The organism is Nocardia uniformis NBRC 13702 (assembly GCF_001613345.1).
Lineage (GTDB): Bacteria > Actinomycetota > Actinomycetes > Mycobacteriales > Mycobacteriaceae > Nocardia > Nocardia uniformis.
Window position 1 is genome coordinate 55,793 of the sequence record NZ_BDCE01000093.1, and the last position, 40,434, is coordinate 96,226.

Annotated in this window: 50 protein-coding genes (1 of these 50 running past the window's edge); 22 read left to right on the top strand and 28 right to left on the bottom strand. The window is 66.4% G+C overall.

Annotated features, from left to right (window positions below; all coding sequences use genetic code 11):
* Positions 1-162, bottom strand: the 5' portion of a protein-coding gene (locus NU1_RS34295) for a hypothetical protein (RefSeq protein ID WP_067527970.1). Its footprint begins 123 nt before the window's first position; 162 of the gene's 285 nt are visible here — the first part of the coding sequence; it begins with the start codon at positions 160-162; its stop codon lies beyond the left edge, outside the window.
* 102 nt (positions 163-264) lie between these two features.
* The gene (locus NU1_RS34300; protein ID WP_307645560.1) at positions 265-525 is read right to left on the bottom strand and encodes a DUF397 domain-containing protein; all 261 of its coding nucleotides are present in this window, start codon (positions 523-525) and stop codon (positions 265-267) included.
* 81 nt (positions 526-606) lie between these two features.
* Between NU1_RS34300 and NU1_RS34305 the strand changes: the two genes are divergently transcribed.
* Positions 607-912, top strand: coding sequence for a hypothetical protein (locus tag NU1_RS34305; RefSeq protein WP_067527974.1), 306 nt, complete (start codon positions 607-609; stop codon positions 910-912).
* Between the two features lie 126 nt (positions 913-1,038).
* Positions 1,039-1,950, top strand: a complete 912-nt coding sequence (locus tag NU1_RS34310; RefSeq protein WP_084522074.1) for a helix-turn-helix domain-containing protein — start codon at positions 1,039-1,041, stop codon at positions 1,948-1,950.
* A gap of 83 nt (positions 1,951-2,033) precedes the next feature.
* On the opposite strand, the gene NU1_RS34315 is transcribed toward NU1_RS34310, so the two are convergent.
* From NU1_RS34315 to NU1_RS34335, 5 genes are all read right to left on the bottom strand, one after another.
* A complete protein-coding gene (locus NU1_RS34315) occupies positions 2,034-2,255 on the bottom strand; it encodes a DUF397 domain-containing protein (protein WP_084522075.1) in 222 nt (73 codons plus the stop codon).
* A 195-nt stretch (positions 2,256-2,450) separates the two neighbouring features.
* Positions 2,451-3,878, bottom strand: coding sequence for a short-chain fatty acid transporter (locus tag NU1_RS34320; protein ID WP_067528081.1), 1,428 nt, complete (start codon positions 3,876-3,878; stop codon positions 2,451-2,453).
* 162 nt (positions 3,879-4,040) lie between these two features.
* Positions 4,041-4,259, bottom strand: a complete 219-nt coding sequence (locus NU1_RS34325; protein WP_067527976.1) for an EF-hand domain-containing protein — start codon at positions 4,257-4,259, stop codon at positions 4,041-4,043.
* A gap of 67 nt (positions 4,260-4,326) precedes the next feature.
* Entirely contained in the window at positions 4,327-6,132 is a 1,806-nt protein-coding gene (locus tag NU1_RS34330) for an AMP-dependent synthetase/ligase (protein ID WP_067527978.1), read from the bottom strand.
* Positions 6,125-6,580 carry a MarR family winged helix-turn-helix transcriptional regulator gene (locus NU1_RS34335; RefSeq protein WP_067527980.1) on the bottom strand — a complete coding sequence of 152 codons (456 nt, stop codon included), beginning with the start codon at positions 6,578-6,580 and terminating at the stop codon, positions 6,125-6,127. The genes NU1_RS34330 and NU1_RS34335 overlap by 8 nt, the downstream gene beginning before the upstream one ends.
* Before the next feature lie 171 nt (positions 6,581-6,751).
* Between NU1_RS34335 and NU1_RS34340 the strand changes: the two genes are divergently transcribed.
* Entirely contained in the window at positions 6,752-7,465 is a 714-nt protein-coding gene (locus NU1_RS34340) for a TetR/AcrR family transcriptional regulator C-terminal domain-containing protein (protein WP_084522076.1), read from the top strand.
* Between the two features lie 81 nt (positions 7,466-7,546).
* Positions 7,547-7,837 (top strand): hypothetical protein, encoded by a 291-nt coding sequence (locus tag NU1_RS34345; protein ID WP_371859864.1) that lies wholly within the window; start codon positions 7,547-7,549, stop codon positions 7,835-7,837.
* On the opposite strand, the gene NU1_RS41985 is transcribed toward NU1_RS34345, so the two are convergent.
* Both NU1_RS41985 and NU1_RS34350 read right to left on the bottom strand, forming a co-directional pair.
* A complete protein-coding gene (locus NU1_RS41985; RefSeq protein ID WP_157553403.1) occupies positions 7,834-8,019 on the bottom strand; it encodes an RGCVC family protein in 186 nt (61 codons plus the stop codon). The genes NU1_RS34345 and NU1_RS41985 overlap by 4 nt on opposite strands.
* 117 nt (positions 8,020-8,136) lie before the next feature.
* Positions 8,137-9,543: a carbohydrate kinase family protein gene (locus NU1_RS34350; protein WP_169815185.1), complete on the bottom strand. Its 1,407-nt coding sequence runs from the start codon at positions 9,541-9,543 to the stop codon at positions 8,137-8,139.
* Positions 9,544-9,632: 89 nt separating this feature from the next.
* Here NU1_RS34350 and NU1_RS34355 point away from each other — a divergent pair, with 89 nt between their 5' ends.
* From NU1_RS34355 to NU1_RS34380, 6 genes are all read left to right on the top strand, one after another.
* A complete protein-coding gene (locus NU1_RS34355) occupies positions 9,633-10,193 on the top strand; it encodes a hypothetical protein (protein ID WP_157553405.1) in 561 nt (186 codons plus the stop codon).
* Positions 10,194-10,397: 204 nt separating this feature from the next.
* Positions 10,398-10,934, top strand: a complete 537-nt coding sequence (locus NU1_RS34360; protein WP_067527986.1) for a DUF8020 domain-containing protein — start codon at positions 10,398-10,400, stop codon at positions 10,932-10,934.
* 271 nt (positions 10,935-11,205) lie between these two features.
* On the top strand, positions 11,206-11,613 hold the full coding sequence (locus NU1_RS34365; protein ID WP_067527988.1) for a hypothetical protein: 408 nt from the start codon (positions 11,206-11,208) through the stop codon (positions 11,611-11,613).
* Positions 11,567-12,388, top strand: a complete 822-nt coding sequence (locus NU1_RS34370; RefSeq protein WP_245720442.1) for a hypothetical protein — start codon at positions 11,567-11,569, stop codon at positions 12,386-12,388. The genes NU1_RS34365 and NU1_RS34370 overlap by 47 nt, the downstream gene beginning before the upstream one ends.
* Positions 12,385-12,855 (top strand): roadblock/LC7 domain-containing protein, encoded by a 471-nt coding sequence (locus NU1_RS34375; RefSeq protein WP_245720443.1) that lies wholly within the window; start codon positions 12,385-12,387, stop codon positions 12,853-12,855. The genes NU1_RS34370 and NU1_RS34375 overlap by 4 nt, the downstream gene beginning before the upstream one ends.
* Positions 12,856-12,866: 11 nt before the next feature.
* The gene (locus NU1_RS34380) at positions 12,867-13,238 is read left to right on the top strand and encodes a hypothetical protein (RefSeq protein WP_067527990.1); all 372 of its coding nucleotides are present in this window, start codon (positions 12,867-12,869) and stop codon (positions 13,236-13,238) included.
* Positions 13,239-13,314: 76 nt separating this feature from the next.
* Here NU1_RS34380 and NU1_RS34385 read toward each other — a convergent pair whose 3' ends face one another.
* A complete protein-coding gene (locus NU1_RS34385; protein ID WP_067527992.1) occupies positions 13,315-15,906 on the bottom strand; it encodes an FtsK/SpoIIIE family DNA translocase in 2,592 nt (863 codons plus the stop codon).
* Positions 15,907-15,976: 70 nt separating this feature from the next.
* Positions 15,977-16,600, bottom strand: a complete 624-nt coding sequence (locus NU1_RS34390; RefSeq protein WP_067527994.1) for a TIGR03085 family metal-binding protein — start codon at positions 16,598-16,600, stop codon at positions 15,977-15,979.
* 301 nt (positions 16,601-16,901) lie between these two features.
* On the opposite strand from NU1_RS34390, the gene NU1_RS34395 reads away from it, so the two are divergent.
* Positions 16,902-17,276, top strand: coding sequence for a DUF4189 domain-containing protein (locus tag NU1_RS34395; protein WP_084522077.1), 375 nt, complete (start codon positions 16,902-16,904; stop codon positions 17,274-17,276).
* A 30-nt stretch (positions 17,277-17,306) separates the two neighbouring features.
* A complete protein-coding gene (locus NU1_RS34400; protein ID WP_067527995.1) occupies positions 17,307-17,867 on the top strand; it encodes a WKL family lipoprotein in 561 nt (186 codons plus the stop codon).
* A gap of 67 nt (positions 17,868-17,934) precedes the next feature.
* On the opposite strand, the gene NU1_RS34405 is transcribed toward NU1_RS34400, so the two are convergent.
* Complete coding sequence (locus NU1_RS34405; protein ID WP_245720444.1) at positions 17,935-19,968, bottom strand: ribonuclease J; 2,034 nt, start codon at positions 19,966-19,968, stop codon at positions 17,935-17,937.
* Entirely contained in the window at positions 19,965-20,873 is a 909-nt protein-coding gene (gene dapA, locus NU1_RS34410; RefSeq protein ID WP_067527999.1) for a 4-hydroxy-tetrahydrodipicolinate synthase, read from the bottom strand. Before dapA ends, NU1_RS34405 begins: the two co-directional genes overlap by 4 nt.
* A gap of 148 nt (positions 20,874-21,021) precedes the next feature.
* On the opposite strand from dapA, the gene NU1_RS34415 reads away from it, so the two are divergent.
* Complete coding sequence (locus NU1_RS34415; protein ID WP_067528001.1) at positions 21,022-21,483, top strand: hypothetical protein; 462 nt, start codon at positions 21,022-21,024, stop codon at positions 21,481-21,483.
* On the opposite strand, the gene NU1_RS34420 is transcribed toward NU1_RS34415, so the two are convergent.
* From NU1_RS34420 to bla, 7 genes are all read right to left on the bottom strand, one after another.
* Positions 21,480-22,508: a DUF8320 family protein gene (locus tag NU1_RS34420; protein WP_067528003.1), complete on the bottom strand. Its 1,029-nt coding sequence runs from the start codon at positions 22,506-22,508 to the stop codon at positions 21,480-21,482. The genes NU1_RS34415 and NU1_RS34420 overlap by 4 nt on opposite strands.
* The gene (locus tag NU1_RS34425; RefSeq protein ID WP_067528093.1) at positions 22,495-23,784 is read right to left on the bottom strand and encodes a sensor histidine kinase; all 1,290 of its coding nucleotides are present in this window, start codon (positions 23,782-23,784) and stop codon (positions 22,495-22,497) included. The genes NU1_RS34420 and NU1_RS34425 overlap by 14 nt, the downstream gene beginning before the upstream one ends.
* Positions 23,781-24,449, bottom strand: coding sequence for a response regulator transcription factor (locus NU1_RS34430; RefSeq protein WP_067528005.1), 669 nt, complete (start codon positions 24,447-24,449; stop codon positions 23,781-23,783). The genes NU1_RS34425 and NU1_RS34430 overlap by 4 nt, the downstream gene beginning before the upstream one ends.
* Positions 24,450-24,546: 97 nt before the next feature.
* Positions 24,547-24,999 (bottom strand): flavodoxin family protein, encoded by a 453-nt coding sequence (locus NU1_RS34435; RefSeq protein ID WP_067528007.1) that lies wholly within the window; start codon positions 24,997-24,999, stop codon positions 24,547-24,549.
* A gap of 24 nt (positions 25,000-25,023) precedes the next feature.
* On the bottom strand, positions 25,024-25,608 hold the full coding sequence (locus NU1_RS34440) for a DUF6817 domain-containing protein (RefSeq protein WP_067528009.1): 585 nt from the start codon (positions 25,606-25,608) through the stop codon (positions 25,024-25,026).
* Positions 25,605-26,012 (bottom strand): DUF1707 SHOCT-like domain-containing protein, encoded by a 408-nt coding sequence (locus NU1_RS34445; protein ID WP_067528011.1) that lies wholly within the window; start codon positions 26,010-26,012, stop codon positions 25,605-25,607. Before NU1_RS34445 ends, NU1_RS34440 begins: the two co-directional genes overlap by 4 nt.
* Positions 26,013-26,227: 215 nt before the next feature.
* Entirely contained in the window at positions 26,228-27,127 is a 900-nt protein-coding gene (bla, locus tag NU1_RS34450) for a class A beta-lactamase (RefSeq protein WP_371859866.1), read from the bottom strand.
* A 242-nt stretch (positions 27,128-27,369) separates the two neighbouring features.
* Here bla and NU1_RS34455 point away from each other — a divergent pair, with 242 nt between their 5' ends.
* The 6 genes from NU1_RS34455 to puuE all read left to right on the top strand — a co-directional run bounded on the left by NU1_RS34455 (position 27,370) and on the right by puuE (position 32,801).
* Positions 27,370-27,894: a hypothetical protein gene (locus tag NU1_RS34455; RefSeq protein ID WP_067528013.1), complete on the top strand. Its 525-nt coding sequence runs from the start codon at positions 27,370-27,372 to the stop codon at positions 27,892-27,894.
* A 60-nt stretch (positions 27,895-27,954) separates the two neighbouring features.
* A complete protein-coding gene (locus NU1_RS34460) occupies positions 27,955-28,692 on the top strand; it encodes a GntR family transcriptional regulator (RefSeq protein ID WP_084522079.1) in 738 nt (245 codons plus the stop codon).
* Positions 28,693-28,907: 215 nt separating this feature from the next.
* Entirely contained in the window at positions 28,908-29,654 is a 747-nt protein-coding gene (locus tag NU1_RS34465; protein ID WP_067528097.1) for an aspartate/glutamate racemase family protein, read from the top strand.
* Positions 29,651-30,865, top strand: coding sequence for a DUF6986 family protein (locus NU1_RS34470; RefSeq protein ID WP_067528017.1), 1,215 nt, complete (start codon positions 29,651-29,653; stop codon positions 30,863-30,865). Before NU1_RS34465 ends, NU1_RS34470 begins: the two co-directional genes overlap by 4 nt.
* A complete protein-coding gene (alc, locus tag NU1_RS34475) occupies positions 30,862-31,893 on the top strand; it encodes an allantoicase (protein ID WP_067528019.1) in 1,032 nt (343 codons plus the stop codon). Before NU1_RS34470 ends, alc begins: the two co-directional genes overlap by 4 nt.
* A complete protein-coding gene (gene puuE / locus NU1_RS34480) occupies positions 31,890-32,801 on the top strand; it encodes an allantoinase PuuE (protein WP_067528021.1) in 912 nt (303 codons plus the stop codon). The genes alc and puuE overlap by 4 nt, the downstream gene beginning before the upstream one ends.
* Before the next feature lie 235 nt (positions 32,802-33,036).
* Here the strand turns inward: puuE and msrA are convergent, their stop codons facing one another.
* Positions 33,037-33,504, bottom strand: a complete 468-nt coding sequence (gene msrA / locus NU1_RS34485; protein ID WP_157553413.1) for a peptide-methionine (S)-S-oxide reductase MsrA — start codon at positions 33,502-33,504, stop codon at positions 33,037-33,039.
* Between the two features lie 44 nt (positions 33,505-33,548).
* A complete protein-coding gene (msrB, locus tag NU1_RS34490; RefSeq protein ID WP_067528025.1) occupies positions 33,549-34,004 on the bottom strand; it encodes a peptide-methionine (R)-S-oxide reductase MsrB in 456 nt (151 codons plus the stop codon).
* A 191-nt stretch (positions 34,005-34,195) separates the two neighbouring features.
* Between msrB and NU1_RS34495 the strand changes: the two genes are divergently transcribed.
* A complete protein-coding gene (locus NU1_RS34495; RefSeq protein WP_067528099.1) occupies positions 34,196-34,600 on the top strand; it encodes a hypothetical protein in 405 nt (134 codons plus the stop codon).
* Positions 34,601-34,613: 13 nt separating this feature from the next.
* The gene (locus NU1_RS34500) at positions 34,614-35,243 is read left to right on the top strand and encodes a MerR family transcriptional regulator (protein ID WP_067528027.1); all 630 of its coding nucleotides are present in this window, start codon (positions 34,614-34,616) and stop codon (positions 35,241-35,243) included.
* Between the two features lie 59 nt (positions 35,244-35,302).
* Here NU1_RS34500 and NU1_RS34505 read toward each other — a convergent pair whose 3' ends face one another.
* The 6 genes from NU1_RS34505 to NU1_RS34530 all read right to left on the bottom strand — a co-directional run bounded on the left by NU1_RS34505 (position 35,303) and on the right by NU1_RS34530 (position 39,616).
* Complete coding sequence (locus NU1_RS34505; RefSeq protein WP_067528102.1) at positions 35,303-35,794, bottom strand: hypothetical protein; 492 nt, start codon at positions 35,792-35,794, stop codon at positions 35,303-35,305.
* A gap of 107 nt (positions 35,795-35,901) precedes the next feature.
* Positions 35,902-36,657 carry a 4-hydroxy-tetrahydrodipicolinate reductase gene (gene dapB / locus NU1_RS34510; RefSeq protein ID WP_371859865.1) on the bottom strand — a complete coding sequence of 252 codons (756 nt, stop codon included), beginning with the start codon at positions 36,655-36,657 and terminating at the stop codon, positions 35,902-35,904.
* A 41-nt stretch (positions 36,658-36,698) separates the two neighbouring features.
* A complete protein-coding gene (locus NU1_RS34515; RefSeq protein ID WP_067528031.1) occupies positions 36,699-37,121 on the bottom strand; it encodes a type II toxin-antitoxin system VapC family toxin in 423 nt (140 codons plus the stop codon).
* A complete protein-coding gene (locus NU1_RS34520; RefSeq protein WP_067528105.1) occupies positions 37,118-37,405 on the bottom strand; it encodes a type II toxin-antitoxin system prevent-host-death family antitoxin in 288 nt (95 codons plus the stop codon). The genes NU1_RS34515 and NU1_RS34520 overlap by 4 nt, the downstream gene beginning before the upstream one ends.
* Positions 37,406-37,428: 23 nt before the next feature.
* Positions 37,429-38,406, bottom strand: coding sequence for an NAD(P)-dependent oxidoreductase (locus NU1_RS34525; protein ID WP_157553407.1), 978 nt, complete (start codon positions 38,404-38,406; stop codon positions 37,429-37,431).
* Between the two features lie 94 nt (positions 38,407-38,500).
* The gene (locus tag NU1_RS34530; RefSeq protein WP_067528036.1) at positions 38,501-39,616 is read right to left on the bottom strand and encodes an alcohol dehydrogenase catalytic domain-containing protein; all 1,116 of its coding nucleotides are present in this window, start codon (positions 39,614-39,616) and stop codon (positions 38,501-38,503) included.
* A gap of 79 nt (positions 39,617-39,695) precedes the next feature.
* Between NU1_RS34530 and NU1_RS34535 the strand changes: the two genes are divergently transcribed.
* Positions 39,696-40,349 (top strand): class I SAM-dependent methyltransferase, encoded by a 654-nt coding sequence (locus tag NU1_RS34535; protein ID WP_067528038.1) that lies wholly within the window; start codon positions 39,696-39,698, stop codon positions 40,347-40,349.
* Positions 40,350-40,434: the final 85 nt, after the last annotated feature.

A 40,434-nucleotide genomic window follows, 5' to 3' on the forward strand; every position in this document is an offset into this window, starting at 1 on the left:
ACGCCCGAGGCTCTTTCCCGGCTTGGTTCCCACCGCCAGCAGTCGCACACCCCAGCAGACATACGCCTCCAAGCTCATTCCGGCGCACTCGGCGGCGTCGCGCAGATGCTGCCACTCGACGTCATCCATGGTCACGGTCACCGCGATATCCCTGGTCGTCATACCTGACAACGGTAGTCGTACCGGTTTCGGCGCAGGACCGGTTCGACCGCGTTGTGTCGCGCCTCGGCCACGATGTACGGCAGATTATCGGGTATCTGCTCTTTACCGAGGACGACCGAACTCGCTGTCGGTAACCCACGCGGCGAACGCATCCCATTCGCCGGGGGTGAAGAGGAGGGCGGGGCCGGACGGGTTCTTGGAGTCACGCACCCCGACCATGCTTTTCGGTAGCCAGGCCACTTCGCCGCATTCGGTCTGGCCGCTGCTGTGACTACTTGGGTAACTGCTGGGTGCGGTGGCGGGCACGGACCGCCCTGGTCGTGTCCGGGCGGATGGTGCTCGACGCGCGGGGCACGCGGGCACCGACGGTGGCTCGAACGCCTCTGTTCACACTCATGCGGAACGCAGTATCGAATTGCGCCGCAGCGTTTTTCGGAGGTCGACATGTACTCCGATGATCGCGAACAGGTCGAACTTCAGGTCATCCAGGACGTTCTCGATACCGTCGAAACCCAACTGCGGGAACGCGAACGGCGCGGATGGCGGTTGACAGTGCCGCGCTCGCAGGTCTACGCGACCGTCCTGTACGCCGTCATCGTCAGCGCCCGAGCCTCACACGCCTTCCCGGCCACACTCGACCGGGCCGACATTCTCGACGAGTTCTTCGACGGTATCGAATCTTCCGATTCCCTCGATGCCAGGCAACCCGTCGAGGACGCCGTCAGGAACCACACGGTGCACGTGAACTGAGGCGGAGACCGCTCACCCGACCCCATTCTCGGACCTGCTGGCGCACACGCGATTCCATGGGTGATTCAAGCCATGACCGGTCAGGTCTTGACTCGGATGAATCGAGATGATTCGATCTGAATCATCATGAATCAACCGGCAGAGGGCGCAACAGCGGCGGCGGCGACCGCCGCGAATGCTGTTGCGCACCAGTCGCGCCCGCGCCAGCAGTTGGCGGCGGAGCTGCGCCGGTTGCGCGACGTTGCCGGGATCTCCGGGCGGGAGCTGGCCAAGCAGGTCGGAATCAGCCAGTCGACGTTGTCTCGGATCGAGGCGGGGCATGTGGTTCCCCCGCTTCCGCAGGTGCTCGATTGGGCCAATGCTGTGGGGGCAGAAGCCGATTGCCAGAAAGCGTTGCGCGCTCTCACGGAAGCGGCGCACTCACCCGAGGTGCACGACTGGGCGACCTCGCTCGCGGATCGCCCGCATTTGCAGGACGATGTCCGGGCTTTCGAGGAGGACGCGCACCTGGTGCGGAACTTCCAGCCCGCACTGGTGCCGGGTCTGCTCCAGACCGCCGACTACGCCCGTCGGGTGTTCGCCACTTTCGATCCGCCCTATCCGCCCGACGCTCTGACGGCAGCGCTCGCCGCGCGCCTGGAGCGCCAGCGGGTGCTGTACGACCCCGCGAAGCGTTTCGAATTCCTGATTACCGAAGCGGCCTTGCGCTTTCGCCCCGGACCCCATCGCGTACTCCTCGCGCAACTGGATCGGATCATCTCGATCGAGACCCTCGATACGGTCACCATCGGGGTGATCCCGCAGGATATCGACGCGAGCACCACGATCCCGCACGGTTTCGTCATCTACGACAACGATGACCACGCACTCGCCTCCGCGGAACCGATTCCGGGAAGCATGGTCACCCGCGGCCCGGAAGGCGTCGACGCCCATCGCCGCCGCTGGGTGGCTTTGACTCGAATGGCCTTGTTCGACAACGAGGCCCGCGCATTTCTCACCGAACTCCGGGACGAAATCCACCGCCTCGCAACCAATTGACCATTTTCCAGCGGCCGTCGAGGGGTCGGTCGCATGTGGGGGTGGTGGTGTCGCAGCGAATTCGCTGCGACACCACCAGCACATCAGTCGACGAAATCGAATTCGCCGGCCCGCACACCTGAAGTGAACGCTCGCCACTCGGATTTCGTGAACCACAGTGTCGGACTGTGCCGATCCTTGGAATCACGCACCGCGATCCGGCCTTCGTGGTACGCGACCTCGACACAATCGCCGCCACCATAGCTGAAGCTGCTCTTGGCGAACCTCGGGCCGCGATGTTCCCGGCGAATCATATTGCAGTTCATGGCATTAGTTCCTTCCCCCGGAGGGTCACTCCCCATGACCCTTCACCTGAAGCACTTGCGACCAACACAGTGCTCTCCGAACCACCGTGCGCGCAACTGAATTCATCCGGGCCTGCACGCCGAGGCATCGAAATGCTCATGAAAGCAACCTTACGGCGACCCACCGACAAAACACCGGGGCGCACGAATCGCAGCTCAGTGGATCGGCGGGACGAATTCGAACGTCGTTCCGAGCAACCACACGAGCAGTAGCACCACCGGCAGGTGAAACATGAACTGCAGGAACGTGAAACCGACGAGATCGCGCGCCCGCAGTTTGAGGACCGCGAGCAGGGGCAGCATGAAGAACGGGTTGATGAGGTTGGGCAGGGCCTCGGCCACGTTGTAGATCTGGACCGTCCAGCCGAGATTCATCTGGACGTCGGTCGCCGACTGCATGACATAGGGGGCCTCGACGAGCCACTTGCCGCCGCCGGACGGGACGAAGATGCCGAGTATCACGGTGTAGATCGCGATGATAATGGCGAAGCTGCCGCCACCGCCGATGCTGGTGAAGAACTCCGCGAGGTGCTCGGAGACGGTGATACCGCCCCGGCCCTGCGCCTTGGTGAGGATCGCGGCCATGGCGGCGTACAGCGGGAACTGGACGAGTATTCCGGCCGTCGCGGGTACGGCGAGGGAGACGGCCTGCAAGAACTTGCGCGGCGTCCCGTGCAGCGCCAGGCCGAGCATGAGGAAGACGAGCAGATAGCCGTTCAGGCTGCTGACCACCGTGAGCACCGGTTTCGAGGCGAGTTGGGAGATCAACCAGCCCGCCGTCATCAGGACCGCCAGCATCGGCAGGATGCGGCTGTACTCGAGCCACTCGCCCGGCCGGGAGCGCGGAGCCACTTGCGCGGGCTGATCATCGAGATCGACGTCCATCTGCTCGGCGGTCTTGATCGCCGCGCCCTTCGGGGCCGAGTAGTGCGCGATCACCACCGTGATCGCCATGATGATGGCGCACATGAGCATGGACTGCCAGGTGAATATCGTGCGTCCGAAGTCGAGGACACCGGTGATATTCAGCAGTGCCGGAGGCAATGAGGCCGCCGTCGCCTGCAGCTGCGCGGCCGAGGACGAGAGCCCGAGCGCCCACACCGCGCCCAACCCCATGAATGCCGCCGCGCCGAGGGCACGGTAGTCAACGCGGAGATCGGTCCGACGGGCGATCGCGCGGGCCAGCAGACCGCCGAACACCAAACTGAGGCCCCAGTTGACCAGCGATACCGACATCGACAGGAACGCAACGAAACTCACTGCGCTGCTGGCGGTTCGCGGCACAGTGGCCAGTTTGTCGATCAGCCGGGCGACAGGCGGCGACGTGGCGACGACATATCCGGTGAGCACAACCATGGCCATCTGCAGGGTGAACGCGGTCAGATCCCAGAATCCGTCACCGAACGCGTCGACAACTGTCTGCGGAGACGAGCCGTTGGCCAAAGCTGCTGCGGCCACCAGGAATACGCCCGCGAGCGCGACGACATAGGCGTCCGGGAACCACTTCTCCGTCCACCCGGCGAGCGCCTGGGCAACCCGCGCGAGTCCCTTCTCCGAGTTGCGTTCTTCGATCGTCGACGTCATCGGGTTGTCCCTCACCTTTCGCACACCAACACCATTCATGTGATGCGTCACACATGCCTGGTCGGTCAGTATTGATGTGCGAACCGGTGGGGACAATGACGAAATACGCAGGTGCGGTCTGCAAGGATGCAGAACCGCACTGGTTCAGTGCCCTGCGCTGAATCAGCTGACGAGGGTCAGGAATTCCGCGAGGCTGATGCGCTGATCCCCGTCCAGGTCGGTCTTCTCCAGGATCGCCAGGGCGGCCTTCTTGGCGGCGTCGGTCGAAAACCCGTACGCCTCAACGGCCTGCGCGTACTCCTCGAGGGTGATGTAGCCGTCACTGTTGGCATCGACCTTCGTGAATACCGCCTTGGCCTCCGACACGGTAAAGCCACCCATGACCACTCCTTCGTTTGTTCCGAAAACCGAACAGCCACAGGAGTATCGCACCCGGCGCCGCCAGTGGTCAGCCGCGATACATCTTCTCGATCGCGTCGGCGAATCGCTCGGCGATCACATGGCGCTTGACCTTGAGGGTGGCGGTGAGTTCGCCGGACTCCTCGCTGAAGTCGCTATCGAGTACAGCGAACTTCTTGATGGCTTCGGCGTGCGAAACGGTGCTGTTGGCGTCGTCGATCGCCTGCTGTACCTCGGTCCGGAGTGCGGGGTCGCTGGACAGGTCGGCGATGGTCGCGGTCGCGGGTTTGCCGTTGGCCGCCTTCCATGCCGTGAATGCTTCGGGGTCAACGGTGATCAGCGCGGTGATGAACGGGCGGCCGTCGCCGACCACGATGGCTTGTGAGATCAGCGCGTGAGAACGGATACGGTCCTCCATCGGACCGGGTGAGACATTCTTGCCGCCCGCGGTGACGAGCAGGTCCTTCTTGCGTCCGGTGATCGACAGGAAGCCGTCCTCGTCGAGTTCACCGAGATCGCCGGTGCGCAGCCAGCCGTCGTGCAGTGCCGCGGTCGTGGCCTGCTCGTTGTGCCAGTATCCGGCGAACACCACACCGCCGGACAGTTCGATCTCGCCGTCGTCGGCGATCCGAACGGCGTTGCCGCCCAAGGGTTGTCCCACGGTGCCGATCTTCACCGAACCCGGCACGTTGACGCAGTGCGCCGCGGTGGACTCGGTCAGTCCGTAGCCCTCGTAGATCGGGACACCGACGCCGCGGAAGAAATGTCCCAGCCGAGGGGCCAGCGCCCCGCCACCGGAGATGACGAACTCACAGTCACCACCCAGCGCGGCCCGCAGCGGCGAGTACACCAACCGATCGCACAGCGCGTACTGAAGGCGCAGGAGCGGGGACGGTCGATGCGCGAATCCGCCTGTGTGATCTACCTTTTCGCTCCATCGGATCGCGGTGCGTTCGGCGAATCGGAACACCGCGCCCTTGACCTCGCCGCCCTCGTGCGCCTTCTTGTTCGCACCGTCACGCACCTTCTCGAACACCCGCGGCACCCCGAGAATCGTATGCGGGCGGAAGCGGGTGAACTGCGCGGTAATGGTCTTGAAGTCCGACCAGTGCGCCTGCGTCATCCCCGCCTCGAAGGCGGCCATCGATACGGCGCGAGCCAGCACGTGCGCGAGCGGCAGGAAGGTGAGCATCCGCTGCCCCGGATAAGCGACGTCACCGATGCTGGCGCTGCGGATGCCGCGTACCTCCGAGAGGAAGTTGCGGTGGGTGAGCATGCAGCCCTTGGGACGGCCGGTGGTGCCGGAGGTGTAGACCAGGGAGGCGAGATCATCGGCGCGCAGCCCGTCCAGCCGCTCGCGCAGGACCTCGTCGGGAACACTCGCGCCGTCGGCGATCAGGACAGCCTCGGCCCCATCGTCGATGACCAGCATTCGCCGCAGCGTGTCCGGCGCTCCCTCGAGCAGCTCCTTGTGCCGGGCGGTCTCCATCACCGCGAGCGCCGCGGCGGAGTCCTCGAGAATCCACCACACCTGGTCGGCGGCGGAGGAATCGTAGACGGGGACGGTGACCGCGCCCGCGGCCAAGATCGCGAAATCGAGCAGCGTCCACTCGAACCGGGTCGCGGACAGCAGCACCACCCTGTCCCCGCGCTGAATTCCATTGGCGATCAGCCCCTTGGCGACCGCGGAGACCAGACCCGCGAACTCCTCGGCGGTGACGTCGAGCCAGCGTTCCCCGGTGAGCCGGGAGAACAGCACTCGCCGAGGTGCTTGCTCGGCCTGGTTGTAGACCGAGCCGACAATGGTGTCGTGCTCGGCGATGGTGAATGTGGTCGCCGCGGCGAACTCACGCATGATCGTCTCCAATGGTCGGATCGGGGTGTTGGAAGCGCCGCAGCGCGCGGGCGAAGTCGGCAATCTCCCCGGGTGTCCAGTCGGCCATGCGCTCGTCGAGCCGGGCGAGGTCGTGTCCGGTTGCTGCCGTCAACGCATGCCGCCCGGCGGTGGATAGCGTCAGTGGGTAGCCGGCGTGCAGACTGCCCTCCCCCGCCTCCACCCAGCCCGCGTCCATACACGCGCGCAACTGCCGCGACACCGTCGACCGATGTACCCCGAACGACTCGGCGATCTCGGTGGCACGGCAGCCCGGGTTCCGGTCTATATAGGACAGTGCCGCCCGCTGCGCGAATGGCGGAAGCGCCTCGACGGCAGGGCGGCCCGCGATGATTTCGCGGACGATGTGCGTCAGCGCGTCGTGGACCGCGACCAGCTCGGGAGACCACCGCCCGGATGGGTGTTGCATAGCGCAACTATAGCCCCGCCGCGGGCGGCCCCCTCACTCTCACCGAGCCGGAGGCTGCCCGGATCGGGTGGTACCGAGTTTACCGGCGTAGACCTACATCGTTGACAGTCGGTGGTGGGCGGCGTCTACTGGAGGGACGTCCACAGTTATGGGGACGCCGAGAGGTGTTCGATGAACGGAACGCGTGACGGCCCTTCGGGCGCGAGCCCACCAACCCGCAACAGTCCGCTGAACCGGGCGGCGGTCCTGACGGCCGCACTCGAGCTGATCGACCAGAGCGGTGTCGATCGGTTGTCCATGCGCCGACTCGGCGAGGCGCTGGGCCGCGACCCGATGGCGCTCTACCGGCACGCCACGAATAAGGCCGCGGTGCTCGACGGCGTCGCCGAGATGGTGCTGGGACAGCTCACCGTCGACACCTGCGATCCGGACTGGCGTCATCAACTGCGATTGATCGCGCGAGACTTCCGGCGTATCGCCGTCGACCACCCGAACGTGGTTCCGCTGCTGGTCACCCACCCGCTGGCCACCCCGCTCGGATTGCGCCCCATCGGCACCCTGCGGCCCCTGGAACACATCCTGAGCCTGCTCACCAAGGCGGACTTCACCGGCGCCGACGCCCTGCACATCTACCGCGCCCTGTTCGGATTCCTCTACGGCCACGTCCTCACCGAAATGCAGGAAATTGTCGAACAGCCCGGGGAGTCAACGGATTTGCTGCGATTGGGCCTGTATCGCCTACCGATCGGCGAGTTTCCGCTACTACGCGGTCTCGCCTCCGAGCTGGCCGCCTACGACGGCGGCGAAGAGCTCGAACGCGGCCTCGATGTCTTGCTCACCGGTCTCACCACAGCCGTGCCGCCGTCACCGAGGGAATCACCGTGACCGTCGGACTCGCGGTCGTACTCGTCGCAGCCGTCGTCGGCGCCTGGGCCAGTGCGTGATTCGATCAAATGGAGACAGGAAATGAGAGCCTACGAAGACCGAGACGGTTACATGCGAGTCCGTGGCGGCTACCGCTCGAGAGGGCCCGGTGTCTTCACGATCCTGCTGTTCGCGTGGCTGCTCATCGGCGCCGTCGCCGGTGGGCAACGGCAGTACTACCAAAATCTGCCCGACACCTGCGCAAGCACCGGAACGATCGCCGTGACCGTCGCAGCCGGTCCGCTGAACTACCTCGGCATGAACCCGAAAGTCGCCAGTTGCGATGTCGAGGTGCTGCACCCCGGTCCGGGAACTCCCGGGCTGACTTCCTAGCGGTAGTAGACCTTCGCCCGATCGGCCGGGCAGGCGCATTCTCGATCCAGCCCGCCCGCCACCGTCGCGGAGCAGTACCTGACGCCGATCCGGTCGTGGGCCTCCCAGTCGTGCGGGCATGCCGCACAGGAGGTTTCGATCGGCGCGGCCGTCACGGGGGTGACACAACCGTTCGAAGACATCAGCCTCCCCAATCTGTAGACCTACAACGTAGACATACGTCGCTGACACCCAGGCTACACCTCGTTGGGCGCGTCAAAAACCGTCGCCCCTCGATCTCGATCCGCTCGGTCCGCCGGTCAATCGGTGAGCCAGGACGGAATTTCCGCGCCGCTGGAGTACTGCTCCCACAACGACCCGAGGTCGGGCCGACGGGGCACACCGTCGCGTCCGCCGACGGTGCCGGACGCGGCCAGCGCCATGACGTGGGCGAGGTTGACCGCTTCGACCGGGGTACCACCGTTCAGCAAGGTCAACATGACACCCGCGACCGACGCGTCGCCAGCGCCGGTGGCGTCGGTGAGCCGGTGGCAATCGACGTCGACGACACCGTCGGGATAGTAGGTTTTCATCCGACCACCGGGCTCGCTCACCGTGATCGCGACCGACCGCGTCTGGGTAGTTCCCATAGACAGTTTGAGCACCGTGACAGCCGGCTGCAGTCGCGACAGCCGCGCGCGCATGTCACGAATCTTGTCCTCTACCGGTCGATCCTGAATTGCGTAGTGCCCTAGCAATACGTCGAGCTGCTGTTCGTAGACGAACACCACGTCGGCGAGGCTCAGCAGCGGTTCCATCCGCGCGGTTCCCAGTGACGCATAGATCGCGCCGGGGTTCAGTGTGATCACCGTTCGGTCGGCCACCGTAGCGGCAACTTCCTGTTGGAGCACTCGTTGCCCGTTACCCGCCATGGATGTCAGGTGCAGAATTCGACATTGCTGCGCGGCCTCGACCAGCGCGTCCACCCGGCCTTGGCGACGCAGCCGCGTCGCCAACTCCGAATTGATACCCGGCGATACGACAATCATCCGGCCCCCGGACTGGTCCGCTAGGACGATAGTGCTGCCCGTGGGAAGGCGGGAATGGGGCACGGCGAGAACACCGGCGACATCGACATCGTCACCGGCGAGCTGCGCTAGGAGATTGCGGCCTTCGCTGTCGTCGGCGACGATTCCGGCGACAGCGGCGCGGCCTCCGATTCGCGACAGTGCGACGGCGGTGTTGGCGCCGGAACCGCCGGGCGCGTACTGGCTCCGACGGCTGACGACCTCATGGTCACGCTGGATGCGGTCGACCAGATGCACGGCGTCGGCATTCATCGCTGTGATGGTCAGCAGATCGGTGGGACAGTCGCGCCGCGCCTTCTCGACGGCGTGAGTCCATCCGTCGACAGGCTGCGGGGAAGTGTTGCCGTAGTTCCGGTAGAGGTCTTCCCACCAGTCGTGGTTGCGCCATTCCGGTCTGATCCGTCGGCCCGTCCGGTCGGCCTGATCGAGACACGCCCTAACAAATGCCTCCACCGTGGACCAGGCCGGTGCCCGGGTGTCGGCGGGAGAATCCATGCGGCTGTACAGGTCGTAAAGGGTGTTGCGCCCCAGTGGCACACCTAGGACCTCGATGCGCCGGAACAAATGCGCCGCCTTCGGGGAACCAACAGCGGCCCGCAGTGCGCGCAGTGCCGTGAACAGATCCGTCTCGGTCGACACAGACATCACCCCACGCCAGTACGAATTCCGGTCCAGCAGGCCGGATCCGATCCGGACCTCCGAGCCCGTTCCGGCGGAAAGAGTAGTTTATGACAACTATTCCCCTGGGGCACAACGAACACACGTCTCGCACACCGTTAATACCGGGGCGCGGATCAGTTATCGGAATCATCGCCCGCAACCCGGAACCGGTCCTCATGACAGCACCGCAACCCCTGTGGTTCGTGCTTCCCGCACTGCTGCTGCTGACCGAACAGGCGTTTGTGCCTGCCTCGGTACTGCCCAGCCTGGTCGGGGTCGTGCTCGCCGCCTGGGTACAGCGGCGGGTTGCCCGCAAAGGTCGCCCGGGTCTGGCGCGAATCTCGGTGTGGTTCTCGCCGCTGCAACAGCGACCGGGCGTGCTGATCCACCTGGTCGACGACATCGGCCGCCGGTGGAACGTGCGTTTTCTTCCGGTCACACCCATGGAGCTGCGAATCGGCGATCCGGTGTTCACCGACGGCCGCGTCGACCGGCATGGCGAACTGCGAATTCGCGCTATCACCAACATTCGCACCGGCGTTCGCCAGCTCAGCCGCGGTATCGTCGTGTGGCCCATCGTCTGGGGCAGCATCGCGGTGATGATTCTGACGGTCGTCGCGGTGGCCTGAATCCGCGCATGTTGCCCGGTATGCCCATCCACCCACAGATGTCCGCCAGCCGCTTCGAACGCGGCACGGCACACCCAACTCGTGCCGCGCGCACCAAATGCCGTGCCCAGCCGAAACGTCGGGTGCGTTGCCTGCGATTAGCCCGTATCCGATGCCGTTCGTCGGGGGAGCGAGTCAGCGGAACCCTCACGGATTGGAAGGAACATGTTCATCAAGAGAATGGTGGCGACGGCGGTATTCGCCATAGCGGCCACCGGGATCACCATGACAACAGCTCATGGGCAGGCTGGACTCAGTGTCAGCGCGGTCGACGGGTCGGTGGGTTACACCACCACGCTGGCGGCCGATCATTCGAATGCGCTTATTACGTTGGCTTCCGGCAGATTTGTGCTGACCCCGGACGCTGTCCAGGTAGTCGCGGACAACGGGGTGGTGGTCGGCGCGATTCCGACGACACTGCGGGCCGAGACGGGCGGCAACTTCGCCGTCACACCGACATTGAACAGTGAAACCGAGCTGACCCTCACCCCGGTCGGCGGCCCCACACCCGCCGCCGCGGCCGTCAGCTCGCAGGATCTGCCCTTCGTCCACACCGCTGGCGGCGCTGGCGCCATCTTCGCCGGAGCGGTTGTCGGATGTGTGGTCGGCATTTTGATCGGGATCTGGTTCTTCCTGGTCGGCGCCATTATCGGATGCGCCATCGGTGCTGCGATCGGAGGTTGGGTCGGCGCGGTCTCGTGACCGCTGTCGTCGAATCGAATCGGGGTAGAACAGTCTCCGGACTGTTCGTCCCCGACTAGCATCTCTCAGCCCAGGACGACAAGAGCCTTAGGGCACAAATTAATTCGAATTCAGCGACTCAAAGGTATTGAATACCAATGGGTTTCCTTATCTCGCTTTCGCGATAAATGGTCTAGTGGGCTGAATTCTGTTGCGTTTCTGGCACATTGCTGACCGCTGCTTGGTAGCGTCTGCACCGCTCGAAAGATCCCATAGACAAAGTGGTGGCGCGGTGCTCGGTATCGATGGATGTCTGCAATTGATCATGGACATTCCCGGGGCCCGCAGCGCCACGCTGGTGGATGGGGCGAGTGGACTGGCCATCGCGGGGGCGGGAGAACACGAACTTGTCGATCAGCATGAAGATGCCGCTGGCACAACGGATGTGGTGCGGGCGGTACTGGCTTGTCCGGCGTTGGCCAGCGGCCGGGACGGCGATGACATTCGCGAGATCCTGGTGTGTGGAACTCGGGGATACCACCTGTTGAATTTGATCGACGGGGACTTCGACGGACGGTTGTTCGTGCATGTGTTGTTCGACGACGACAGCGGGAATCTGGCAATGGCCCGATACCGATTGCGGGGGATTCTCGATGAATTTGCCGGAGTTCAATATGCCGGGGATGGTCGTGAGCGTTGAACTCGCAAACGAATTGCGGCGTCTGGAAGACGAAAGAGGTACCGGGGTGCTGCACGCTGGCGACGGTGCGTTTCATCTCGTCGACGGATTGATCGCATGCGCAGAATGCCGTAGGACCACGAGGCTGGATCGGCTCATGGCGGAAGCGGGCGTCGCCAGCGTCGAGGTCTGGCGCCAGGCCGAGAGCGCGGCCACCGCACCGGAAGCGGCGGGGCCACGGCTGGAAGCCCTCGCGCTGCTGTCGGTGTTCGACGCCGCGTACTTCCTGCTGGCCTCGCGCACCGTCCCGGAGTTCCAGCCCGCGCCGCCGCATTGGCTGGCCTCGATCTGCCGCGTCGCGCCCCGGGCACTGGTGGACGAGTGTGCGCGCCGCGGTGATCCGGAGGTGGGGCGCTGGCCGGCGAGCCTGGTCGACCGGGCCCCGGTGGTGCCCGCCCGCCGCGTTCGGCGACAGCGCGTGGTGCTCACCGCGGGCCAGGCCGAAGTACTGGCCGCCGCGGATACCGGCCGCACGGTCAGCGGGATCGCCCGCGACCTCGGCCGCACGACCTACGGCTGCCTGGTGGCGGTGCGAGATCTGACCGCGGCGGGCCTGATCGAACAGCCCGTACCGGTCGTCATGACCGGACCTTTGGCCGCCGCGGACGTCGAATCCACTCCGCGTCTGCGCCGTCGCATGCGCCCGACCGTATCGGTGCCCATCCCGGACCGCTGGGAGCCGGTCGATCGCGACGTGCTCGTTCGGCTGCGAGCAGCGCTCGAGGAGCTTACGTGACCGCGCGGAGAAACCTGCTCGGCGAACTGATGGGAAGGTTGACCAAGGTGCCCGGACCCGAACCGAATGCGGCGGTGCTGGCGGAGCTGAAGGCATTGTGCGAGCGCGTCCCCCATATGACCGGCGCGCTGGTGGCGTCGAATGACGGGCTGCTCGTCGCCCACAACCTGCCCGCCCATATCGAGCCCACCGGAATGGCGGCCATGGCCGCCGCGCAACTGTCGCTGTCGCATCGGCTGGCCTCCACCGCGCACGGCGGCGGCTTCCACGAGGTGGTGGTGCGCGGCACCGATGGCTCGGTGGTGATCTACGCGGCGGGCTGGACCTCGTTGACCGTGCTGGCCGCGCCGGAGGTGAATATCGGCCGCCTGCACCTGGAATCACGCCCGGTCGCACGCGTGATCACCGACCAGCTGTCGGCAATGACGAACGACCGCAAGAAAACCCACGCAAGGAAATCCGAATGAGAGGAAAACCCATGGCCAATCTGGATCTGGCACTCAAGGACATGATGGTGATCGACGGCGCGATAGGCGCGGCGGTCGTCGACTACAACAGCGGTATGGCACTCGGCATGCTCGGCAACTCCAAGGCGCTCGATCTCCAGGTCGCGGCCGCGGGCAATACCGAGGTGGTCCGGGCCAAGATGCGCACGATCGATCAGCTCGCGCTCAAGGAGGAGATCGAGGACATCCTCATCACCCTGTCCGGCCAGTACCACATCATCCGGCCGATGACCGGACGCAAGTCCAAGGGCCTGTTCCTCTACATCGCCCTCGACAAAGGCCGGGCGAACCTCGCCCTCGCCCGCCACCGGCTCAGGGGCATCGAGGAGGACCTGGAGGTGTGAATCGTTCGCGACCAAGGGGATTCGGCGGCGTGGTTCCTGTGAAACCACGCCGCCGACCCTTGCGACCGAGCAGGAGTCAGTTGTCCTCCGTGCCAGCCTCTTCCGGGTCTCCCCCACCGCGGATGGTGTACAGCAGACCGTCCAGCTCATCGGGCTTGATGAGGACATCGCGGGCCTTGGAACCCTCGCTGGGGCCGACGACGCCCCGGGTTTCCATGAGGTCCATGAGGCGGCCCGCCTTGGCGAAGCCGACGCGCAGTTTGCGCTGCAGCATCGAGGTGGAACCGAATTGGGAGGTGACCACCAGTTCGATGGCTTGCAGCAGCAGGTCGAGGTCATCGCCGATATCGGCGTCGACATCCTTCTTCTCACCGGCCTTGGCGGCCGTGACGCCATCCTGGTATTCGGGTTCGGCCTGCGTCTTGGCGAATTCGACGACGGCGTGGATTTCCTCGTCGGAGATGAACGCACCCTGCAGGCGGGTGGGTTTGTTCGCACCCATGGGAAGGAACAGGGCGTCGCCCATACCGATGAGTTTCTCCGCGCCGGGCTGGTCGAGAATGACTCGGGAGTCGGTCAGAGACGAGGTGGCGAAGGCCAATCGAGACGGGACATTGGTCTTGATCAGACCGGTGACCACGTCGACCGACGGACGCTGGGTGGCCAGGACCAGGTGAATGCCCGCGGCGCGGGCCTTTTGGGTAATGCGGACGATGGCGTCCTCGACATCGCGGGGAGCCGTCATCATCAGGTCGGCGAGCTCGTCGACAATGGCGAGGATGTAGGGGTAAGGGCGGTAAACCCGTTCGCTGCCCAGCGGTGCGGTGATCTGCCCCGACTTGACCTTGCGGTTGAAGTCGTCGATATGGCGGACCTTGTTGACCTGCATATCCTGGTAGCGCTGTTCCATCTCCTCCACCAGCCAGGCCAGCGCGGCGGCCGCCTTCTTCGGCTGGGTGATGATGGGGGTGATGAGGTGCGGAATACCCTCGTAGGGCGTGAGTTCCACCATTTTGGGGTCGATGAGGATCATGCGAACCTCATCGGGGGTGGCGCGCCCGAGCAGTGAGACCAGCATCGAGTTGACGAAGCTCGACTTACCCGAACCGGTGGAACCGGCGACCAGCAGGTGCGGCATCTTCGCCAGATTGGCCGAGACGAATTCGCCCTCGATATTCTTGCCGAGGCCGATCACCAGCGGATGGTGGTCATTGCGGGTGGTCGGGGCCTTCAATACATCGGCCAGGCGCACCAATTCACGATCGGAGTTCGGTACCTCGATACCGACCGCCGACTTGCCCGGGATGGGGGCGAGGAGCCGAACATTCTCCGTCGCAACCGCATAGGCGATATTGCGGGCCAGCGCGGTGATCTTCTCGACCTTCACGCCGGGACCCAGCTCGACCTCGTAGCGGGTGACCGTCGGACCGCGCACGAAACCGGTGACAGCGGCGTCGATTTTGAACTGCACCAGCACTTCCGTGATCGCCTCGATCATGGACTCATTGGCGGCACTGCGCTTCTTCGGCGGATCGCCATCGGTGAGCAGGGTGAGCGGCGGCAGCTGGTAGTCGCCCTCCACCTCGCGGTCGGTGACGAATTCCAACTGCTGGGCCTGCTCCGGCGGCGGAGTCTGATCGACCACCTTGGGCAGCTTGCGGGGCTTGGCTTTCGGCTTCTCGGGCGCGATTTCCTTGGCGTCCTGCAGCGGCGGTTCGCCGATTACCTCGGTCACGGCGTCGGAGCCGCCGAATTCATCGGGCGGGTAAGCCTCCGACGGGGTGCGGGGGCGTTTGCGCTTGGACTGCTTGTGGATCGGGAAGCCGTCGGCGTCGTAATTGGCCGGATCGTAGAGGCCGAATTCGCCGGGCTCGCTGTCGTATTCGTCGCCACCGCTACCGGTGCCGAAGATCTCGCGCAGTCGTTGCGGGACCTCACGCACCGTGGTGCCGGTCAGCAGCAGCACACCGAAGAGGATGGCCAGCATGAGCAGCGGCACCGCCAGGAAGGCGCTCAGCCCGTCACGCAGCGGTCCGCCCACCACATATCCGACGAAACCCGCGCCGCGGGCGCGCCCCTCCATATCGGTGGGGGCGTCGGAGGCCAGGTGCCACAGCCCGAGAATGGGCAGACCGACCAACAGCCCACCCAGTACCAGTCGAGGTCGAATCTCCGGATGCGGTTCGGTGCGCATGAGGGCCACCGCGATCCCGACCGCCACGAAGGGCAGTGCGGCCGACGCCGATCCGATCACCCAGCGGATGGCGGTATCGACCCACTGCCCCACCGGGCCACCCGCCGACAGCCACACCCCGACCGCGATCACGAATCCGAAGGCGACGAGGCCCATCGCGATGCCGTCGCGGCGATGTCCGTGTTCGATATCCCCGGCCCGGCTGATCGCCCGCGTGGTGGCTCCGAGGCCGCGGGCCAGCATATTCCACCCGCTGCTGACACCGCGGGTGATCACCGCCAGCGGTGCGGTATCGGACCTGCCGCGGGTCGGACGACGTGCCGGTGGACGGCGCACACGCCCCGCCGAGGCGGTACGCCGCTGCGCCGCCGGAGTGGAGCGTGGGGCGCGCGAACGAGATCGTGCAGGAGTCTGCCCCCGCGTCGATCCCGCCCGTGCACGTGACGCTGCGGTGCCGCGGGACTTACCTGCCATGCACCCAGGCTAGCCGCAATAGCCTCATCCAGACCATCCGCAACACCCACCTCACGCACATCACACAGCTTTAGACACTGCGGTCGATGGCGAGGACGGCGCGCACGTCATCCGGTTCACCGGAGACACTCAGGCGCACCTCGTCACGACCGAAGGCGTGCAGTAGCAGCTCCGACGGCGGGCCGGTGAGTACGACCGTGCGATCGCCCGCGGTGTGGGCGGTCAGGCGGCGGTTATCCGGTGTCGCCAGTACGACGGTGACCGGAGCTTTGCGATAGGCCATTCGAACCATGGGGCGCAAGGCTTTCCACAGCCGATCCTCATCGGCGGCCGACATCTCGCGCGGTTCCCAGCTGGTCGCGGCGCGGCGCACATCCTCGTGGTGGACGAACATCTCGGTGAGATTGATGACCGAGTCCACGAGTTTCATGGGCGACCAGATCGGCGGGCCCGTGCGCACCTCCTCCAGCAGCCGCGGAAACGGGCGGCGCGCGACCTTGGCCTGGACGCGATCGAGGTACCCGGCGAGAGGTTTGAGCATGATGCCCGGCGCGGCGTCGAGACGGCCCTCCCGAACGATCAAGTGCGCGGCCAGATCCCGCACCGTCCAGTCACCACACAGAGTGGGGGCATCCGGACCGACCGCCGCCATGGCCCGCACCAGCCCCTGCCGTTCGCGTTGCGCCATGCTCATACCCCGAACCCTAACCGGACAGCCAGCCCGCGAGAAGTGCGGGCCAGCGACGACGGCGCGGTCGGGACACGCGGAAAGCCAATGGCGCATACGCGCCTTAAGCGCAATACCCGGTCGGCGATAAGGCAGCTACTCGATCATCTAGTGCACCACACCGGAAGCGGCGGCGCGGGGCAATGGGCGAAAGTCCGAAAAACACCGCCTCGTGCGCGCTTTCGGGTTGGCACCAACCAATTCGGGTCGGTAGCTTGACCCTCGGCCCATCGGGGAATGGGCCGCTCAGCACTAGAAGGGCAATATCTTGAAGAAGATCGTCAGTGGCGCGGCCATGGTGATCGTGGCGGCTAGCACCCTGCTCGTCAGTCTCGCGGCACCGGCGAATGCGTACGCCGTGAACTACGGCGCCATCGCGCACTCCGCGAAGACCGGCAGTATCGCCTGGTCCTACGACTACCCGGACTCGGCCAGCGCCCAGCGCAATGCCATGAACCAATGCAGTGGTCCGTGCAAGATCGTGGCCCGCTATTCGAACGGCTGCGGCGCGATCTCCCACTCCCCCGGCTGGTACAGCTATGGCGCGGCGAACTCGCTCGCGGCGGCGAAGAGCCAGGCGCTGCGGAAGAATCCGGGCTCCAGAATCATTCACTGGAGCTGCACCTCCGGCCACCAGTTCTAGATCTTCATTCCGATTCAGGGGAGTAATTCGTTGAAGCACACCATTTTCCGCGCCACTGTCGCCGTGGCGCTGGCCGCCTCGGCGCTCGGGCTGGCGGCCTGCGGCTCGGACGAGAGCTCGACCGCCGCGCCGGATACCACCTCCGCCGCCACGCCCACCGGTGAATTCGAGGGCGGCACCGAGGGTGAGGACAAGGTGGACGGTACCGACCCGACCACCCCCGAGATCCCCGACCTGCCCAAGCCCACCGTGGAGGAGTTGAACGACAAGCTGCAGAAGGCGTTCGACCCGTCGATCGACTCCAAGACCAAGATCAGCTGGATCGAGGACGCCAACCAGGATCCAATGCTGGTCGACAAGCTGGTCGACGCCGCCAAGAAGAACGACGTCACGGTGAAGATCACCAACGTCCCGGACCCGGTCGACGGCAAGCTCAAGGCCGATGCCGAGGTGACCATCGGCGGCCAGCCGGTCGAGAACGCCACCGTCTCCTTCGTCGCCGAGGAGAACGAATGGAAGGTCGACCACGCCTTCGCATGCAGCATCGTGAAGGCGGCCAAGCTGGATTCGGCGGCCTGCCAGCCCGAGTAGCCGACGTACATACGAAAGAGCCCCAGCGGATTCCGCTGGGGCTCTTCGCTTTTCGTTCTGGCAGTACTTACACGCCGATAATGGTGGGGACGATCATCGGGCGGCGGCGGTAGGTGTCGGCGACCCAGCGGCCGACGACCCGGCGCACGCTCTGGGCGATGCGGTGGGTGTCGGTGACGCCCTCGCCCGCCAGGCGGCGCAGTTCGGCCTCGACCAGTTCCTGGGCGTCGGCCAGGGCGGCCGGGTCGTCGGAGAAGCCGCGGCCGTTGAGTTCCGGTGTGGTGACGGCCTTTCCGGTGGTCTCGTCGACGGCGACGGTAATGGAGATGAAGCCGCCCTCGCCGAGGACCAAGCGGTCGGACAGGGTGGATTCGCCGACATCGCCGACGGACAGACCGTCCACGTACACCTGGCCGATGCGCACCTTGCCGGTAATGGAGGCGATACCGTCTACCAGGTCGACCACGACGCCGTTCTCGGCCAGCATCACCCGCTCCTCGGGGACACCGGTGGCGACGGCGAGCGCGGCGTTGGCACGCAGGTGCCGCCATTCACCGTGGACGGGCATGGCGTTGGTGGGCCGCACCGCGTTGTACAGGTACAGCAGCTCACCGGCCGAGGCATGGCCGGAGACATGGACTTTCGCGCTCTGCTGGGTGATCACGGTCGCGCCGACGCGGGCCAGGCCGTTCACGACCGTGAAGACGGCGTTCTCATTGCCGGGGATGAGCGAGGAGGCCAGCACCACGAGATCATCCTGGCGGATATTGATCTGGCGGTGATCGCCGCGGGCCATCCGGGAGAGCGCCGAGAGCGGTTCGCCCTGCGAACCGGTGGAGATGAGCACCAGCTTGTGCACCGGCAGGTTCGCGGCTTGATCCAGATCGACCTCGAGACCCTCGGGCAGCGTCAGGTAGCCGAGGTCCTGGGCGATCTGCATATTGCGGACCATGGACCGGCCGACGAAGCACACCCGGCGGTCATAGCGCTTGGCCACATCGATCACCTGCTGAATGCGGTGCACGTGGGAGGCGAAGGAGGCCACGATGACTCGGCCCTTGGCCTTACCGATCACCGAATCGAGCACCGGGCCGATCTCGCGCTCAGGGGTGACGAAGCCGGGCACTTCGGCATTGGTGGAGTCGACCAGGAACAGGTCCACGCCCTCGTCGCCGAGCCGGGAGAATCCGGCCAGGTCGGTGAGGCGGCCGTCCAGGGGCAGCTGGTCCAGCTTGATATCGCCGGTGTGCAGCACAATGCCCGCGGGCGTGCGCACAGCCACGGCGAGAGCGTCCGGGATGGAGTGGTTGACGGCGAAGTACTCGCAGTCGAACGGCCCGTGCTCGGTGCGCTGACCCTCGATGACCTCGATGAGCTTGGGCTGCAAGCGATGCTCGCGGCACTTGGCCGCCACCAGGGCGAGGGTGAATTTGGAGCCGACGATGGGGATATCGCGGCGCAGGCGCAGCAGGAACGGCACCGCGCCGATGTGGTCCTCGTGGCCGTGGGTGAGCACGACCGCGGCGATATCGTCCATGCGGTCCTCGATGGGACCGAAGTCGGGCAGGATCAGGTCGACGCCGGGCTGCTGATCCTCGGGGAACAGCACACCGCAGTCGATGATCAGCAATTTGCCGCCGAACTCGAAAACGGTCATATTGCGGCCGATTTCACTGATGCCGCCGAGTGCGAATACCCGCAGACCACCGCGCGGGGCGGGCGGCGGGGGGCCGAAGGACTGCGGATCGCGTACCGGCGGCGCGGACTGCTCGGACCGACCCGACGGGCGGCCCTTGCCGCCACGGCGGTTGCGGTCCTGCGACCGGCCGCGCGAATCACTCTGCTGCGCGGAGCGACCGCGTCCGCTGTCCTGCTTCTCGGCGCGCGGCTGCGAGGCCGTCTCACGGGTGGCCGATTCCGGCTGCGCGACAGCGGGTTGCTTCGCGGACACCGCTTCCCGCACCGGCTCCGGGGCGGATTCGCGCACCGGCGCAACGGGTTCCGGCGCGGCGACCTGTTTCGGTCGCTCCGGCACGGGCTCCGGCGCTCCAGCGGCGCGGCTGGCCGTACGACGTGGACGACGACTCACAGGGTCGCTCATACAATTACCTCCGCCGCGCGCAAATCCGCGGCAAGTTCCGCGAGTTGTATCTCGCTGGGGATGAGTTGGGGCAGACGTGGTTCGCCGACGTCGAAACCGAGCAGTCGGAGCGAACCTTTGGTCATGGCGACACCACCGAGGCCGGCCATGGCACGGTTGAGTGGAATCATGGTCGCGTTGATTTCGCGAGCCTTCACCACATCACCGGACTGATAAGCATTGAGCATCGCCCGCAGGCGGTCGGGTACGAGATGGCCGATGACGCTGATGAATCCGGCCGCACCGACCGACAGCCACGGCAGATTGAGCCCATCGTCACCGGAGTAGAAGGTCAGCCCGGTCTCGGCGATGAGGTGCGCGCCCGCGTTCAGATCGCCCTTGGCGTCCTTGACGGCGACAATATTGGGGTGCTCCGCCAGACGGCGGAGGGTGTCGGGGGCAATGGGTACCACCGAGCGCGGCGGAATGTCGTAGAGCGTCACCGGCAGATCGGTACTGTCGGCAACGGCGGTGAAGTGCGCCAGCAGCCCGTCCTGGCTGGGGCGCGAGTAGTACGGGGTGACGATGAGCAGCCCGTGTGCCCCGGCACGCTGGGCATTGCGGGCGAGTTCGATGCTGTGCGCGGTGTCGTAGGTGCCGGCGCCCGCGATAATGGTGGCGCGGTCACCCACGGCGTCTACGACGGCGTGCAGCAGGTCGAATTTCTCGGATTCGGTCGTGGTCGGTGATTCGCCGGTGGTACCGGAGATGGCGAGCAGATCGACCCCCCGGTCGACCAGGCTGGCGGCGAGAGCGACTCCGGTGTCGACATCGAGCTTGCCCTCGGCGGTAAAGGGGGTCACCATCGCAACACCTACTGTGCCGGACGCGCGCAGCTCGGTTCGCGTCGATTCACCGTTCGTCATAGTCAGAAGGCTACCCGGTGGGGTAATAGCTATTTGCACCCTTGTCACCGAACCGCCGCCGGTGTGACGGGACTTCCTGTAATGGCCCCCGCACGGTGACATCATTCATCTCATTGCGTGGCGTCAATAATGATGTCAGGCTGATGTCATGGACCTGAACAAGTACACCGCTCGCCTGCGCGAGGATCTCATTGCCGCCGCCGCGCTCGGCGATGACAAAACCCAGGCCACGGCCGCCGCCCTGGCCGCCGCAACCGAGAATTCGGCGCGATTGACCCTCCTCGCCGCGCTTTCGGAGCTGGCCGCGGAGATCAGTACAGCGGTCGGCGATCGCACCGTGCACGTCTCCGTGGACGGCACCGACGCCCATATCGACGTGCGCAAGACGCCGACCGAGGACGAGGAGCAACCCACCTTCGAGGAGATGACCGGCGATATCAGCCGAGTCACATTGCGCCTGGTCGAGCAGATCAAATCGCGCGCCGAGGAGGCCGCGGCACAGAGCGGACAGTCGCTGAACTCGTGGATGGCGACGGCCGTCCAGGGAGCGCTGCGAGATCAGATGCGCAGGAGTGGCTACGGGCGTGGCGACGAGCCGAAGGGCAGCTAGGCGACGCTGACCTTGCCATCGGTGTCGATTTCGGTGCGCTGGTCGTAGTCCGGGGCGGTCGCGAGCACCGTGGCCAGCACCCGTCGGCCCAGCGGCAGCACCCGCACAGTTACCGTTCCCGCATTGGCGGCATCCAGTTCCCGTGTCGCCGCGTCGATTACACGTTTGCGCACCCATTCGGGTACGCCCGCGAAACCGCCGTCATCGAGCAACACCACCTCGACGCCGCGGGAGCGCGCGCCGCGGGCCGCGCCGCTGAGTTCATCGGTCACCAGCTGTGGTGCGCGCAGGCCGTCGCGGAGTTCGGCCTCCAGTAGGCGGCATTCCTCGCGTTCGGTAGCGGTGAGTTCCGCGCCGTCGGCAATGCGTTCCAGGATCGGACGGGCGACGCGGTCCAGCCGGGTCAGTTGCCGGGTGCGTTCGCTATCGGCGGCGGACATGGTCGCCTCGGCGGCGGCGCGCAACATGGCGTCCTCGCGCAGTACGCGCAGTGAGCGCTGCATGGGTCGCATAATGGCGGCGAAGACCGAGATGGCGGCGACGGTGCCGATCGGCACAATGGATCCGACCACGGCCCGCGACTCCAATTGCGGTCCCATCCCGGCGGCCGCGACCACAATCGAAATGGCCGCCACTCCTGCCCAGGCGATTCGCGCGCGACCCCGCAGCACCAGCACCGAGAGCACGTACGAGGCGGCGTAGGCCGTCCACACCGAATCCTGTAATCCGTTGACCGGCAAGCTCATAACGATCACGGCCGCGGCGACGGGGCCGGCGGCGGCCGCGAACAGCGCCACCGGAATCGGCAGCGGATCGACCGGCACCACCATCATCAGCGCACCCGCGCTGAGCATGAGGAACAGGCCCACGAGGGCGGCCCAGAGCGACACCTCGTCGAAGTTCTTGAGCATGTACAGCGCGATGGTGACTTCCAGAATGATCAGGAACAGCCAGCCCGCGCCGCCGCGCAGTCCGAGGAGATCACCGAGCCCGAACCGGGTGTCGGAGGTATCAGTGAGAGCCATCGCCGCCCCAGACCAGTGTCACTGTCGTGCCCTCCCCGGGCTGTGATTCCACGAATGCGGAGCCGCCCGCGAGTTGGCGCATGCGGCCCATAATGCTCACCGAGATACCGAGCCGGTCGGCGGGGACCTGCGCGAGGTCGAAACCCGCTCCGTCATCGGTGAATACGATGCGGATACTGCCCGCACTGACGGTGGCGGTCACGGTGCGCCGCACCTCGCGACCGGGTACCGAGGCGTGCCGCAGGCTATTGCGCACCGCCTCGGTGAGTGCGGCGGCGAGCGTGCTGGCGGCGTGCACCGGCATGCGCAGATCGTCGAAGCCGGGCCAGGTGCGGGTGGCGAATCGGATGCTCGGATTCACCTCGTGCACCGCCGTGCGCAGGAACAGCACCGCCGAGCGCGCATCGAAGAGATCGGGATCGCGTTGTGCGCCCCGGGATTCGTCGAGTTGTTCGAGGGTGCGTTCGGCCTGGCGGCGCACCACCGCCGATTCGGTGCCCGCGCGCGAAGCCTCCAGCAGCGTGGACAGCACGGCGTCGTGAATGAGCGCGGCGAAGCGGGAGCGTTCCCGGTCGCGTGCCTGCGCGGCGGCGGCGACGGCGGCGCGGCGGGCGGCAATGGCCGATTCCCGGTCCACCCGTTCGGCCGCACCGAGCGCCGCGGTGCCGCACCAGACGAACAGGGCCGACAATCCGGCCGCACGCAGGAAGTTCTCGACGAACAACAGCGGAGTGAAGTCCACCATCGTGTAGATGGTCGTCACCGCGGCCGCCGCCGACGCCAGCAGCATGTAGGCGACCGCCCAGCGGGTGGGGAACGCCAGCACCGCCGCGATCACGGCCATGGCCAGTACCCGCGACGGCCAGACCGCGGACGCGTTGACGGTGTGCACCTCCAATCCGAATGGCAAGGTCGCGACGACCGCCAGGAAACTCAGTGCGGCACAGGCCGATACCACCTTGATCGGCCGTCGCCCGGCCACCAGCGAGACCAGCGCGAGGATCGGGAAGAACCCGAAGACCAGCACAACCGCCGAGGCTGTCCACCAGTGCGGGGCGACCCGGCTCTGCTCGGCGATCTCCGGCACTTCGAACAGGCCGAGAATGATTCCCGCGATACCGGCGGAGACGCCGAGGCGGCGCAGGATCCGATCTGAGGCGGCGGTCGACGATTCATCGGCCGTATCAAGGGCTCCCCGAATCCGCCGCGTCAGCGCGGACAGCGTCATCGTATGTGCCTCGACGGGCGGGGAGTCCAGCGCACTGGACGCGGTCATGCGCGCGGATGCCGTTCCGGCGGTGGCAGCCAACCGTCTTCGACCGCTCGCTTGTACAGGTCGGTCTTGGTCGGAGCCGGGCGCAGCGCATCGGCGTACTTCTGCCGGATTCGGCCGAGATAGTCGTTGACGGTCTGTTCGGACAGCCCGGTCAGCCGCGCCACACGCGAGGCCTTCTCACCGGAGGCGTAGAGCTGTAGTACCTCCTGCTGGCGCGGGCTCAATGCCACCTCGGACAGTTGCGGATCACCGTCGATGGCGGCCGCCCAGTCGGTGGTCACCACCTGTTCGCCGTGCGCGGCGCGGCGCACGGCCGTCACCACGGTCCGCGCATCCTCCGATTTACGCACCACACCCAGCACACCCGCGCGCGCCGCCGCCCGCACCATGAACGGATTGTCGGCGGCGGTGAACACCAGCACCTCGACACCGCTGGCGCGCAGGACGGACACATTGTCCTCCGGCAACGATCCGTCGGCCAACCGCAGATCCAGCACCACCAGATCCAATTCCGGCTGCGCCGACAGCAACTCCGCCACCGTCCCGGCCGTAATCACCAATTCCAGATCGGTTTCCGGCGCCAACATGGCGGCCAATCCGATGGCCACCGATTCGTGGTCCTCAACCAAACCGATCCGACATGGCCTCGACTCCTGCGCCTGCACGGCGACCCTTCACCTCTTCCCAATCCCGAAGTAACCCGTGTGCAGTATGACCGGATATCGGCCCGGTATGTCAGCCACCAGAATTCGGGGGGGCTCGTCAGGGCATGAGTTGAGCGGCCACGGTCGCACCCAGTTCCCAGCAGCGCTCGATATCGGCCTTGGTCGGCGGCCCGGAGACGAGGACGGGCGCGGCGGCCTTCTCCCAGCCGAGACCGGTGGTGATCGACTCGATGGCCTTCTCCGCACCCTCGGTGCCCTGGTTGCCGTGCATATAGAGGCCGAACGGCCGCCCCTTGGTGGAATCCAGGCACGGGTAATAGATGGTGTCGAAGAAGTGTTTCAGCGCCCCGGACATATAGCCGAGGTTGGCGGGGGTGCCGAGGATATAACCGTCCGCCTCGAGCACCTCACTCGCTGTTGTCGCGAGCGCCGCCCGGCGAATGAGCTCGACACCCTCGATCTCCGGATCCGACGCACCGGATACAACGGCCTCGAACATCTCCTGGGTATGCGGCGAGGGGGTGTGATGGACGATCAGCAATCGCGGCATGGAGTCGAGCGTAGTTCGGTCGGCTCAGTTACCCGCCGCGTCCTCGGCTTCGGGACCCAATCGGCTTCGGCAGGCAAGCCACGCCCGCTCCGACAGCAGGCTCCTCGTTCCGGCGAAGAGGCCGTAGAGCGCCGCGCCGTGTCGGGCGGCGAGTTCGGCGTTGTGCGCCATGACGTCCAACTCGTTCGCGGCGGTGATCTCCATGAATGCCCGCAGGTCGGCCGCGGCGGGCTCGTGGTCGAGTCCGGTGAACCGATCGCGGAAGACAATGGGTGCGGTGTCGAGGCGCGGGTACACCGCCGATCGGTCGCAGCTGCCGTACAGGTAGACCAGCGCTTCGGCGCGCTCCCCGAGCAGAGTCGAAAGCTGTTGGCGGGCGGATGGATCGAGTAGGGATCGGTCGAAACCGTCGGTGCCGTACGTGGCGTGGCAGAGTCCGGCCAGCTGGACATCCGCGTCGGCGCCCCAGTCGGCCAGGACATCGGCCACCCGGATGAGATGCGCCAGCAGGGTTCCGCCCGGATGCGCTATCGCGTCGGCGCCACGGTCGCGCAGGAACCGCTCGGCTCGTTCGCGGGACACGTCGGCCGGAGCCCCGTTCGCGTTCATGCGGTCCCGCAGCCTCGCCGGGGATGCCCCCAACCACGGCCGCGGTGCGCGAACAGGATGAACAGCAACGGAATCATGACGAACGGGAAGACCTGGGTCGACACGGCTATCGCCGTGCCCAATGCCAGGATGGCGATCAGGGCGACCGGCAGGTAGGGGGTGGAGGGCCGCGGCGGTGGTGCCGATTGCGCCGGGGCGGGCGGTTTCGGGAGGTCGGTGAAGAGCTCCGCCAGGTCGGTGGTGGTCTTGGCCGCGTAGGCGCGGGCAACCCGCTCGTCGAATTCGGCGACGTCCAGGCGGCCGTCGGCGAAATGTTGACCGAGGGCCGCGGCGGCCTGTTCACGTTCCGCCGTACCGACGCGCAGGGCAGGCGGCCGGGGTGCCGTGGGATCGGAATCGGTCATGACCAACCGCCTTATCGGGGAACCAATCATGCTCCCTCCCAGCGTAGGCCGCCGCGGGGGCGGCGCGCATGCGCTGCGGGATGTACTTCGGGCTACGTCTCACGGCGGATGTCGATGGCGATCAGCGCCGCGGGGACCGACGAACTATCTCGGGACACTGTGTTGCGGCGTAATGGGGCCGAGAAGGTCTTGACGGCCCTCGTTCGCCGATCGGCTCAGGCGAGAGTGGTCCCCACATATTCGGCAGCTTCGGCTAGTAGCGCCTGGTTGTATTCGGCGTCCCTGGTGGGCTTGCTGGACATGATCGAAATGACGAGTGGCGCGGTGTCCGGCGGCCATGCGATGGCGATGTCATTGAGTGTGCCGTAATCACCGGTGCCGGTTTTGTCAGCAACGCGCCAGTCCGCTGGGAGACCTGCGCGAATGCGTTGTGCGCCAGTGAGGTTGCGTTCGAGAAGGTCGCGCAGGAAAGCACGCCTTTCTTCGGGAAGGGCATCGCCGAGGACAATCTTCCGGTAGTCCGTGCCGATGGCTCTGGGCGATGTGGTGTCGCGGGGGTCGCCCGGGGTGGCCTCGGTGATCGACGGTTCGATTCGGTCCATTCGCGTGACCGTGTCGTCGAGGCCGCGCAGGTACGCCGTCAATTCGGCCGGTCCGCCGAGGTCGCGGAGCAGCAGGTTGCCCGCGGTGCCGTCGCTGTAGCGCACCGCGGCGTCACACAGATCTCGGATCGTCATACCCGTGCCCACGTGCCGCGAGGTGATGACGGCACTCTTCATCAGGTCGGCGTCGGTGTAGTCGACGACAGTATCCAAGTGCGACAGTGGATTCCGCGCCAAGACCGCGGCCGCCGCCAACCCCTTGAACGTCGAGCAGAACGCGAACCGCTCATCCGCGCGGTGCGCGATGGCACTGCCACTACCGGTGGCCACCGCGTACACCCCCAACCGCGCATCGAACTTCCGCTCCAGCGCGAGCAATTGATCATCGAGCGCAGTCGCGGGCGGCTCGGAGGCGGGCGATGTGGGTGAGGTTGTCGCGGTCCCGCATCCGACCAGGGGTAGCAGCGCCATCGCGCCGAGCATGCCACGGCGGCTGATACCCGATCGCAACACCACTACAGTTCCTTCCGCCACGCAGCCATCCTGTGCTCCCATCAATACCGGAAAGGTTGCACCGCCGCAGAATTCGCAGTACCAATAGGCCCGACGGTGGCCGGTACAGCCCGATCTGTGGCGGCAACCTGACGTCCACGAAGAGTTCGGTCAACGATGGCCAGACCGCAAGCATGGACTTGTAGGGTTCTGGGCGGACCGCACGCGGTCCGTCGAACGTAGTAATGAAGGGACGGGCGGGGATGTCGGATGCATCGGTTGAGGTGCTCCTGGACGACTTCGAGAACAAGAGCAAGTGGGAGCTTGTCGGGGTGGCGGCGCGGCGCGCGCATCTGACCACGTTCGTGGAAGGAGCACCGAGTAAGGGATTGGCTTCCTTCGCGGATGGCGCTATGGGTCGGGATATCCGGGCGCTGGTGGTGCTGATTCGTAAGGCGGCGGACGATCTCGTCGTGGAATTGGCCTCGAAGCCCAAGCCCGCGTTCACGGTCGCGGGGCGGTTGGAGACATTGAGGTTGTGGGTGCGGTCGCCACATGCGGCGATTCGGGTGTACGCGCGGCTCGAAAGCGAGGCGAGCGGGTATCAGGAAGTACTGCTGGCCAAGGTGCCCACGGGGGCGCTCTGGCAGCACTCGGAGTACCAACTCGACGAACCGATCACCGACGCGACACTGCTCGGGCTGAAGATTCGGCTCATGGATGTGGTGAAACGCGAGGGCGAGGTCATGATCCTGCTCGATGATCTGACGGTGCGCACGGCGGGCTGATCGCTCGCGCCCCGCTGCCCGGATAGCCGGTACGGCCCGCGCTGCGGCTACCGTGGGGCGGTGCCTCCCCGTCCACGCCTCCCCCGGTTGCCGCAGCTCACGCCGCCGAACGATAGTCGGCGCGGCTACTCGCAGCACGAGGTCCTGCGCGAGGTGCGCAGGCTGATTCTGGAGGGGAACCTGCCGCCCGGCACCGGAGTGCCCCTCGGTGAGCTGGCACGGGAGTTCGGGATCAGCGCGATTCCGGTGCGCGAGTCATTGCAGACCCTGATCGGGGAGGGGCTCATCGAGCATCGCGCGAACTTCGGCTACCGGGTCACGCTATTGACCGCGGCCGAGCTGCGGGAGATGTATGTGGTGCGCGAGCGGTTGGAGTCCACGGCGCTGCTGGCCGCGGTGTCGCGCGCTACCGAGGCCGATCACGAGTTGGCGCGGGCGGCGCACGCGCGGATGGAGCGGGCGGTGCTGACCGAGAATCCGCTCGCCTACCACCGGGAGACCCGGAATTTCCATCTGGCACTGGTACGGCCGTCGGGGATGCCGCGCCTGGTCCACATGCTGGAGTACGCCTGGAATATCACCGAGCCGGTACAGCCGATGGTGCACGTCACCAATGCCGACCGGGTCGTCCTGCACGCCGACCACCGACGCCAGCTGGACGCCTTCGTGGCGCGCGATACCGAGGCCCTGCTGACGGCAACCGAACAGCATTCGGTACGGATGACGGACGTGCTGGCGCAACTACCGCAGACCAGCGGCTTGCTCGCCCCCGATTCGGACGCCGTACAAGATATATAGTTTTCGCAACACCCGGGCAATACCCGCTCGATAGCGTCGCACAGAACCTTTTCGATGTGCGGACTTCACGATCGGATGTGCGACTTGACCGACACTGTTGCGTTGCCGGGGAGCGCGTCCACCCCGGCGGCCCCACCGCGTCGGCCCCTGATCCCCGCCGCACCAACGATGATCTCGCCCCGGCTGCCCCTTCGCGTCGAAAGTCGGTGATGTTCTTGCGCATTCGTGTGATCAATCCCAACACCACGGCCGCCGTGACGGCCGTGATCGAGCAGGCCGCTCGTGCGGTGGCCGCACCCGGGACCGTGGTGGAGGGCGTCACGCCCGCCATGGGACCGGCGTCGATCGAGAGCCATTACGACGAGGCGCTCGCGGTGCCGGGCCTGCTGGCCGAGATCGCCCGGGGTGAACAGGTGGGTGTGGATGGGTATGTGCTGGCGTGCTTCGGCGATCCGGGGCTGGACGCGGCGCGGGAGTCGGCGCGCGGACCGGTGATCGGGATCGCGGAGGCCGCCATGTACGCGGCCAGCCATCTGGGGCGCGGGTTCAGTGTGGTCACCACCCTGGCCCGGACCGGTGGCCGCGCCCATGATCTGGCCGAACGCTATGGCATGCAACGGTTCTGCCTGGGGGTGCACGCCTGTGAGATTCCGGTTCTCGAGCTGGAGAATCCGGAGGCGCGCACCGTTATCGCCGAGGCCTGCCGGGAGGCCGTCCATGCCGACGGCTCCGATGCCATTGTGCTCGGCTGCGCCGGAATGGCCGACCTGTGTGAGTACCTCACCGCGGAGGTGGGGGTTCCGGTGGTGGACGGCGTCAGCGCTGCCACCTTGACCGTGCAGTCCCTGGTGACCATGGGGCTGCGCAAGTCCGGTCGCGGCGAATTCGCCGCTCCGCTGCCCAAACGCTATGCCGGACTACTCAGCGAGTTCGGCACCGACGGAAAGGAACAGCGCCCGTGACCTTGCCACCGGATGTGCTGGCAGGAATCGAAACCCGCATCGCAGCGATCGATGCGGAGCTGGCGCGGCTCTACCCGGGTGACCGCCCGGGGCAGCCGATCCACACCGCGTATATCTCCGGTGCGGACGCCACCGACGACCTGCCGAGCCAATGGGGTGCGGCGGCAATCGAATTGGGTGAGAAACACCGCGACCTGCTCACCGAGTTGGCCGGTCACGATGTGGTCGAACTGGTGCTGGATACGCTGCGGCAGCGGCCGATTCAGGATTTGCGGCTCGATTTCGAAGACGGGTACGGCACCCGCGCGGATGTGATCGAGGATCAAGACGCCTTGCGCGCCGGTGCGGTGCTGCGCGAGCTGCCCGCGGCGGTGGTCTCTCGCGGTATCCGCATGAAGGGACTCACCGGCATCGAGTGGGCGCGGGCGGTGCGCACCCTGGAGCTCGTACTCGAGGGTGCGGGCGGTGTACCCGACGGATTCGTGTTCACCCTGCCGAAGATTCGCCATATCGACCAGGTCGATGTCGCCGTGCGGCTGTGCGACGCCATCGAATCCGCGCACGGATTGCCCGCCGGTGCGCTGAAGTTCGAATTGCAGATCGAGAGTCCCCAGGCCGTTATCGCCGCCGACGGCACCGCCACCGTCGCCCGGGCTGTGCACCGCTCCGCCGGGCGCTGCACCGGATTGCATTACGGCACCTACGACTACAGCGCCGCCTGTGGCATCACGCCGAGGTTCCAGTCCCTGGAACACCCCGTCGCCGATCACGCCAAGGCCGTCATGCAGGCCGCCGCCGCGCAGACCGGGGTCTGGGTCTGCGACGGCTCCACCCAGGTACTGCCACTGGGCACCGATAGCGAAGTGCGCGAGGCCATTTCGCGGCACTACCGACTTGTCACCCGTTCCCTGGAACGCGGCTACTACCAGGGCTGGGATATGGGCCCGGGTCATCTGGTCACCCGCTGGCTGGCCACCTTCGGCTTCTACCGCGGCGCGCTCGGCGTCGCCGCCCCGCGCATCGGCCGCTATCTCGATCGCCAGGGTGGCGCGGTGGTCGACGAACCCGCCACCGCCCAGGCACTGGCGACCGTGGTGCTGCGCGGATTGGATTGCGGCGCCTTCCGGCCCGCCGAAGTCACCGCCCTCGTTCCGGCCGCCACCGTCGACGTTCTGCGGCAATTGCGAGAAAGGAAGATGCCTTCCCTATGACCGGCGCTACCCACGATTTCACCCTGCTGCCCGATCTGGCTCTGCGCACCCTCGGCGGTGCGGTGGTATGGGCCAACGACGAATCCTTCGCGGAGAAGGAGAATCTCATTCGGCCGGAGGAATCCACCTACTCCCCTGCCACCTTCGGCCATAAGGGCCAGGTATATGACGGGTGGGAAACCCGTCGCCGCCGGGGATCGGTCGGCGCGGCACCGGATTCCGACGACTGCGATACCGCCATTGTGCGTCTGGGCGTGCCTGGCGTCATCGCGGGCGTCATTGTCGACACCGCGTGGTTCAAGGGCAACTATCCGCCCAAGGTGTCGGTGGAAGCCATTGCGGTGGACGGGTATCCGTCGGCCGAGGAGCTCACCGCGCTGGAGGGCTGGACCACCATCGTGGCGCGCGCCGCGGTTGTCGGCGACAGCGCCAACCCCTTCACCGTCGACTCGGCCGGACGCTGGACGCATGTGCGGCTGCGCATGTTCCCCGATGGCGGTATCGCGCGGCTGCGCGTGCACGGGGTGGCGAAACCGGATCTGCGACTGCTGGATTCGGGTCCGTTCGACCTGGCCGCCTTGGAGAACGGCGGCCTGGTGACCGATTGCTCGAACCGCTTCTTCTCCCATCCGCAGAATATTCTGATGCCCGGGCGCGCCCGCGTGATGGGCGACGGCTGGGAGACCGCGCGCCGCCGCGACAAGGACAACGACTGGGTGCGGGTACGGCTCACCGGCGAGGGTGTCCTCGCCATGGCCGAGATCGACACCTCCTACTTCCTCTTCAACAGCCCGGGAGCAGCGTCGCTCACCGGTATTCGCGCCGACGGCAGCGAAGTGGAATTGCTGCCGCGCACCGTCTTGCGGCCCGATACCCGGCACCGCTTCGGTATCGACGCCGCCGAGGCGGTCGTCGAGGTACGCCTGGACGCCTATCCCGATGGCGGCCTGGCGCGGCTGCGACTATTCGGCACCCTCACCGACGATGCCCGTACTCGACTGCGGGCCGAACAGGCGGAACTGTCATGAGCGATCCCAACTACCCGCGCGATATGGTCGGCTACGGGCCGAATCCACCGCACCCGCACTGGCCGGGCGAGGCCAATATCGCCGTGCAGTTCGTCCTGAACTACGAGGAGGGCGGCGAGAACTGCCCCCTCGACGGCGATGAGGGCTCCGAGGCCTTCCTCTCCGATATCGTTCCCGCGCAAGCGTTTCCGAATCGGCACATGAGCATGGAGTCGCTCTACGAGTACGGCTCCAGGGCCGGATTGTGGCGGGTACTGCGCGCCTTCGAGCGCCGCGATATCCCGCTCACCATCTTCGGTGTCGCCCGCGCCCTGGAACGCAATCCCGAAGCCGTCGCCGCCTTCAAGCGCAACGACTACGAGATCGCGTCCCACGGCCTGCGCTGGATCTCCTATCAGTCCGTCGACCGCGAGACCGAGCGCGCGCATATGGAGGAGGCGGTCGCCATCATCACCCGCCTCTTCGGCGAGGCCCCGCGTGGCTGGTACACCGGCCGCGACTCGCCGCAAACCCGCGAACTGGTCGTCGAACACGGCGGATTCACCTACGACTCCGACTCCTACGCCGACGACCTGCCGTACTGGGTCAAGGTCGGCGAGACCAACCAACTGGTACTGCCGTACACATTGGAAACCAACGATATGCGGTTCTCGTCGCCCGCCGGTTTCGCCAATGGCGACGAGTTCTACGCCTACCTCCGCGACGCCTTCGACGTGCTGTACGCCGAGGGCGCCGACGGTGCTCCGAAGATGCTCTCCATCGGCCTGCACTGCCGCCTCGCGGGCCGCCCCGCCCGCGCGGCTGCGCTGGAACGTTTCCTCGACTACGTGCAGTCCCACGAGAAGGTGTGGTTGGCCCGTCGCATCGATATCGCCGAACACTGGCGCAAGGTGCATCCGGCCAGCTGAAGCGTTGCCGCCGAGGCGGATTCGTGCCGGTCGGGCAAGGTCGGCGGGGCGGCGGCAGGCACAATCTGCCATCCTGGCACGCCTTGGCCGGGCCCCTGCGGATTCCGGCCGAGAACACGCCGGAATGACGACGGCGGCCAGACGAGATCGCGAGGTCGGCCCCAATAGTCGGCCGCGTACAGACAGCCGCGCCACCTGAGCTCGGGCAGCTCAGGTGGCGCGGTCTGTTCCGGTGCTACTGCGCGGCGGACTGCCGCTTGGGCAGCTTCCAGCCCGGGCGCGGGAAGTGGCAGGTGTAGCCGTCCGGGTAGCGCTGCAGGTAGTCCTGATGCTCGGGTTCGGCTTCCCAGAAGGTGCTCGCCGGGGTTACCGGGGTGACCACCTTGCCGGGCCACAGGCCCGAATCCTCCACATCGACGATGGTTTCCAGCGCGACACGCTTCTGATCGTCGCCGAGGTAGAAGATCTCCGAGCGGTAGCTGGTGCCGATGTCATTACCCTGACGATCCTTGGTGGTCGGATCGTGGATCTGGAAGAAGAACGCCAGCAGTGCCCGGTAATCGGTCCGGGCGGGGTCGTAGACGATCTCCACGGCCTCGGCATGACCCGGGTGATTGCGGTAGGTGGGATTGTCGTTGCTGCCACCGGTGTAGCCGACGCGTGTCGACAGCACCCCTGGCTGCTGACGAATCAAATCCTCCATACCCCAGAAACATCCGCCCGCCAGAATCGCCTTGCGCGTATCGGTCACGCCTCCTCCTTCGTGAAGAGAGTCTTGTACTGGCCGTAGCCCTCGGCCTCGAGGTTATCGAGGTGGATGAAGCGCAGGGCCGCGGAGTTGATGCAGTACCGCAGGCCGCCCGCCTCGCGGGGGCCGTCCTTGAACAGGTGGCCGAGGTGGCTGTCGCCGTGTGCCGAACGCACCTCGGTGCGGATCATCAGATGGCTGAGGTCGCGCTTCTCGGCCACATTGTCGGCATCGATCGGCTTGGTGAAGCTGGGCCAACCCGAGCCGCTGTCGAACTTGTCGACCGAGGCGAACAGGGGCTCACCGGAAACCACATCCACGTAGATACCCGGTTCGTGGTTATCCCAGTACTCGCCGGTGAACGCGCGCTCGGTGCCGTTCTCCTGGGTGACGTGGTACTGCTCGGGCGACAGCGCGGCGACGGCCGCGGGGTTGCGGTTGAATTCCTGTGCCACATGACCTCCTCATATCGGGGCTACCCGTACAACCCCCGTCCCCACTCGGAAAGTTCCATCGGGAAGGGGCGTCATGGTTTGGTCACCTCTCGCGGGTGCGCGCACTTCCGGAGCTCTCACCTGTGGCGATCATGAAATGGATAGTGTAGCTTTCCATTATAGATAGCCCATCTATCCATTTGGGAGTCATGATGTCGAAACCACTTCTCATCGTCGCGGCGGCCTACCTGGCGGTTATCGGCCTCGCACTACTGATCGTGCCGGTGCAGTTCGGCGTCGACGCGGTGCCCGAGGACGCCTCCGCCGAACTGATCGCTTTGCTGCGACTGCTCGGTGGACCGTTTCTCGGGATCGCGGTCCTGAACTGGATGTCACGCGACGCCGCACCCGCCACGATTCGCAATACCGTCATCCTGGCGAACCTGGTCGGTTTCGCGACCGTCGCGCTGAATGATGTATGGGGCGTATTCAGCGGCGACGCACGCGATCTCGCGAAGATGTTCCTCGTCGTGCATCTCGCGTTCACGGTCGCCTTCGCCGTCGCGTGGGTGCGCGCTCGCGGCACCGCCACCGACAGCGCCATCCGACATGGATAGCTAGGCTATCCGGATGCGGATGGCGGAGTTGAGTCGAGAATCCGGGGTGGCCATCGCGACCATCAAGTACTACCAGCGCGAGGGCTTGCTGCCGCCCGGTGAACTGAGCAGTCCCAATCAGGCCCGCTACGGCGCCGAGCACGTCCGGCGACTGAAACTCGTTCGGGCACTGCTGGAAATCGGCGGGCTGCCCATTGCTGGTGTGCGGGAGGTGCTCGCCGGTATCGACGAACCGCGAACTTCCACCCATGACGTTCTCGGCGTGGTGCAGCACAGCCTGCCCGCTCTGCGGGCCGAGGCCGACGTGGCGGACCGGGCGTGGGCGATGGGCCTGATCGAAGCGATGTGCGCCGAACGCGGATGGGAACCCCCGCCTGGTGCGCCGCTGATCGAGTCACTGGTGGGGGTGCTGTGCGCCTTCCGCACTGTCGGACACGAATGGGTACTCGACGCGCTCGGGCGCTACGCCGAATCCGCCGACCGGATCGCGGCGGCCGATATCGATGGCGTCGCCCGGTTGGGTACCACCGAGGCCATTGTCGAGGGCGCGGTCGTCGGCACCGTCCTGGGTGACGCGCTGCTGGCTACCCTGCGACGCGTCGCCCAGGCCGAGACCTCCCGACAACGCTTCGGGAACCAATAATCCGGACCGCGGGATGACGGGGGCGGTGAGGGGTCACTGTCAGCAGAGGGCGGTGAGGATCACTGCCCGGCGCGTTCCACCTTCTCCAGTTCGACCGCGCGGCGCATGACTTCGCGCGCCCGGGAGCGGTCACCGGCATAGTCGTAGGCGCGGGCCACGCGGTAGCAGGTGCGCCAATTGTCGGGATCGGCTTCCCATTCCGCCTTCATCTGCTCGAACAGCTGGTCGGCGGCGGGCCGTTCGATACGGCCGGACGGGCGGCGCGGGAGGTGCGAGGTATCGATTTCCCGGCCCTCCGCGGCCATACGGCGGGCCAGGCGTTGATGGTCGAGGGCGGCGCGGACCGAGGAGTAGACGATCCACACGCCGACGAGCGGGAGGATCAGCACACCCACGCCGATACCCGCGGCGGCCAGGCCACCGGAAGTGATGAGGCCGAAGGCGATTCGGCCGAGCAGGATGAAGTAGAAGCCCAGCGCGACAACCAGGAACGCGATCAGCGCGACAATGCGCAGCGAGCGCTGTCCGCCATCGCCCGAAGTGCTGTTCACAGCACCACCTCCTACGCCACCGGCCGCGCCGCCCGATGCGGCGGCGCTACCGGAATCGATCGCATCGCCGTTCGACGCGTCGTTCACCGACCCACCCGATGCGCCGTTCACAGATCCAGCAGCGGGTCGATGCCCACGGTCAGGCCCGGACGGTGCGGGGTCTTGCGGACGCCGAGCAGGACGCCGGGGGCGAAGGAGCTGCGGTCGATCGAGTCGTGGCGAATGGTGAGGGTTTCGCCCTGGGTGCCGAAGAGCACCTCCTGGTGCGCGACCAGACCGGCGAGGCGCACCGAATGCACGCGCACCCCATCCACATCCGCGCCACGCGCACCCTCGAGTTCGGTGCTGGTGGCATCGGGGCTGCGGCCGACACCGGCCTTCTCCCGGGCGGCGGCGATGAGTCCGGCGGTACGGTAGGCGGTGCCCGACGGGGCGTCGGCCTTGTTCGGGTGATGCAGTTCGATCACCTCGACCGATTCGAACCAGCGCGCGGCCTGTTCGGCGAATCGCATGGACAGCACCGCGCCGATGGCGAAGTTCGGGGCGATGAGCACCCCGACCTCCGGATTCTGCCCCAGCCAGCCGCGCACCTGATCCAGGCGCTCGGCATCGAATCCGGTGGTCCCGACCACCGCGTGGATGCCGTGCTCCACCAGCCACTGGAGATTGGACATCACCACATCGGGATGGGTGAAGTCGACGACCACCTCGGTTCCGGAGGTAGCGAATACGTCCATCGCGTCGCCCTTGTCGACCCGCGCGACCAACTCCAGATCCGCGGCCGCCTCGACGGCCGCGCAGATCGCCTGCCCGACCTTGCCCTGCGCCCCGAGCACACCCACCCGGATCCGGTTCGTGGTCACCTTTTCTCCTTCGCCCATCGAATCAGCACTCGGTGCCGAGCCTACTGCGCCCACGGATTGACGATCGGCACCCCTGTCGCCTCGAAGTCACGGACATTGCGCGTCACCAATGTGAGCCCATGCGCTTCGGCGGTCGCCGCGAACAGGCCATCAATTGGATCAATGGACCGACCCAGCAGATCCGTGCGCGCCCGCATCCGACCCCAGGCTTGCGCGACGACCTCATCGATCGGCAGCAGTCGCCCCTCGAATCGACCCGACAGCTCGTCGGTCAACCATCGCGCCAACCGTTCCTTGCGTCTGCCGTCCGCCAGACGATCCAAGCCCCTACGCAGCTCACCAAGGGTCATCACGCTCAGGTAGGTACGGTCCTCGTCGATGGCATCGAGCCATCCGACGAGCCCATGGTCAGGCCGCGGCTTGACCCACTCCGAGACAGCATTGGTGTCGAGCAGAAAGTTCACAGCACCACATCCCGATGCTGCGGGTCGCTGCGCTCACGTTCCACCACCAATCCCGAGTCACGTAGCGGAGATTCGGCGAAGAACTGCGCCAAGCTGCCCGCCCGCACGCTTTTTCGCCGCCACTCCTCTACCGGTACGACGACGGCAACTTCACGTCCACGTCTGCTGATCACCTGCGGTCCCTCCCTCTCCACCCTGTCGATCAGCTCGGACAGCCTGGCCTTCGCCTCCCCCAGGGGCCAGACGAAGTCGACCCGATCCTCGGGTGCCTGATCTCCGGTCATCCGAACCACCTCCACTGACCAATTTAGTCAAACTGGTCAGCAACGTCCATATCCGATCGGTATGGTTGGCGAATAATCTCGAACAATGCCGAAATACTGTGCTCGCGATGGCCGTCCGCGACCGCGCGGCGCAGCAGGTCGTGCATGGGTTCGTGCCAGGCCACGTCGATACCCGATTCGGCGAGCTCCTGATCGTCGTCGATCGCGTCGTGGAAGAGACCGACCGAGGAACCCGGGCGGGTGTAGTCGCGGTCGTCGATCTCATCGGCGAAGACCGGGAGGACGGACTCGATCATCTGGAGCCATTTGACGGCGTAGGGAACCATGGTGGCGGCTTGTATGCCGCGGGCGGAGAGCATGGCCGCGCCTTCGAAGAAGCCGATCAACGCGGGTAGCAGGGTCGCGCCGACGGCGGATTCGTAGAGGGCGGCCAGGTCCGGTTCCGCACCGAGGTGGACGAGGTCGCCGCCGAGCACCCTCAGGGTCGACGCGGATTCATCGAAGACGGCGCGGTCACCGCCGAAGTAGAGCAGGGTGTCGGGCTTTCCGACGGCGGCGGGCACATTCTTGATCGCCCCGCCCAGGTACCGGATGCCGTGTTCGGCCGCCCATGCCGCCATATCCCGCGCACCGGACGGGGTGCCGCTATTGAGGGTGATGAGGGTCCGGCCGGTGAGCGCTTCGGCCGCCGGACCCAGCGCCGCCAGCGTTGTGGGGAAGGTCGAGAGAATAGCGATGACAAGGGGACTCGCGGCAACGGCGTCCGCGATATCGGTCGATCGCATGGCACCGCGGTCGACGAGTCCCGCCGCCTTTTCCGGGGTGCGGTTCCAGACGGTGGTCGGATGTCCGGCGGCCAGAAATGCCTCGGCCAGGGCGGTTCCCATGGCACCCAGGCCCAGAATGGTCACCGGGGTACGCGCGATCTCGGTCAAAGTCCTTGCCTTTCGAGACGATTCGGCTGTGCCATCAGTCTCGAAGCGACCGCGCGGGTCCTCCAGTACGTACTTTTTCCGCCGGTACGCACCGTGCGGTAGGTGACGTGGTCACGCGTGCGGTACCCGACCGCGGTGTGAGCGGAGTCACCGTCGTCGATCAGTCGAACATGATGACCTGGCGCAGGGCGTGGCCGGAGGCCAGTTCGTCCATCCCGGTATTGATGTCCTCCAGGCGAATACGGGCGGAGATGAGGCGTTCCACCTGGAGGCTGCCCGCTCGCCACATGCGGACGTACTCGGGGATATCGCGGGCGGGGACAGCGGAGCCGAGGTAGCTGCCGACAATGGAACGGCCCTGGGCGACCAGACCGAGGGGTGAAATGGTGGCGGTGGCGGTGGGCGCGGGGAGCCCGACCGTGACGGTGGTGCCGCCGGGAGCGGTTGCGGCGACGGCGGTTTCGAAGGCGCGAATATTGCCCGCGGCCTCGACGACGATATCCGCCTGGATGCCCTGGTCGGCGATCTCGGCGGGGGTGTAGGCGGCGGTCGCGCCGAATTCGGTGGCCAGCTCGAGCTTTTCGGGGACGGTATCGACGGCGATGACATCGCGGCCGGTGCCCTCGCGCAGCGCGGCGGCCACCAGTACGGCCGCCATACCGACGCCACCGAGGCCGACCACCATGATCCGGTCGGCGGGGCCCGGCTTCGCCGAATTCAACAGCGCCCCACCGCCGGTCAAGACGGCGCAGCCCAGGACGGCCGCCACATCCGGCGGCACGTCGTCGTCGACCGGCACCACCGAACGCCCATCCACCACGGCGTGCGTCGCGAAGGCGGATACGCCGAGGTGGTGATGTACCGGTGTGCCGTCGCGCAGCAGGCGCCGCCCACCGCCGAGCAGCTCCCCCGCGTTATTGGCGAGGCTGCCCGGCAGGCACGGGGTGCGGCCATCGGTCGCACAGCCGGCGCACTCGCCGCAGCGCGGCAGGAAGGTCATGATCACTCGTTGGCCGACGGTGAATTCGCTATTTCCCGACCCGACCACCTCGATGCGACCGGCTGCCTCGTGCCCGAGCAGCATGGGTACCGGCCGCACCCGATTGCCGTCCACGACGGACAGATCCGAATGGCACAGTCCGGCTGCCTCGATACGCACCAGCAGCTCTCCCGGTCCGGGTTCGCCCAGGTCGAGCTCGCTCACGGTAATCGGCTCCGACGCCGAGTAGGGTGCCTGCGACCCGATCTGCTCCAGTACTGCGCCACGAATCCTCATGAGCCAGACCGTACCCTTTTGCCTCTTTCGGAACCTGCCGAAGCCTGATTCGATGAAGTGACCCAGACAGGAGCTCACTATGAACGGCATCGAGGCCCGCAGCAGAGCGCTCAACCATGTGGTGACCGATTTCTTCGGACAGGTCGCCCGCGCATACGACAGCCGCACATTGCAGCGCATCGTGTACCGGCCACCGCAGGATCAGGTGGTGACCGAACTGCGCGCCGCCGGATCGCGGCGAATCGCCGATATCGGTTGCGGCACCGGCATTCTCACCTCCCGAATCGAACGGGAACTGCATCCGGAGGCCATTTACGGGGTCGATGCCTCCGAGGGCATGCTCGAGCGCGCACGCAAACGCTCCACGGGCGTGCGGTGGCTGCACGGACCGGCCGAGCAGCTGCCCTTCGAGGACGGCGCACTGGACGCGGTGGTCACGACCAGCGCATTCCACTTCTTCGACCATTCGGCGGCGCTCCGCGAATTCCACCGGGTCCTGGCACCCGGCGGACTGGTGGCCATCGCGACCGCCCATCCGTCGGGTGCCGCCGCGAACGCGTTTCAGCAGCTCACCCGCAGCCCCAAGTTCCCGGCACACGCGCCGTCCCCGCAGGAGACCCGAAAGTTGCTGGAGCGGGCCGGTTTCGAGGTCGCCGATCAGCGCAAGGTACATCGGCCGCCGCTGCCGGAGTCCCTGGTACCGGATGTGATCACGGTGGCGCGCCGGCAGTAGGGGGCTCGCGGTCAACTACTGGGGTTGATCGCGCCGCGTCGGCACGGGGCCCCGTTAGCCCCGTTATGCCCGTGTGTCTTTGGCC

Bases quoted from the DNA above. Each gene is read 5' to 3' on its own strand.
- NU1_RS34415 (WP_067528001.1), top strand. From the start codon at position 21,022: ATGGACCTGAACAAGTACACCGCTCGCCTGCGCGAGGATCTCATTGCC.
- NU1_RS34360 (WP_067527986.1), top strand. From the start codon at position 10,398: ATGTTCATCAAGAGAATGGTGGCGACGGCGGTATTCGCCATAGCGGCC.
- NU1_RS34435 (WP_067528007.1), bottom strand. From the start codon at position 24,999: ATGCCGCGATTGCTGATCGTCCATCACACCCCCTCGCCGCATACCCAG.
- msrA (WP_157553413.1), bottom strand. From the start codon at position 33,504: ATGGAGGATTTGATTCGTCAGCAGCCAGGGGTGCTGTCGACACGCGTC.
- puuE (WP_067528021.1), top strand. From the start codon at position 31,890: ATGAGCGATCCCAACTACCCGCGCGATATGGTCGGCTACGGGCCGAAT.
- NU1_RS34335 (WP_067527980.1), bottom strand. From the start codon at position 6,580: ATGCAACACCCATCCGGGCGGTGGTCTCCCGAGCTGGTCGCGGTCCAC.
- NU1_RS41985 (WP_157553403.1), bottom strand. From the start codon at position 8,019: ATGTCTTCGAACGGTTGTGTCACCCCCGTGACGGCCGCGCCGATCGAA.
- NU1_RS34385 (WP_067527992.1), bottom strand. From the start codon at position 15,906: ATGGCAGGTAAGTCCCGCGGCACCGCAGCGTCACGTGCACGGGCGGGA.
- NU1_RS34340 (WP_084522076.1), top strand. From the start codon at position 6,752: ATGAACGGAACGCGTGACGGCCCTTCGGGCGCGAGCCCACCAACCCGC.
- NU1_RS34330 (WP_067527978.1), bottom strand. From the start codon at position 6,132: ATGCGTGAGTTCGCCGCGGCGACCACATTCACCATCGCCGAGCACGAC.
- NU1_RS34425 (WP_067528093.1), bottom strand. From the start codon at position 23,784: ATGACCGCGTCCAGTGCGCTGGACTCCCCGCCCGTCGAGGCACATACG.
- alc (WP_067528019.1), top strand. From the start codon at position 30,862: ATGACCGGCGCTACCCACGATTTCACCCTGCTGCCCGATCTGGCTCTG.
- NU1_RS34315 (WP_084522075.1), bottom strand. From the start codon at position 2,255: ATGAACTGCAATATGATTCGCCGGGAACATCGCGGCCCGAGGTTCGCC.
- NU1_RS34310 (WP_084522074.1), top strand. From the start codon at position 1,039: ATGAATCAACCGGCAGAGGGCGCAACAGCGGCGGCGGCGACCGCCGCG.
- NU1_RS34535 (WP_067528038.1), top strand. From the start codon at position 39,696: ATGAACGGCATCGAGGCCCGCAGCAGAGCGCTCAACCATGTGGTGACC.
- NU1_RS34445 (WP_067528011.1), bottom strand. From the start codon at position 26,012: ATGACCGATTCCGATCCCACGGCACCCCGGCCGCCTGCCCTGCGCGTC.
- dapA (WP_067527999.1), bottom strand. From the start codon at position 20,873: ATGACGAACGGTGAATCGACGCGAACCGAGCTGCGCGCGTCCGGCACA.
- NU1_RS34530 (WP_067528036.1), bottom strand. From the start codon at position 39,616: ATGAGGATTCGTGGCGCAGTACTGGAGCAGATCGGGTCGCAGGCACCC.
- NU1_RS34495 (WP_067528099.1), top strand. From the start codon at position 34,196: ATGTCGAAACCACTTCTCATCGTCGCGGCGGCCTACCTGGCGGTTATC.
- NU1_RS34390 (WP_067527994.1), bottom strand. From the start codon at position 16,600: ATGAGCATGGCGCAACGCGAACGGCAGGGGCTGGTGCGGGCCATGGCG.
- NU1_RS34380 (WP_067527990.1), top strand. From the start codon at position 12,867: ATGGCCAATCTGGATCTGGCACTCAAGGACATGATGGTGATCGACGGC.
- NU1_RS34520 (WP_067528105.1), bottom strand. From the start codon at position 37,405: ATGACCGGAGATCAGGCACCCGAGGATCGGGTCGACTTCGTCTGGCCC.
- NU1_RS34420 (WP_067528003.1), bottom strand. From the start codon at position 22,508: ATGGCTCTCACTGATACCTCCGACACCCGGTTCGGGCTCGGTGATCTC.
- NU1_RS34345 (WP_371859864.1), top strand. From the start codon at position 7,547: ATGAGAGCCTACGAAGACCGAGACGGTTACATGCGAGTCCGTGGCGGC.
- NU1_RS34355 (WP_157553405.1), top strand. From the start codon at position 9,633: ATGACAACTATTCCCCTGGGGCACAACGAACACACGTCTCGCACACCG.
- NU1_RS34455 (WP_067528013.1), top strand. From the start codon at position 27,370: ATGTCGGATGCATCGGTTGAGGTGCTCCTGGACGACTTCGAGAACAAG.
- NU1_RS34500 (WP_067528027.1), top strand. From the start codon at position 34,614: ATGCGGATGGCGGAGTTGAGTCGAGAATCCGGGGTGGCCATCGCGACC.
- NU1_RS34370 (WP_245720442.1), top strand. From the start codon at position 11,567: ATGAATTTGCCGGAGTTCAATATGCCGGGGATGGTCGTGAGCGTTGAA.
- NU1_RS34325 (WP_067527976.1), bottom strand. From the start codon at position 4,259: ATGGGTGGCTTTACCGTGTCGGAGGCCAAGGCGGTATTCACGAAGGTC.
- NU1_RS34440 (WP_067528009.1), bottom strand. From the start codon at position 25,608: ATGAACGCGAACGGGGCTCCGGCCGACGTGTCCCGCGAACGAGCCGAG.
- NU1_RS34305 (WP_067527974.1), top strand. From the start codon at position 607: ATGTACTCCGATGATCGCGAACAGGTCGAACTTCAGGTCATCCAGGAC.
- NU1_RS34320 (WP_067528081.1), bottom strand. From the start codon at position 3,878: ATGACGTCGACGATCGAAGAACGCAACTCGGAGAAGGGACTCGCGCGG.
- NU1_RS34405 (WP_245720444.1), bottom strand. From the start codon at position 19,968: ATGAGCGACCCTGTGAGTCGTCGTCCACGTCGTACGGCCAGCCGCGCC.